The 41,264-nt window shown below is 70.4% G+C and carries 32 protein-coding genes; 10 read left to right on the top strand and 22 right to left on the bottom strand.

Annotated features, from left to right (window positions below):
- Positions 1-30 precede the first annotated feature (30 nt).
- Positions 31-897 carry a ribokinase gene (locus ACFVJS_RS07345; protein ID WP_378878270.1) on the bottom strand — a complete coding sequence of 289 codons (867 nt, stop codon included), beginning with the start codon at positions 895-897 and terminating at the stop codon, positions 31-33.
- Positions 897-3,254 (bottom strand): phosphoribosyltransferase domain-containing protein, encoded by a 2,358-nt coding sequence (locus ACFVJS_RS07340; protein WP_378878269.1) that lies wholly within the window; start codon positions 3,252-3,254, stop codon positions 897-899. Before ACFVJS_RS07340 ends, ACFVJS_RS07345 begins: the two co-directional genes overlap by 1 nt.
- Positions 3,255-3,399: 145 nt before the next feature.
- On the opposite strand from ACFVJS_RS07340, the gene ACFVJS_RS07335 reads away from it, so the two are divergent.
- A complete protein-coding gene (locus tag ACFVJS_RS07335; RefSeq protein WP_378878268.1) occupies positions 3,400-4,896 on the top strand; it encodes a cellulase family glycosylhydrolase in 1,497 nt (498 codons plus the stop codon).
- A 56-nt stretch (positions 4,897-4,952) separates the two neighbouring features.
- Complete coding sequence (locus ACFVJS_RS07330) at positions 4,953-5,528, top strand: TerD family protein (RefSeq protein WP_378878267.1); 576 nt, start codon at positions 4,953-4,955, stop codon at positions 5,526-5,528.
- Positions 5,529-5,541: 13 nt separating this feature from the next.
- On the opposite strand, the gene ACFVJS_RS07325 is transcribed toward ACFVJS_RS07330, so the two are convergent.
- Complete coding sequence (locus ACFVJS_RS07325; protein WP_378878266.1) at positions 5,542-6,351, bottom strand: cobalt transporter; 810 nt, start codon at positions 6,349-6,351, stop codon at positions 5,542-5,544.
- A gap of 220 nt (positions 6,352-6,571) precedes the next feature.
- On the opposite strand from ACFVJS_RS07325, the gene ACFVJS_RS07320 reads away from it, so the two are divergent.
- Both ACFVJS_RS07320 and ACFVJS_RS07315 read left to right on the top strand, forming a co-directional pair.
- Positions 6,572-10,813, top strand: a complete 4,242-nt coding sequence (locus ACFVJS_RS07320) for a LamG-like jellyroll fold domain-containing protein (RefSeq protein WP_378878265.1) — start codon at positions 6,572-6,574, stop codon at positions 10,811-10,813.
- Complete coding sequence (locus tag ACFVJS_RS07315; RefSeq protein ID WP_378878264.1) at positions 10,813-11,475, top strand: hypothetical protein; 663 nt, start codon at positions 10,813-10,815, stop codon at positions 11,473-11,475. The genes ACFVJS_RS07320 and ACFVJS_RS07315 overlap by 1 nt, the downstream gene beginning before the upstream one ends.
- On the opposite strand, the gene ACFVJS_RS07310 is transcribed toward ACFVJS_RS07315, so the two are convergent.
- The gene (locus ACFVJS_RS07310) at positions 11,456-11,743 is read right to left on the bottom strand and encodes a hypothetical protein (protein ID WP_378878263.1); all 288 of its coding nucleotides are present in this window, start codon (positions 11,741-11,743) and stop codon (positions 11,456-11,458) included. The genes ACFVJS_RS07315 and ACFVJS_RS07310 overlap by 20 nt on opposite strands.
- Before the next feature lie 33 nt (positions 11,744-11,776).
- Positions 11,777-12,763: a mycothiol conjugate amidase Mca gene (mca, locus tag ACFVJS_RS07305; RefSeq protein ID WP_378878262.1), complete on the bottom strand. Its 987-nt coding sequence runs from the start codon at positions 12,761-12,763 to the stop codon at positions 11,777-11,779.
- Between the two features lie 125 nt (positions 12,764-12,888).
- Here mca and ACFVJS_RS07300 point away from each other — a divergent pair, with 125 nt between their 5' ends.
- The gene (locus tag ACFVJS_RS07300) at positions 12,889-13,281 is read left to right on the top strand and encodes a DUF4307 domain-containing protein (RefSeq protein ID WP_378878261.1); all 393 of its coding nucleotides are present in this window, start codon (positions 12,889-12,891) and stop codon (positions 13,279-13,281) included.
- Between the two features lie 82 nt (positions 13,282-13,363).
- Here ACFVJS_RS07300 and greA read toward each other — a convergent pair whose 3' ends face one another.
- From greA to ACFVJS_RS07275, 5 genes are all read right to left on the bottom strand, one after another.
- Complete coding sequence (gene greA / locus ACFVJS_RS07295; protein WP_378878260.1) at positions 13,364-13,873, bottom strand: transcription elongation factor GreA; 510 nt, start codon at positions 13,871-13,873, stop codon at positions 13,364-13,366.
- 217 nt (positions 13,874-14,090) lie between these two features.
- The gene (ilvA, locus tag ACFVJS_RS07290) at positions 14,091-15,302 is read right to left on the bottom strand and encodes a threonine ammonia-lyase (protein ID WP_378878271.1); all 1,212 of its coding nucleotides are present in this window, start codon (positions 15,300-15,302) and stop codon (positions 14,091-14,093) included.
- A 1-nt stretch (position 15,303) separates the two neighbouring features.
- Positions 15,304-16,758 carry an AI-2E family transporter gene (locus ACFVJS_RS07285; protein ID WP_378878259.1) on the bottom strand — a complete coding sequence of 485 codons (1,455 nt, stop codon included), beginning with the start codon at positions 16,756-16,758 and terminating at the stop codon, positions 15,304-15,306.
- 10 nt (positions 16,759-16,768) lie between these two features.
- Positions 16,769-18,136, bottom strand: a complete 1,368-nt coding sequence (locus tag ACFVJS_RS07280; RefSeq protein WP_378878258.1) for a glutamate mutase L — start codon at positions 18,134-18,136, stop codon at positions 16,769-16,771.
- Positions 18,123-19,292, bottom strand: coding sequence for a cystathionine gamma-synthase (locus ACFVJS_RS07275; protein WP_378878257.1), 1,170 nt, complete (start codon positions 19,290-19,292; stop codon positions 18,123-18,125). Before ACFVJS_RS07275 ends, ACFVJS_RS07280 begins: the two co-directional genes overlap by 14 nt.
- Positions 19,293-19,396: 104 nt before the next feature.
- Between ACFVJS_RS07275 and msrA the strand changes: the two genes are divergently transcribed.
- A complete protein-coding gene (gene msrA / locus ACFVJS_RS07270; RefSeq protein ID WP_378878256.1) occupies positions 19,397-20,050 on the top strand; it encodes a peptide-methionine (S)-S-oxide reductase MsrA in 654 nt (217 codons plus the stop codon).
- A gap of 12 nt (positions 20,051-20,062) precedes the next feature.
- Here the strand turns inward: msrA and ACFVJS_RS07265 are convergent, their stop codons facing one another.
- Both ACFVJS_RS07265 and ACFVJS_RS07260 read right to left on the bottom strand, forming a co-directional pair.
- Positions 20,063-20,554, bottom strand: coding sequence for a GNAT family N-acetyltransferase (locus tag ACFVJS_RS07265; protein WP_378878255.1), 492 nt, complete (start codon positions 20,552-20,554; stop codon positions 20,063-20,065).
- Positions 20,554-21,093 carry a DinB family protein gene (locus ACFVJS_RS07260; protein ID WP_378878254.1) on the bottom strand — a complete coding sequence of 180 codons (540 nt, stop codon included), beginning with the start codon at positions 21,091-21,093 and terminating at the stop codon, positions 20,554-20,556. The genes ACFVJS_RS07265 and ACFVJS_RS07260 overlap by 1 nt, the downstream gene beginning before the upstream one ends.
- 76 nt (positions 21,094-21,169) lie before the next feature.
- Here ACFVJS_RS07260 and ACFVJS_RS07255 point away from each other — a divergent pair, with 76 nt between their 5' ends.
- Together ACFVJS_RS07255 and ACFVJS_RS07250 are read left to right on the top strand one after the other, a co-directional pair.
- Complete coding sequence (locus tag ACFVJS_RS07255) at positions 21,170-22,252, top strand: diacylglycerol kinase (protein ID WP_378878253.1); 1,083 nt, start codon at positions 21,170-21,172, stop codon at positions 22,250-22,252.
- Positions 22,253-22,439: 187 nt separating this feature from the next.
- Positions 22,440-23,243 carry an SDR family oxidoreductase gene (locus ACFVJS_RS07250; protein WP_378878252.1) on the top strand — a complete coding sequence of 268 codons (804 nt, stop codon included), beginning with the start codon at positions 22,440-22,442 and terminating at the stop codon, positions 23,241-23,243.
- Positions 23,244-23,246: 3 nt separating this feature from the next.
- On the opposite strand, the gene ACFVJS_RS07245 is transcribed toward ACFVJS_RS07250, so the two are convergent.
- From ACFVJS_RS07245 to ACFVJS_RS07220, 6 genes are all read right to left on the bottom strand, one after another.
- The gene (locus tag ACFVJS_RS07245; protein ID WP_378878251.1) at positions 23,247-24,254 is read right to left on the bottom strand and encodes a GNAT family N-acetyltransferase; all 1,008 of its coding nucleotides are present in this window, start codon (positions 24,252-24,254) and stop codon (positions 23,247-23,249) included.
- Positions 24,255-24,277: 23 nt separating this feature from the next.
- Entirely contained in the window at positions 24,278-24,901 is a 624-nt protein-coding gene (locus tag ACFVJS_RS07240) for a YigZ family protein (protein ID WP_378878250.1), read from the bottom strand.
- Positions 24,901-25,680 (bottom strand): sulfite exporter TauE/SafE family protein, encoded by a 780-nt coding sequence (locus tag ACFVJS_RS07235; protein ID WP_378878249.1) that lies wholly within the window; start codon positions 25,678-25,680, stop codon positions 24,901-24,903. Before ACFVJS_RS07235 ends, ACFVJS_RS07240 begins: the two co-directional genes overlap by 1 nt.
- A gap of 62 nt (positions 25,681-25,742) precedes the next feature.
- The gene (locus ACFVJS_RS07230; protein WP_378878248.1) at positions 25,743-27,758 is read right to left on the bottom strand and encodes a VWA domain-containing protein; all 2,016 of its coding nucleotides are present in this window, start codon (positions 27,756-27,758) and stop codon (positions 25,743-25,745) included.
- Between the two features lie 125 nt (positions 27,759-27,883).
- Entirely contained in the window at positions 27,884-29,287 is a 1,404-nt protein-coding gene (locus tag ACFVJS_RS07225; protein WP_378878247.1) for a magnesium chelatase, read from the bottom strand.
- Positions 29,284-32,139, bottom strand: coding sequence for a BTAD domain-containing putative transcriptional regulator (locus ACFVJS_RS07220; RefSeq protein ID WP_378878246.1), 2,856 nt, complete (start codon positions 32,137-32,139; stop codon positions 29,284-29,286). Before ACFVJS_RS07220 ends, ACFVJS_RS07225 begins: the two co-directional genes overlap by 4 nt.
- A gap of 113 nt (positions 32,140-32,252) precedes the next feature.
- On the opposite strand from ACFVJS_RS07220, the gene ACFVJS_RS07215 reads away from it, so the two are divergent.
- Together ACFVJS_RS07215 and ACFVJS_RS07210 are read left to right on the top strand one after the other, a co-directional pair.
- Positions 32,253-32,678: a YchJ family protein gene (locus tag ACFVJS_RS07215; RefSeq protein WP_378878245.1), complete on the top strand. Its 426-nt coding sequence runs from the start codon at positions 32,253-32,255 to the stop codon at positions 32,676-32,678.
- A gap of 96 nt (positions 32,679-32,774) precedes the next feature.
- Positions 32,775-34,478 (top strand): sensor histidine kinase, encoded by a 1,704-nt coding sequence (locus ACFVJS_RS07210; RefSeq protein ID WP_378878244.1) that lies wholly within the window; start codon positions 32,775-32,777, stop codon positions 34,476-34,478.
- A gap of 7 nt (positions 34,479-34,485) precedes the next feature.
- On the opposite strand, the gene ACFVJS_RS07205 is transcribed toward ACFVJS_RS07210, so the two are convergent.
- From ACFVJS_RS07205 to ACFVJS_RS07190, 4 genes are read right to left on the bottom strand one after another with little or no spacing between them, the layout of a single operon-like run.
- The gene (locus tag ACFVJS_RS07205; protein WP_378878243.1) at positions 34,486-35,148 is read right to left on the bottom strand and encodes a response regulator; all 663 of its coding nucleotides are present in this window, start codon (positions 35,146-35,148) and stop codon (positions 34,486-34,488) included.
- Entirely contained in the window at positions 35,142-38,573 is a 3,432-nt protein-coding gene (gene cydD, locus ACFVJS_RS07200; protein ID WP_378878242.1) for a thiol reductant ABC exporter subunit CydD, read from the bottom strand. The genes ACFVJS_RS07205 and cydD overlap by 7 nt, the downstream gene beginning before the upstream one ends.
- A 1-nt stretch (position 38,574) precedes the next feature.
- Positions 38,575-39,576 (bottom strand): cytochrome d ubiquinol oxidase subunit II, encoded by a 1,002-nt coding sequence (gene cydB / locus ACFVJS_RS07195; protein ID WP_378878241.1) that lies wholly within the window; start codon positions 39,574-39,576, stop codon positions 38,575-38,577.
- A gap of 10 nt (positions 39,577-39,586) precedes the next feature.
- Positions 39,587-41,056, bottom strand: coding sequence for a cytochrome ubiquinol oxidase subunit I (locus ACFVJS_RS07190; protein ID WP_378878240.1), 1,470 nt, complete (start codon positions 41,054-41,056; stop codon positions 39,587-39,589).
- Positions 41,057-41,264 lie beyond the last annotated feature (208 nt).

Raw genomic sequence — 41,264 nt, 5'->3', positions numbered from 1 at the left:
GTTCCACGAAGGAGGCGAGCCTGCACCGAGTTACCTCGGTGAACATCCGCCGGCCGCCGCGTAGACCCCCAGCCGGTCGAGCGGCGGCTGCGCACTGGGGTGGGCGACGGCGGCCGCACCTACCGCACAAGCCGTACGCAGCGCCTGCTCGTCTGGCGCACCCGAGAGGATCGCGAGGGTGAGCGCCGCCGAGAAGGCGTCGCCGGCACCGACGGTGCTGACCACCTCGGACACGGGCGCAGCGGGCACGCGCGTCGCCTCGACACCGCCGACGAACATGGCCGCGCCCGAGGCTCCGTAGGTCACCGCGACCCGTTTGGCCTCCCGCAGCTCGGGTATCGCGGCGTACTCGGTCTCGTTGACGATGAACAGGTCGACTCGCTCGACGAGGTCCGCGGGCAGCGGCTGCGCCGGGGCCGCGTTGACCACGACGACCCCGGTGGCCCGCGCGGCCACGGCCCGGACCACGTCCAGGGACAGCTCGAGCTGCATCAGCACGGCTTCGTCGGGACCGACGGCGACTCCACCGGCGTCGACCAGCGCGTTGGCACCGCCGCACACCACGATCTGGTTCTCCCCCGCCGCGTCGACCGCGATCAGCGCGGTGCCGGTCGGCGCGTCGACCGTGCGTACGCCCCCGACGTCGACGCCGGCTGCCCGGATCGTCTCGATCGCCCAGGTGCCGTCCGCGTCGGAGCCGACGGCACCGACCATCCGCACCCGCGCCCCGAGCCTGCTCGCCGCGACCGCCTGGTTGGCACCCTTGCCGCCGACGTCGCGGCGCAGCTGCCCGCCGCCGACCGTCTCACCGGCTTCGGGCAACCGCTCGACGACGGCCGTCAGGTCGACGTTGATGCTCCCGACGACGAGCAGCTCCTGGGGCGGGCGCACCGGCATCAGGAACGCAGCAGGCCGATGCAGGAGTAGGGAAGGCCGGAGACCCGCTCCAGCGGCACCTCGCGCGCCTCGGCGAGCCGCTTGACCTGCCCCAGGTCGGCGTCGCGCGCCGGGTCGACCAGGACCTTCGCGGGCTCGCCGTGCAGAAGCAGGCGTACGGTCTCGTCGATGCCGGCGACGACGAGGCTGACGTCGCCGTCCCCGAACCTCTCGGCGGCGTCCTCGACCGCGTCCCAACCCGCCCAGGTGGGCGTGTGGTCGCCACCGAGGTGAGCCTCGAGGTCGAGCATCACCTTGGTGCGTACGATCGGGAACCGGGCCGCGACCGTGTCGATGAACTTCTTGGACATGTCGGACGGGGCCAGACCGGCGTGGAACACCGCGCCGTGGAAGTCGTTGGGTCCGACCCGGTCGTCGTCGAGGACCGTGCTGGACACGAGACCCGAGGCGGTCGGGCCCAGGCACGCCGAGGGAATCAGGAAGTCCTCCCGGGTGCCGTAGATCGCCACGCTCCGGCCCGGATCGGCGAGCGCCGCCATCTCCGGGGAGAACGGCGAGGAGAGATGGGCGTCGAGCGTGGAGTTGGCCTTCTCGACGGCCGCCGCCAGCTCGCGGGTGACCGCGCCGGTGCCGGTCCAGCCGTCCACGAACATCACCCGGGCGGGGTCGTGATGAGCCGCCAGATAGGCGAGCGCGGTCTGATCGATGCCACGCCCGTGGATCAGCGAGATCGCGTAGTGGGGCAGGTCGAGCCCGTGCACCCGCTGCGCCCAGCGCCGCATCAGCACCCCGATCGGGGTGCCGGTGGGCGCCAGCGAGACCAGCACCGCGTCCTGCCCGCGTCGGGCCAGCACCTGCTCGGTGACCAGGCCGACGGCGTACGCCACCCGCTGGGCCGACGCGCTCAGCGCCTCGTCGAAGAGCTCGAGGTGCGCCTCGTCGTTGTCCTCGGTCGTCTCGGCGTCCTCCGAGGAGAGGTCGGTGAGCAGCCAGGAGACGTCGTCTCGCTCGTAGGAGCCGAACGCCGGGCCGTGGAGCGGCGCCGGCAACTGCCGGGCCGGCTGGTCGTGGCGCGGCTCCGGGGTGAACGCCGGGATGGTCACGACCACGACCCGCGGCGCCATCCGGGAGAGCTGGTCGACCAGACCGCCCTCCTGGTGCAGCGCGGGGGTGTCGGCGGGCTCGTCGACCACGAGCACGATCGCCTCGAACGCTCCGGCACGCAGGTTGTAGGCGAAGCGCGGACCGTCACCGTCGGCGGGATCGTCGTGGGACGGGAAGGTGATCGCGGTGCGGACGGCGTAGCCCGGGTCGTCGACGTCGAGCACCGGCGACCGTGTGGTCGTCGAGAAGGTGATCTCGTGACGCCGGCCCTCGGCGGCGCGCCGGTCGGCGAGCGCAGAGGCGATCCGCAGGGGTGCGTACATCAGCTCCTCGGTGCCCAGGACGTGCACCGGGCCGTCCGGGATCCGGCCGGCGACCGCGGCGGCGGTGACGGTGACGGCGGACTCGTAGGAGCCGGCGACGCTGGTCGTGAAGCCGTGGCGGCCTCCTTCTGGGACCGCCCGCGGCCAGGTCGCGACGACCTGGACGACCTCACCACGCGGGCGCTGGACCGACTCGACGCCGGCCAGCTGACGGAGGCTCTCGACGGTGTCGATGAGCCGGTTGCCGTTGTCGGCCAGGTCTTCGGGCAGGTCGATCTCACCGCTCGCGAGGGAGACCACGTCCAACGTGGCACGCAGCCGCTTGACCGAGCGCTCCATCCGGCCGCGATCGGCCTCGGAGCGCAGGTCGACGAGCGTGGCCACGACGTAGTGCTTGTGCGGGAACTTCTTGTGCAGCGCCCGGATCGTGCTGACGACGGTCTTCCCGGTGATGACCTCGTCGTCGACCAGGACCAGCGTCTCGGCACGGGCGAGGAAGGCGGGGTCGGCAGGGAGCAGCCGGTGGGAGGTCGCGTGCGAGTGCTCCTCGAAGAAGTCGGCGACGGACTCCAGGCCTTCGACGACTCGCCGGGTCGAGTGCAGGTAGGGCGCACCGAGCCCGTCGGCGACGAGGTGGCCGAGCGCGGTCGCGGTCTCGGCATAGCCGAGCACCACCGCGTCGCCCGTGACCGCGGCGCGCGCCTTGGCCGCCAGGCGCAGCCCGGCGTCGGTCACCAGACGCGGATCGGTCGGCACGTGCTTGCCGAGGACGGAGGAGACGAGGAGCTGCGCCCGGCGCGGGTTGCGTCGCACCGCCAGGCCGACCAGATCGGTGATCATCATCCCGCTCGGCGCGTCGGTCGTCCGAAGACGCACGCCCAGACGTTCGGCCACCCAGTTGCCCGACCAGCCGCTCGCTTCGTCTCTCACAGGTGACATTCTCCCCCAATGCTCCTCACCTGACTCAACCGCACGGGGGTCTCCATGTCCACCGTTGGTCTCGTCCGGGCCACCCCGACGTCCAGAATGAGAACGTGTTCTTGTCGGTGACGGTGTGAAGCACTAGGTTCCGGTCATGTCACGTCGCTCCGGAAGCTTCGGAATCGTTGCCGCCGCGGCGGCCGTACTCGCGTTCGGGACCTCGTTGCTGAGCCCGGCCGGACCAGCCACCGCCGACCCAGCCACCGACCCAGCCGCCGAAACCGCAGAAGAGACGCCTCGGCTGTCCCGTGAGGGCCGCTGGCTGGTCGACCAGCACGGTCGGATCGTGCTCGTGCACGGACAGAACCTGGTCTGGAAGCACGATCCGTACGTCCCACCCGACTCCCCCGAGGGCTTCACCGCCGCGGACGCGGAGTGGCTGGCCGAGCACGGGTTCAACGGCGCCCGGATCGGCACCCTGTGGGCGGGCGTGACCCCCGACGCTCCCGGGAGGGTCGACGAGGGCTACCTCGACGACTGGCAGCGGGTGATCGACCTGCTGGCCGACCAGGGCATCTGGATGCAGTACGACTTCCACCAGGACATGTGGCACGAGACGTACGGCGGCGAGGGGGTGCCGGACTGGGCCGCGAAGCGACCGGCCCCCTACCACCTGCACCCGCCGATCAAGCTCTCGTTCCCGGCGACCTACATCACCCCCGAGCTGGCCACGGTCTACGACAACTTCTGGGCCAACAAGGACGGCGTCCAGGACGGCTGGGCCGCGGCGTGGGGCGCGGTCGCCGAGCGGTGGGGCGACCAGCCCTACTCGATGGGCTACGACCTCATCAACGAGCCGTGGGCGGGCCGGGAGTGGCTCACCTGCCCGATCACCGGGTGCAAGAGCTCCTACCGCGACGAGTTCCAGCCGGCGTACGAGCGGGCGACGGCGGCGATCCGGGCGTCCGATCCCGACGGGATCGTCTGGTACGAGTCGCAGCTGCTCGCCAACCAGGTCCCCAACTCCGGCTTCGGACCGGCGAACGACGACCAGGTCGGCTACTCCTGGCACAGCTACTGCCCCTTCGGCTACCTCGACTCCCAGGGCATCCCCCTCGGCGTCAGCGGGTGCAAGGACTACGACGAGACCCACAACGCCAAGGCCCTGGAGCAGGCCGAGACGATGGGCGCGACCAACCTGATGTCGGAGTTCGGCGCGACCGACAACACCGAGCTGCTGGCCATCGACACCGCCTCGGCGGACGACCACTTCACCTCGTGGATGCACTGGGCCTACAAGCACTGGGACGACCCGACCACCGCCGACGGGCGTCAGGGTATGTTCGCCGACGACGCCGATCTGTCGACGGTGAAGCAGGAGAAGCTGCGTACGCTCGTCCGCACCTACCCGCAGGCCACGGCCGGCACCCCGGTCGACCTCTCCTTCGACCCCGGGACCGGCGCGTTCAGCTACACCTATGAGCCGGACGCCGACATCGAGGAGCCGACCGAGATCTTCGTCAGCCCGCTCCACTATCCCTCCGGGGCCGACATCACCGTCGAAGGCGGCCGGGTCGTCGGCGAGGCCGAGCACCACCGGATCCTGGTCGAGGCGAACGGAACACAGCCCGTGACCGTCACGATTGACTAGGCTGGTCTCGTCCCGCCCGCTCCGGCCAGTGTCGGCCCAGCCATCGGAGGATCAGTTTGTCCGTCTCGCTCGCTCGGGGACAGTCGGTCTCGCTCACCACGGGTGACGGCAGCAGCATGACGCACGTACGGATCGCGCTCGGCTGGGACGCGGTCAGGAAGGGCCTCTTCGGCGGGTTCCGCGGCGCCGACGTCGACATGGACGCCTCCGCGATCCTCTACGACGCGACCGGCTCCCACGTCGACCAGGCCTGGTTCCGGCAGCTGAAGTCCCGCAACGGCGCCGTCGTCCACACCGGCGACAACCGTACGGGTGCCGGCGAGGGCGACGACGAGTCGATCATCGTCCACCTCGACCGGGTGCCTCCCGAGGTCGCCCAGATCGTGTTCACGATCAACTCCTTCACCGGGCAGAGCTTCGCCCAGATCCAGAACGCCTTCTGCCGGCTCGTCGACGAGAACACCCACACCGAGGTCGCCCGGTTCGACGTCAGCCAGACCGGCCCGCACACCGCCGAGATCATGGCCAAGCTCAGCCGCTACGACGGCGGCTGGACGATGACCGCGCTGGGCGAGATCGGCAACGGGCGTACGTTCCAGGACCTGCTGCCCTCGATCGCCCCGACGCTCTGACCCTGGACCCGGTTCAGCCGAGCGAGCCGACCCCGACGACGGTGAGGCCGGCACCGAGGACCGTGACGCCGAGCGCGGCGAGGATCGGGGTGACCTTCGCCGCGACCTGCAGGTACGCCTGGGACTCGGCGACGCGGATGACGAGGGTGTTGCCGGCCAGCGCCAGCAGGCCGACGCCGAACAGGATCGTCGCCATACCCATGCCGAAGGTCATCACCAGGAGCAGCGCGAACGCCGAGCGGCCGGCGAACAGGCCGGTCACCAGGACCAGGAAAGCACCCGGCGACGGGGTCAGGCCACCGGAGATGCCGAGCAGGACGATGCCGGGGCGGCGGACGCCGTCTCGGTGACCGTGGCCGTGCTGGCCGGAGTGACCATGGGAGTGCCCGTGTGAGTGCGCGTGTGAGTGCCCGTGGCCGGTGCCCGAGCGGGCCGCCCGCCAGTGCCGACGCAGCAGCCAGAGCCCGGTGCCGACGACCAGCACCCCGGCGACGATCTGCAGCCCGGCGGTGAGGTTCTCCAGACGTACGAGATCGGAGAGCGAGAAGAACGCCCAGGCCACCGCGATGACCAGCACCGAGAAGGTGTGCATCACCGCGACCGAGCCGCCGAGCCAGGCCGCGTCGCGCACCCTGCCCTCGGCCCCGATCAGGTAGGCAGCCGCGAGGGTCTTGCCGTGCCCGGGCGCGATCGCGTGGGCGGCGCCGGCCGCGAAGGCGAGCACGAAGGCTGCCGCGGCGATGCCGGGCTCGTCGAGATAGCCCTGCACCCGCTCGACCAGGGCCGCCGCACCGAGCCAGTCGCCCGTGAAGAAGTCGTTCATGTCAGGTGCAAACGATGGCACAGGGATCCGTCGGCGGATACGGCTGTGGCAACCGTTTACCAAGTCGACGGCCGGGCGTCGACAGCGGCACTCGGCCGCGTTCATCCGATCTCAGGATGCTCTCAGACTGGCCGGGCACAGGTGTCCGGCTGTTCGGCACCTCGGGCGATGCCGCACCCCACCTGCCAAACGCAGCACGCGCGTGACCCGAAGGAGCATCGTGTTCGCCGTAACGAGTGCCAGCTTCGCCAGACCCAGACGCCGGCTTCTCGCCGCGGTCGCGGGTCTGGCCCTCGCCGGAGGCGTTGCCACCGCCCTCCCCGGCGATGCCGTCACCCCCGCCAGCGCCGCCACCTACACCGCGGTGGGCACACCGCTGACCGGGCCGCCGCCGGCCGCCCTGGCGAGCGTGGACGCGCCGGTGGCCGATCTGCTCGACATCGACTTCGCCGGAGGCGCCCCGCACGAGCGCGCCCGGTCCCTCGAGCCGCGGACCTGGGGTGCGCCGACGTACGGCACCGACGACACGCTGGCCGAGACGCCGACCGGCATCATGACGGTCGACGGCACCGACGACGCGATCTCGGTCGAGCACGACCCCTGGGCCGACCTTCAGCAGGGCTTCACCATCGAGTGCGTCTTCCGGGTCGAGGCGCCGCTGCCGACCAGCAACGAGAAGGACCTGTGCTCCAACAAGGAGGCGGGTGGCTACTCGGTCTACGTGACCGGCTCCAACCTGGGCACGATGGCCCACATCGGCGGCGGCTACAAGTCGGTGCTGACCCCGATCACGGCCGACCGGTGGTATCACGTGCTCTCCGTCTGGGACGGCCAGACGCTGAGCCTGTACGTCAACGGCACGAAGGCCGGCTCGACCGCTGCCACCGGCACGCTGCAGGCCCCGGCGGCCACCTCGCGCCGCTTCGTCGTCGGCGCGGACTCCGCTCCGAACGGCATCGGCCAGCCTGCTCCGCCCGCGTCCTTCGCCGGCGCCGCGCTCTTCGCCCGTGCCGTGACCGACGCCGAGGCCGCCGCCCTGGCGGGCGCCTACGACACCGCTCCCCCGGTGCCCGCCGCCGACGTGCTCGACGTCGACTTCGACGACGGCACCCCGGCAGACGACACCGGTCGGGCCGTGACCACGATCGGCGAGCCGGTGATCTCCGACGACACCGCGCTGGACGCCAAGGTCGCCTCCTTCGACGGCTCCAACGACGCGTACGCCTATGCGATGGGCTCCTCGGCGTGGGATCTGATCGACGAGCAGGTCTCCATCGAGTGCACCTTCAAGGACAACGGCACCTTCCCGAACGGCACCGAGCACTCGATCTGCTCGGAGAAGGAGGGCGGCGGCTACTCGATCGTCGTCTACAGCGGCAAGCTGACCTTCGCGGTCCACGCCGGTGGCGCCTACCGCAACGCGCAGGTGCAGATCGAGACCGGCCGCTGGTACCACGCCGTCGGCACCTGGGACGGCTCGACCGCCCGGTTGTACGTCGACGGCAAGCTCGCCGCCTCGATCGCGGCACCTGCTCCGCTGACCCGTCCCGGCGGCAACGCCCTCAACTCCTTCTACGTCGGTGCCGACTCGGTCAACCAGTTCTGGTCGCCGGTCACGGTCCGCAACGCCCGGATCTTCACCGACGTGCTCACCGCCGACGAGGCGTACGCCCTCAACGTGACCGCGCTCGGTGACGTCCGCGATGCCGGCGTGGTCGTCAACGGCACCACACCCGCGGCCGGGGCGCACATCACCACGCCGACCGAGTTCGCCGTCGACATCACCAACCAGGGCAACGCCTCGGGCTGGACCTACACGCTCGACGGCGAGCCGATCCGGCCGGGCCAGGAGATCGGCGCCGGACTGGCCGCCGGCAAGCACACCATCGAGATCACCGCGAAGGACGTCTTCGGGCGCCCGGTCACGCACACCTCGACCTTCACCTCCGACGCCATCCCGAGCGGCGGCGGCACCGACACCGGCCAGGGCAAGGGGACGGTGACGCTGTCCGCGATCGCCAACAGCCCCGACGGCTCCGAGGTGACCACCACCTTCAAAGCGGCCTCGGCCTCGGTGGCCGACGGCGGGTTCCAGGGCGTCGTCCCGGTGCTCCCGAGCGCGCTCGAGTTCGACTACTCCTCGCCGGAGACGATCGCCGGACGGCAGGCTCCCGACGGGAAGACGGTCGACAGTGCCTCGAGCCGGCTGATCCCGTTCCAGCGCTACGACGTCACCGTCCCCGCCTCCGACTCTCGACGCCACGTGGTGTGGACGGGCACGGCCGACCCGGCCCGTTCGGTCTCGCTGCGGGTGTGGAACACGATCGAGAACCGCTGGGACGAGCTCGCCTCCGCCCGCGGGATCGCCGACGGCGACACCACGCTGCAGGGCCGGGCGATGGCCGCCCACGTCGACAACGGCACCGTGCACGTCCTGGTGACCGGCATCGACCCGTTCGCCGACGACCTCTCGCCGCGCGACGAGTCGGCCGCCGCCGACAAGGACCACTTCGAGAATCCCGAGGACTACGACTTCTCCTTCGCCCACTTCACCGACACCCAGTACATCGCCGAGGGTGCGGCCGGCGGGACGTACGAGAACTTCAACGGGATCGAGGAGCCCTCGGACGTGCAGCTGGTCGAGGAGCAGGCGGTGTGGCAGCGCGCCTACCGCGCCGAGACCGAGTGGATCCGCGACAACGCCGACCTGCGCAAGATCGCCTTCACCTCGCACACCGGTGACGTGACCGAGAACGACACCAAGGACCCGTTGGCCACCGGTGCCGACGGCAAGCTGCTCTACCCGGGCCTCGACGAGCAGGTCACCCGCGAGTTCGAGTTCACCTCCGAGGCGCAGGGCATCCTCGACGAGGCCGGGGTCGTCAACCAGGTGATCGCGGGCAACCACGACAACCAGGGTGGCCGCGAGACGGGCGCGCAGTCGCGGTTCAGCCGCTACTTCAGCCCGGAGCGCTACTACCAGGCGTCGCAGGCATGGCCCGAGGGCGCGTCCTACCACGCCTGGGACGAGGTGACCGACGCCTCCGGCAACGTGGTCACGCCGGGCACCGACAACCAGAACAACTACGTGCTCTTCTCCGCCGGCGGGCTCGACTTCGTCGCGGTCGGCCTCTCCTACGGCGTCACCCCCGAGGAGGCGGCCTGGGCCAGCGACGTCTTCGCCCGCTTCCCCGACCGCAACGGCATCCTGAGCACCCACGCCTACCTGGCGCCGTCGTCGGCACCCGACGGACGCGGTGCCAACTTCTCCACCGACGGGTCGCGGCTCTTCGACCAGGTCGTCGAGGCCAACCCCAACGTGTTCCTGGTCCTCGCCGGCCACGAGCACGGGGTCGGCACCAACCTCAAGCGCGGCATCGGCGCCACCGTGTCGCACGACGTGGTGGAGTTGCTGGCGGACTACCAGTTCTACAAGGTGACCGCCGGGGAGCTCTTCCCCGACTCCGTCGACGCCTCCGGCAACATCGACCTCAACAAGGACGGGACGGTGGACCACAAGTCGACCGACCTGCTGCAGTTCGGCGCCTCCTACCTCCGCCTGCTGCAGTTCGACACCGAGCGCTCGGAGATGTCGATCGACACCTACTCCCCGCACCTGGACGACTTCGGGGCGACGGAGTACGACGACCGCCACCGCTACAACGGCGCCGAGGACAACCTGACGCTCCCGGTGGACCTCTCCACCCGGCGTACGTCGTTCACGACCGACGCACTGACGGTGGTCACCCCCACCGACGCCGTGATCGGCGAGGACACCGCGCGGTCCGGCTGGCCGGCGACCGTGGAGTGGAGCGGGCTGACCGAGGGCGAGGTGTACGCCTGGACCTCGACGTCTCGCACCGGCGGCGCCCAGACGCTCGGCTCGATCGACCAGTTCGGCGGCGTCTTCCTGGCCACCGCGGCCGGCACCGACACCACACCGCCGGTGCTGACCGTCCCGGCCTCGACGACCATCGAGGTGGGCGCGGTGTTCGACCCGCTCGAGGGCGTCAGCGCGACCGACAACACCGACGGCGACCTCACCTCGGCGATCCAGGTCGCCGGGAGCGTCGACACGACCCAGGCCGGTGCCTACCCGCTGACCTACACGGTCACCGACTCCAACGGCAACCAGGCCGTCGCCTCGCGCGCGGTCGTCGTGGAGGAGGTCGAGACGCCCGAGCTGACCCCGGTCACGCTCACCGCGAAGGACGTCACGGTCCGGTTCGGACGGGACCTGACGCTGCGGACGTCGATCGCGCCGCGCAGCGCCACGGGCACGGTGCAGTTCCTCATCGGCGAGGACGTGCTGTGCGAGGCGCCCGCACGTCGCGGCGCGGCCGAGTGCGACGTGGACGTGCTCCCGCCGCCGGGACGTCACCGGGTGCAGGTGGTCTACCCGGGCGACTCGGCGCACCAGCCGGCCACGACGAGCTTCACGCTGACGGTCAGGCAGCGTTAGTGGCTCGTCTTCCCCGGGCGCTCGCGGTGGTCGCCGGCCTCGTGCTGGCGGCCCCCGCGGCCGCGCCGTCCTCGGCCCATCCGTTCGGGGCCCCGCAGACCGCGACGATCTCGGGGACCACCGGCGCTCCCGAGGTGACCTGGCGGTTCGGGGCCACCGACGACATCGCCTACCTGGCCGTGCAGGTCGGGGCGCTGCCGCCGGACCGGATGACGCTGGACGGAGTCGTCCTCTACGAGCCCGGCGACGAGAAGGCGCTGGCACGGTCGGAGGCCTACGCCGACTACGTGCTCGACCACATCCGGATCGAGGGTTGCGAGGGGTCGGTGTCGGCAGGCGCGGATCTCATCGCCGACGGCACCATGGTCACCTTCGACTGTCCATCACCGGCAGCGGCCACGAAGGTCGAGATCGACATGTTGACCGACCTGCACCCTGCGTACCAGACCCTGGCTTCGGGGCCGAACGGCCAGAAGGCGGCGTACGCGGGCGAGACCCGGGCGCACGACTGGTCCCTCGACGAGTCGCGGGCCGCGGCGACCGGCCTTTCCGCCCTGCTCCAGCTGGGTGGAACGCTCAGCGTGATCGCGCTGGCCGGAGCCGGCGTCTGGTGGTTCGTGCGACGCCGCCGCTCCGCGGGGACTAGCGCTTCAGCTTCTTGATCTCGTCCTTGGCGGCCTGCTTGGCGATGGCCTCGGCCTTGGCCTCCTCGCCGAAGACACCCTCGACCTTGGCCTTCTCGACCTTCTTGAACTGACGCAGCATGCTCCACGCGATCACCGCGACCGCGACGCAGAGCGCGATGAAGATGCCGAAGGCGGTCCAGCCCGCGACGACGTCCTCGTCCTTGGGCGGGTTGGGCTCAGGCGCGGGCTGGGAGGTGTGGAACGACTGCGTCGTCGCAAGCGTCGTCATCGGAAGGCCGGACATGGGGACATTGTCTCACCTTCGCCTGAGAACACGTCAGGCGGTGACGACCTTGCCGAAGCTGATCTCACGCCCGACGGCGGCCTTGCCCTCGTCGTCGGCGGTCGCCACGTCGAGACCGGCGAACAGGTCGGTCTCCTCGCGCTTCTCGGCCTCGGGAACCGGCACGTAGGAGGTCACCAGCTCGTAGTCCTCGGTCGGCCACGCCTCCTTCTCGATCTCCCGCGGCACGGCGAACCAAGGACCGTCGGGGTCGATCTGGGTGGCGTGCGCGAGCAGCGCCTGGTCACGCACGCCGAAGAACTCGGCGCACTCGACCCTCGTGGTGACCCGCTCGTCCCACCCGGGGTCCGGCTTCCAGTCCTCGAGCCGCTCCTCGTAGGGCGAGCTGAGCCCGTGGCTCAGCATCGCCTCGTGCAGCGCGACCATGCGCGGGTAGTTGAAGGTGTGGCTGTAGTAGAGCTTCAGCGGCTGCCACGGCTCACCCGCGTCCGGGAACAGGTCGGGGTCGCCCGCCGCCCGGAACGCCTCCACCGAGACCCGGTGGCACATGATGTGGTCCGGGTGCGGGTAGCCGCCGTTCTCGTCGTACGTCGTGACGACATGCGGCCGGAAGGAGCGGATGATCTCGACGAGCCGGCGCGTGCTCACCTCGAGCGGGGTCCGGCCGAAGCAGCCCTCGGGCAGCAGCGACCAGTCCTTGGCCTCCATCTCCTTGACCAGCATGAACTCCTCGACCCAGCCGGAGTCGACGAAGCCGAGCCAGTCCTGCTTGATGCCGAGGATGTCGCGGGCGCGGTGCATCTCCTCGCGGCGGATCTCGTGGATGTTCTCCAGGATCCCCGGGCGCTCCATCTTCGGGTTGAGGATGTCGCCGCGCTCGCCACCCGTACACGTCGCGACATGGACGTCGACGCCTTCCGCGACATACTTCGCGGTGATCCCGGCGCCCTTGCTCGACTCGTCGTCGGGGTGCGCGTGCACGTGCATCAGGCGGAACGCCTGCTGGAGCTGCTCTGGCATGGGTTCAATCCTAACCACGCTCCGTCTCACGGTTCGGTTACCCGCTCCCACTCCGCGGACAACTTTCGTGGTAGGCGACAGGGACGGATGTGCGGTCTCCTTCGCCGAGGTGGGACCATGTTTCCGTGAGCACGCCCTCAGCCGAAGAAGCCCGCATCGCGACCCGCTACGGCCGCGGGCCGCGCCGTCGCCCCGGCGTCCTCATGATCGCTCTGGTCCTCGCCCTGGTCGCCATCGTCGGCTGGTTCGTCTGGGCGCTGTGGCTGGCGCTACACCCCGAGGTCTCCTCCGGGCTGGAGAAGTGGGAGGCGGTCAGCGAGAACGAGGTCGAGGTGACCTTCGTCGTGCGCCTCCACGACAAGGACGCCAAGCCGGTCTGCACGGTCGAGGCCGAGGACGACCAGGAGGAGAAGGTCGGCCACCTCGAGTTCACCGCCGGCGAAGGACGCCAGACGATCACCATCCCGACCGAGCGCCGTGCGCTGCGGGTCGAGTGGGGTGACTGCACGGTCGAGTGACCGTACGTCTCAGGTGATTCCTGCACTTCTCGGGCAGTGCAACGCCAGAGAAGTGCAGGAATCACCGGTTGACCGGGTATTCCTACCCGGTGTAGACCTCGGTCTTCATGATCTCGACCTTGAGCGGCCCGCGCGGACCCTCGTAGGTCACCGTGTCACCGACGCGCGCGCCGATGAGGGCAGCGCCGATCGGCGAGGCAGCCGAGGAGATCTCGACGCCGCCGGCGTACTCCTTCATCTCGATGGAGGCGATGAGGCGGGTCTCGGCCTCGTCGTCGTCATCGCCCTCGAACTTGAACGTGACCAGCTTGCCGACCGAGACGACGTCGTCGTCCTCGGGGACCGTGGTGTCCGCCTTGCGCAGCAGCGCCTCGAGCTGCTGGATCTGACCCTCGAGCTTGCCCTGCTCCTCACGAGCGGCGTGGTATCCGCCGTTCTCCTTGAGGTCACCTTCGTCACGGGCGGAGCTGATCTCGGCGAGGATCTCCTGGCGCCGGGGGCCCTTCAGGTATTCCAACTCCGCGGTGAGCTTGTCGAATGCACCCTTGCTGAGCCAGATCGTGGCAGCCGTGGTCTCGGTCGACTGAGTCATAGCGAGTTACTCCTGATGGGTAGTGAATAGGTAAGGGGCGCCGGTCAACCCCCATCAACCGGCGCCTTTTCTCCCTGCTGTGCGGGCGTAGCTCACCCAGCGAAACGTTCTGCGGGAGATAGTCAGAACGTTCAGTTTAACAAGGCAACCACACCCGAAGACAGTTCGCGACCGAAACGGTGCGCAATCTGTCTCCGGGACCGTTCCCCGGAACGGGTCACGGGCTGATCGCCGGATACCCCTTGCTGCGCAGCTGTTCGAGGACGCGTTCGGCGTGGGTCTGGCCGCGGGTCTCGAGCTGGAGCTGCACGCCGACCTCGGCGAGTCTCAGGCCCGGGTTGGTGCGGGAGTGCACGACCTCCATCACGTTGGCACCGGTGTCGCCGATCACCGACAGCAGGGTGGCCAGCGCCCCCGGCTGGTCGGGGATGGTCACCGCGACCGGGAGGTAGCGCCCGGCCAGCGTCATGCCGTGCTGGATCACCTTGCCGAGCAGGAGCGGGTCGATGTTGCCGCCGGAGAGCACCACCACGACGGGGCCCTCGAACGCCTCGGGCGCGTCCATCAGGGCGGCCACGCCGACGGCACCGGCGGGCTCGACGACCAGCTTGGCCCGCTCGGCGAGCGCCAGCAGCGCGCTCGAGATCGACTCCTCGGAGACGGTGCGGATCTCGTCGACGTAGGACTGGATCATCGGGAAGTTGGTCTCCCCCGGCAGCCCGACCGCGATGCCGTCGGCCATCGTCGGCATCTTGTCGAGCCGGATCGGGCGGCCCTCGCGCAGCGAGACCGGGTAGGCGGCGGCGGTCTCGGCCTGCACGCCGATCACCTTCACGTCGGGGTGCTTCGCCTTGATCGCGAGCGCCGCCCCGGCGAGCAGGCCACCACCGCCGAGCGGGATGACGACGGTCTTCACGTGCGGCACCTGCTCGAGGATCTCGAGGCCGATCGTGCCCTGACCCGCGACGACGTCGGGATGGTCGAAGGGGTGGATCATGACGGCACCGGTGCGCTCGGCGAAGGCCATCGCGGCATCGAGGCACTGGTCGACGTACTGGCCCTCGAAGATCACGTCGGCGCCGTAGGCGCGGGTGGCCTTCTCCTTCGGGATCGGCGCGCCCTCGGGCATGAACACGGTGGACGGGATGCCGAGCGTGGTCGCGGCCAGCGCGACGCCCTGAGCATGGTTGCCCGCGCTCGCGGCCACCACCCCGTTCTTGCGCTGCTCCTCGGGCAGCCGGGCGATGCGTACGAAGGCCCCGCGGGCCTTGAAGGAGCCCGTACGCTGCAGGTTCTCGCACTTGAGCACGACCGTGTCACCGACGATGTCGGTGAGCCAGCGGGCGCCCTGGACGGGAGTCTCGGTGATGTGGTCGCGCAGCAGCTCGCGGGCCTCGAGGATGTCGTCGTACGTCGGCTGAGCATGCATCTCAGGCACCGCCTGCACCAGGGCTCGATGGGGGTGGGGACGTCGGCCCGTTGGCCGGCACGGGAGGCGGGGGCGACGTCGGCGCGACGGCGGACTCGGTGGCCGGGACCGCGGTCAGATGGTTGGCCACCGCGTTGAGCGCGGCCACGAGCGGCACCGCCACCAGCGCGCCGGCGACACCACCGAGCACGATGCCGGTGGCGACCGCGAGGATCACGCCGAGCGGGTGGACCCGGACCCAGCGGCCGAGCAGGAACGGCTGCAGGCCGTGGGCCTCGAGCTGCTGGACGAGGATCACACCACCGAGCATCAGCAGCGCGGTGACCGGCCCCTGGGACACGAGCGCGACGAGCACGGCGACCGCACCGGCGACCGTGGCGCCGATCAGCGGCACGAACGAGCTCAGGAAGACCAGCACACCGATCGCCACGACGAACGGCACCTGCAGGGCCGCGGCGATGATCATGATGCCGACCGCGTCGACCGCGGCCACGATGACCGTGGCGCGGGTGAACTGGGTCAGGGAGACCCAGGCGACCCGGCCCGAGCTGTCCATCCGGCTGCGCGCCGCCCGCGGCGCGAGGCGCACCAGCCAGCTCCAGATCCGCTCGCCCTCGGCGCAGAAGAAGTAGGTCGAGAAGAGCACGATGAACAGGCCGGCGAAGACGTCCAGCGCGACCCCACCGACCTCGCTGACCCGGGAGAACGGGTTGGAGGCGTAGGCCGCCGCCCAGTCCTCGACCGTGGTCTGGACCGTGTTGAGCCAGGTGTCGATCTGGGTCTCGCTCGCATGGAACGGTCCGTTGATCAGCCAGTCGCGGATCTCGTCGAGCGCCTTGACGGTCTGCCCGGCCAGGTCGGTGAAGCCGTTGGCGACCTGGGTGCCGGCGAAGCTCAGCATGGCGATGACCACCGCGAGCACACCGATCACCACGAACAGCGCGGAGATGCTCCGCTTCAGCCCGACCCGGGCCAGCCCGTTGACCACCGGGGAGACGAGCGCGGCGATCAGCAGGGCGATGACCACCGGGACCACGACGATGCTGAGGAAGCCCAGAGCGCGGACGATCAGGTAACCGGCCGCGACGATGACCAGGAACCGCCAGCCCCACTGGGCCGCCATCTCGACCCCGTAGGGGACGTTCGTCCGGCTGACGGAGGTCGGCGCGGTCACCGGCTCGGGAGCGGCCAGCTGCTCCTGGCGCTCCTCGCGCAGGCGCTCGAACTGGTTGACGAGGCGCAGCGCGAAGTTCTCGGCCGACTCGCGGGCCTCGGCGGCGGCCTCCTTGGCCACCTCCGCGGACTCCCGGGCGTCGGCCTCCTCCTGCGCCTGGCGCCGGGCCAGACGATGGGCCTCACGTGTCTCGCGGTTGCGTCTGAACGCACCCGTCATCCGGTCGAAACTCGCCTTCGCGGTCGACTTCTCGCCGCCGGGTGCATCCCCCTGATCCGTCACCTGACAGAGGCTACCGGGAGGGTGTGAGGTGGGTCGCGAGGTGGCGTGCCGTGGCCGGGTGCGACCGCGCGAGCAGTCCCACCGCGGCGAGCACGTAGTCGCTGTCCACCGTCCGCAGCGGCGCCTCGGGAAGCTGCCACCCACCGCGCGCCGACCAGCGCATGACACGGTCCTCGATGTGCTTGCGACCGTGTCGGAGAACGCCGCCGGAGCCGATCACCACGCCGACCCGGCGCAGATCGGTGCCGGTGCGCTCGATGACCTTGCCGCTCGGGGACAGCACCACCCGGGACCGACCCGCGTGCCGCTGCAAAGCCGTGCAGACCGCGATCCTGGCGAGGAGCTCGTCGATGTCCTTGTCCTGCTCGGTGCGCGGCAGCCACCCGGGGTGGTTGCGTCGGTAGTCGACCTCGCCGGAGAGATCGGACTCGGCCAAGGAGGGATCACCGTGGTCGGCAGCATCGAGGGTGGTCGGTGCCGACCAGCGCATGCCCAGGTCGCCCTCGACCGTCCGGGTCACCGGGGTGACCGCGACGACCTCCTCGCGGACGTGCTCGGCCTCGGGGTCGGGACGGACCACGCTGTGCACGTCGGTCGTGGCGCCGCCGACATCGACGACGACCACGTCCTCGCCGAGCACCTCGGCCAGCGTCTCGACGCCTTGGAGCACGACATCAGGGGTCGCGCCCTGGACGATCCGCCGGAAGTCGGCCCGGCTGCTGAGGTTCTTGCCGCCGATCACGTGCTCGAGGAACATCTCCCGGACCGCCGCCCGGGCGCTCTCCGGCGCCAGCACACCGATCTTGGGAACCACGTTCTCGCAGTTCACATGGGGTACGTCGGTGAGGATCTCGTCGATCTCGGAGTGGGGGTCGGGGTTGCCCGCGACGACGACCGGCCCACGCCAACCGGCCGCAGCCAGCTCGCGGGCGGCGGAGACGATGGCGTCGCGGTTGCCACCGTCGGTGCCGCCGGTGAGCAGCACCAGGTCAGGGGTGGTGGCGTCGAGAGTGGACCCCAGGTCGCTCTCGTCCTCACGGCCCGCGGTCGCGATCACCGCGACGACCTTGCCGCCGCTGGACAGCGCCACCCGTCGCCCGGCCTCGGCGGTCACCAGCTCCTCGTTGCCGACGACGGCGATCCGGAGCCCGCCGCCCGCCGACGAGCAGGCCAGGATCTCGGCCGTCGCCGCCCGCGGGTCTGCTTCGGCGAGGGTCGCCAGACAGGCGTCGTACGCCTCCATCACCTCGTGCAGGGACGTCGGCGCGCTCGCAGACCCGAGGACCCCGCCCGAGGCGAGGTCGACATGGAGGGCCTTGGTCCAGGTGGAGCCGAAGTCGATGCAGACGGCGGTCTGTGGGTCCTCAGCTCTGGTCAAGGGCCTGCTCGAGATCGGCGACGAGGTCCTCGGCGTACTCGATCCCGACGGAGAGCCGCACCAGGTCGGCCGGCACCTCCAGGTCGGTGCCCGCGACGGACGCGTGGGTCATCCTGCCCGGGTGCTCGATCAGGCTCTCGACGCCACCGAGCGACTCGCCCAGGGTGAAGATCTTGGTGTGCTCGCACACCGCGAGCGCCTGCGCCTCGCCGCCGGTCACCCGGAACGAGACCATGCCGCCGAAGCGCTTCATCTGCTTCTGGGCGACCGTGTGGCCGGGGTGGGTCTCCAGGCCCGGGTAGATGACCTCGCCGACCTTCGGGTGGGAGGTCAGGAAGTCGGCGACGCGCTCGGCGTTGTCGCAGTGGCGGTCCATGCGTACGCCCAGGGTCTTGAGACCGCGCAGCGTCAGCCAGGCGCCGAACGGGTCGGCGATCGCACCGGCGGCGTTTTGGAGGTAGCCGATCTTCTCGGCGATCTCGAGGTCACGGACGACCACGGCGCCGCCGACGACGTCGGAGTGACCCCCGACGTACTTCGTCGTGGAGTGCACCACCACGTCGGCGCCGAGGGTGAGCGGCTGCTGCAGGTAGGGGCTGGCGAAGGTGTTGTCGACCACCAGCCGTGCCCCGGCCTCGTGGGCGACGGTGGCCAGCGCGGCGATGTCAGCGATGTTGAGCAGCGGGTTGGTGGGCGTCTCGACCCAGACCACCTTGGTCTTGCCCGGCTGGATCGCGGCCGCGACGGCGTCGACGTCGGCGACCTGCGCCGGCGTGTGCGCGATCCCCCACTGGCTCTCGACCTTGTCGATCAGGCGGTGGGTGCCGCCGTAGGCGTCGTCGGGGATGACCATGTGGTCACCGGGCCGCATCAGGCTACGGATCAGGGTGTCCTCGGCGGCCAGACCGGAGGCGAAGGCGAAGCCCTTCTCGCCCTCCTCGACCGCCGCCAGGGCGCCCTCGAGCGCGGTGCGGGTCGGGTTGGCGGAGCGGCTGTATTCGTAGCCGTTGCGCAAACCACCGACGCCGTCCTGCTTGTAGGTCGTGGTGGCGTAGATCGGCGGGATCACCGCACCCGTCGTCGGGTCGGGCTCGTAGCCCGCGTGGATCGCCTTGGTCTCGAAACCGGCCTTGCCGAGGTGCTGCTGCTCGCTCACACGTCGAGCCTACGTCCGATCTCGTTCCGCCGCCCATCCGGGAACGTTCGCGCGTCGAACTGTGTTGGAGACTGGTAGCAACCCTGACTTTCTGGAGGTCACTCATGTTCGGTCGCCCAACACAGCTCTTCCCCGAGGACCGCACCCTCGCCGGGCGCGACCAGGCCCTCTTCGACCTGCCCGCGAAGCACCGCGTCCTGGGGACTCCGCTGCTCGCCTCCCCGGAGGACGGGACCGCTCCCGAGGGAGCCGAGGTGGCGTACTTCGGTCTCGGCTGTTTCTGGGGCGCTGAGGAGATCTTCTGGCAGACGCCGGGGGTCTACGCGACCGCTGTCGGGTATCAGGGCGGCACGACCGCCAACCCGACCTATGAGGAGGTCTGCAGCGGTCAGACCAACCACACCGAGGCGGTCCGCGTCGTCTTCGACCCGACCGTGGTGTCCTACGCGGACCTGGTCAAGAAGTTCTTCGAGGTCCACGACCCGACGCAGGGCATGCGGCAGGGCAACGACGTCGGCACGCAGTACCGCTCGGCGCTCTACTACGTCTCCGACGCGCAGCGGGAGACCGCTGAGGAGCTGACCAAGATCTACGGCGCCGAGATCGCCAAGCGCGGCTACGGCGAGATCACCACCGAGATCCGCGAGGTGCCGACCTTCTACGCCGCTGAGCCCGCGCACCAGCAGTACCTCGACCGCGTGCCCAACGGCTACCGCTGCCACGCGAACACGGGCATCCCCTTCCCCGCGACCGCCTGAGCCGGGCTGAAGTCAGGTCAGCGGCAGATACATCACGTGGAGGCCGACCCGGCCGTGCGACCTCGAGTCGAACGCGTCCGGGACGGTCCCGATGATCTGGAAGCCGAGGGACTTCCACAGACGTACGGCGGTGGTGTTGGTCTCGACCACGGCGTTGAACTGGATGCCGTGGAAGCCGTTGTCCTTGTGCCAGGTCACGCAGTAGTCGCCGAGGGCCCGGCCCACGCCCTTGCCGCGGGCGTGCGGGGAGACCATGAACGAGGCGGTGCCGATGTGGCTGCCGCGGCCCGGGCGGTTCGGGCCCATCTTGGCGCTGCCCAGGATCTGCTCGTTCTCGGGGTCGCCCTCGACCGCGACGACGACATGGTCGTACATCCACGTCTCCTTGGCCTCCTCTGAGGAGAGGCCTTCGGGATAGGCGTAGGTCTCGCCCGCCGCCACGATCTCGGACCAGAACGGGTAGATCTTCGGCCAGTCGTCGGCCGTCGCTTCACGGATCTGCATCACAGGTCTGTCTTTCCGTCGATGGCCTCGCGCATGAGGTCGGCGTGGCCGCAGTGGCGGGCGTACTCCTCGATCATGTGGACCAGGATCCAGCGCAGGCTGATCTCCTGACCGTCGCGGGTCCTCCCGACCGCGATGCGGTCGAGGGAGCCGGCGGCGTCGGTCAGCTCGTTGGAGCGAGCGATCGCGTCCCGGAGGAGGGTGCGCAGCGCCTCGGGGTCGTCCGCGGCGGCGCTGTTGAACTCCCAGTCCTGGTCGTCGTCCCAGGGAGCCGTGTCGAACGGCGCGGCCGGGGCGTGGCCGGCCAGGCGTACGCCGAACCAGATGTCCTCGACGTACGCCATGTGCTTGAGGAGGCCCGCCAGGGTCATGGTCGTGGGCGGGAACGGGCGGTTGAGCTGCTCGTGGTCGAGGTCCGCGACCTGCCTGAGCAGGGTCGCCCGATGGAAGTCGAGGAACGTGCGCAGGGTCGTGGACTCGTCCGCGACGTAGGGGGCGCCGGTCGGATGGCGGGTGTCCTCGAAGAGTGCCTCGGTCATGGGCGTCAACGTAACGGCGGGGAGTTTTCTCGGCGAATCACTTTTGCGAAACTGAAACGCGTTCTAGATTTGGCCCATGCCTCAGCCTCTCAGAGTCGTCGTCTGGTCCACCGGGACGGTGGGACGTCATGCCATCGCCGGAGTGGATGCCCATCCCGACCTGGAGCTGGTCGGGGTCTGGACCTCGACGCCGGCGAAGGCCGGGGTCGATGCCGGAGAGCTGGCGGGGCTGGGACGTACGCTCGGGGTGGCCGCGACCACCTCTCGCGACGAGCTGATCGCCCTGGCGCCGGACTGCGTCGTCCACGCGGCGATGACCGACGACCGGGTCTTCGAGGCGATCGAGGACCTGACCGGGCTGATCCGGGACGGGGTCAACGTCGTCTCCTCCGGGCCGGTGATCCTGGTCCACCCCCAGGGGACGCTGCCGGAGGAGATGATCGCCGGAATCGACGCGGCCGGACGGGAAGGCGGCGCCTCGTTGCACGTCAACGGCATCGACCCGGGCTTCGCCAACGACGTCCTGCCGCTCGCGATGACGTCGCTGTCCCAGCGGATCGACCACCTCAAGGTGTCGGAGATCGCCGACTACTCCACGTACTTCCAGCCCGTCGTGATGAAGGACCTCTTCGGCTTCGGGGGCTCGCTGGAGGACAAGCCGTTCCTGTGGGAGCCGGGTGTACTGAGCACCGCGTGGGGACCCGTCGTCCGGCTGCTCGCCGCCGGTCTCGGGGTGACCCTCGACGAGCCACTCGTCGAGCACGTCGAACGCCGGCCGGCGGTCAAGGACACCAAGACGGTGTCGGTCGACATCGCCGAGGGCACCCAGGGCTCCGTACGTTTCACCGTCACCGGCACCGTCGACGGCATCCCTCGCATCACCCTGGAGCACGTCACCCGCACCGACGCCGGCTCCGACCCCGACTGGCCGGTCCCGGCGACCGGCGACGGCTGCTACCGCGTCGAGATCACCGGCGAGCCCTCGATGACCGTCGAGTTCAGCCACCATGGCGAGCACGGCGACCACAACGTCTCCGGGATGATCGTCACCGCCCAGCGCCTCGTCAACGCCATCCCCGCCGTCGTCGCCGCCTCCCCCGGCCTGGTGTCCCCTCTCGACCTCCCCCTGATCACCGGCCGCGGCCTCGTCTCCCGATGAGCGAGACGTCGCCCCGGTCGGCCGAGGCGTCACGTACATCGGCCGAGACGTCACCGGAGCCATCTCGGTCGGCGCAAGTGACGCTTCGACCGACGGGAATGACGCCTCGGCCGACCCAACTGACATTTCGGCCAACGCAAGCGACGTCTCGGCCGACCGGCCTGACGTCTCGACAGGGAGGAAACAGATGAGCATTCTCGAACGGTTCAGTCTGACCGACCACGTCGCGGTCGTGACGGGGGCGGGGCGTGGGATCGGCGCGGCGACCGCGATGGCGCTGGCAGAGGCCGGGGCGGACGTGGTGATCGCCTCGCGGACCGAGCGCCAGCTTCAGGCGGTCGCAGAGAGGGTCGAGGCGGCGGGCCGGCGGGCGCTGGTGGTGCCGGCGGACCTGGCGGATACGGCGGTGACGGCGGGGCTGGCGGAGCAGGCGTACGAGCAGTTCGGGCGTCTCGACATCGTGGTCAACAACGTCGGCGGGACGATCCCCAACACCTTCCTCGACACCGACGAGAGTTATCTCGAGAAGGCCTTCCACTTCAACGTGACCACGGCACACGCGCTGACGCGGGCCGCGGTGCCTTACATGGTGAAGAGCCCCGACGGGCAGCAGTCGGTGGTGTCGATCAGCTCGATGATGGGACGTACGGCGGGCAGAGGCTATCTCGCCTACGGGACCGCGAAAGCGGCGCTGGCGCACTGGACCAGGCTGGCAGCGACCGACCTGGCGCCGAGGATCCGGGTGAACGGCATCTTCGTCGGGTCGGTTCTGACCAGCGCGCTCGACTTCGTGGCCGGCGACGAGGCGATGCGCGGCGAGATCGAGGCGAAGACACCGCTCGGGCGGATCGGGGAGGCCGAGGACATCGCCGCCGCGGTGGTGTATCTGACCTCGCGGGCCGGGCAGTTCGTCACCGGGAAGCTGCTCGAGGTCGACGGCGGCACCGAGGCGCCGACCCTCGACCTCAAGCTCCCCGACGTCGGCGCCTGATCGTCAGACCGTGACGTCCTTGTGCCAGGACTCGGTGACGTAGTCGGTCACCCAGCCCATGGACTTGTAGAGCCCGTCGGCCCCGGTGGGGCTGTCGGCGTCGACCTCGAGCGATACCCTGTCGCGGCCGCGCTCGATCGCGTCGCCGATCACCGCGTGCAGGAGCCCCTTGGCCACCCCGCGGCCGCGGGCGTTGCGGTTGACGCCGATGTATTCGACGTACGTCCCCTCGACCCCGGCCGCGTTGGCGGGCAGCACCGAGGCGACCAGGGAGCCGGCAGGCAAGGTCCCGTCGACGTAGGCGAGCCACCAGTGGTCCCAGCGGTGACCGGGGTCCTCGCGGAGGCGCTGGACGAACTCCGGGAAGCTCTCCCGGTAGGAGTTGAAGTGGTCCTGGAAGGACTCCTCCAGGGTCTGGTGGACCGTCTGCAGGTCGGCCGCGACGGGCATGCCGTTCTCGTGGGTCTCGACCGGGCGGATGGTCACCCCTTCGCGCAGCGGAGGCACCGTCTCGTCGGGCAGCACCGGCCGACTCATGTGCAGCCAGGTGCGTTTGTTGGTGAACCCCGCCGCGGCCAGCCACTCCCGCTGAACGGTGTCGTCGGCGAACGGGCTCGCGTCCAGGTGGGACTCGCTGATGCCACGCAGGGCGGCCATCGCCCGGGCCTGGTCCTCGAGCCAGGCGTAGAGCCCGGCCGCGACCTCGGCGGCCTGGGCGATCGTGCGGTCGACGTAGAGGTAGACGAGCGTACGTCCGGCGGCACGGTCGTGGGCGATGGCCCACGACCGGACGTCGCCGTCGGGGTCGACCGCGACCAGCTGCTGGCGGGTCCAGGATGCGGGGCCGGCGATCTCGCCGGTGATGGCGTCGGCGTCGACCTTTCCGGACCCTTCGAACGGGGTCTTGTCGGCGGCTCGGAGCCTCAGAAGTGCGGGCAGGTCGTCGAGGTCGGGGACCTTCGTCGTCCATCCGGCGGGGAGTTCCACGGGCGTCTCGCTATGGTCGCTCACCTGGCCCATTCTCCCAAACAGGCCTACCGGTCGACCCAGCGGTCCACACCGGGCACCAGAACCGAGCCGCCGGCGGTCAGCTCCGCGACGAGCGCTTCGAGGCGTTTCTCCTCGGCGGGCGGTGCTCCGATCCGCAGGGTCACGGCGGCGCCGTAGGCGGTGTCGAGGACAGCCACCCCGGACGATCGCAGGTCGGTCTCGAGACGGCCCGCGGCGTCGTACGGAGCCTGGATCTCGTACTCGCGGACGAGCTCTCGTCGCAGCGCCCCGACCTCGTCCAGCGCGGCGCGGACGGCGTCGGAGTAGGCCCGCACGAGGCCACCCGCGCCGAGCAACGTCCCGCCGAACCAGCGCGTCACCACGGCGACGGTGTCGGACACGCCGGCACCACGGAGCACCTCGAGCATCGGGGCGCCCGCGGTGCCGGCCGGCTCGCCGTCGTCGTTGGATCGCTCGACCGGCTGAGGTGGCGGGCCGATCCGGAACGCCGAGCAGGTGTGCCGGGCGTCCCAGTGCTGCTTGCGCAGCCCCTCGACCACCGCCCGCGCATCGTCCTCGTCCTCGACCCGGACGAGCGTGCACAGGAACCGGGACCGCTTCTCCTCGATCTCGGCTGCACCGTCGCGGGCGATGGTCAGGTAGTGCATCACCAGACTCCGAGCACGCTGCCGCCGATGCGGACGATGAACCCGGCGACCACGACGATGAAGAAGACGCGTACGAACCCGGCGCCCTTCGCCACCGCCGTCCTCGCCCCGAGGTAGCCGCCGATCAGATTGCACACGCCCATCACCAGGCCGGTCTTCCACAGCACCGCGCCCTGCGGGACGAAGACGACGAGAGCGGCCAGGTTGGTGGCGACGTTGGCCATCTTCGCCTTCGCGCTGGCCTCCAGGAAGGAGTAGCCGAGCAGGCCGACGAGCCCGATCACCAGGAAGCTGCCGGTCCCGGGGCCCAGGGCGCCGTCGTAGAAGCCGACCGCGAACCCGACCACCATCGCCCCGATCACGTGGCGGTGGTCGTCGTACTTCAGCTCGGTCGCCTCCCCGAGCGACGGCTTGAACAGCACCCACGCCCCCACCAGGATCAGCGCGACCAGCACGATCGGCTCGAAGACCTTCTCAGGAAGGTACGACGCCACCCCCGCCCCCAGCGCGGACCCGACGAAGGCGAGGATCATGAGCGGGATGAAGGTCTTCGGGTCGGGCCCCACCCGCCGGTAGTAGGTCGCCGCGCTGATCGAGGTGCCGAAGACGGAGGCGAGCTTGTTGGTCGCCAGGATCTGCACCGGCGCGGCCCCGGGCAGGAACAGCAGCAGCGCCGGGAGCTGGATCAGCCCGCCTCCGCCGACCACCGCGTCCACGTATCCGGCGGCCAGGGCCGCGAGAGCGAGAAGGGCAAGTACGTTCAGCGTCTCCTCGGGCACGAGCGCAGGCTACGCGCCCGGATGCTCACCGAGTTAACTCGGTAAGCATCCGGACCGACGACTCAGCCGGCCCACCAGCCGCGACCGCCGAACGCGTCCGGATAGCCGCCGTAGGTGTTCGACGTACGCCGCGCCGTCCTGTCCCCCAGATACGACCCGACCACGGCCGCGCCGAGGTCGTCGAGCTCGGGCGCGACGACGCGCCCCGCGACGCGGCGGGCCATCGAGTCGATGAAGCGAGCCAGGCCGGGATCCTCACCGAGGCGGAAGAACGTCGTCTGGGCACCGAGCCGCCGCGAGTTCTCCAGCTCCTCGACGGACCTGGCGATCGTCACCGGGTGAGGCGGGTAGGAGAACCAGACATCGCCACCGGGCTCCAGGTGGGCGGTGGGCTCGCCGTCGGTCACGATCAGCAGCACCGGCTGGGCGGCCGGGTGCTTGCGGAAGTGTCGGTTGGCCAGCAGCAGCGCATGATGCAGGTTGGTGCCCTTGTCCCAGATCGCGTCGAGCGCGGTGAGCTTCTCGATCTCCATCGTCTGCGCGTAGCGGCCGAACGAGATCAGCTGCAGGTCGTCGTTGCGGAACCGGCTCTTGATCAGCGTGTGCAGCGCGAGCGCGGTGCGCTTCATCGGCACCCACCGGCCGTCCATCGCCATCGAGAAGCTGGTGTCCACCAGGAGGGCGACCGCTGCCTGCGTACGGGCCTCCGTCTCCTGCACCTCGATGTCGTCGACGGTCAGCCGGACGCCGGGGCCCCGGCGGCCCTCGCCCGCCTCGCGGATGACGGCGTTCGTGATCGTCCGAGGTACGTCCCAGGGTTCCGTGTCGCCGAACGCCCATGGCCGCGACGAGCCGGAGAGTTCCCCTGCCGCACCGGCGCGCTGCAGGTCGCGTTCGCCCTGCCGTCCGGAGAGCCGCTGGGCGACGTCGCGCAGCAGTGACTTTCCGAGCTGGCGCATCGCCTTCGGGGTGAGCCGGAGATCGCCGTCGGAGCCGCGCTCGAGCTGGCCGGAGTCGCGCAGCGCCTGCTCGAGCTCCTGCAGGGTGCGCGCATCGACGGCAGCCTGGTCACCGAGCTGGCGGGAGAGGGCGTCGAGGTCGATGTCGTCGAGCCGGCTCCCCGCGTAGGACTGCTGGAGCTGCTCGGAGAGCTGGTCGAGCTCGGCGATGTCCTGCAGCACCCCGGTGCCGTCGCCGAGGCCGAGGCCCTCGCCGCCGCCGAACTCCTCGGAGCCGTACCAGTCCTCGCCGGGCCGCGCCGCCTGCAGGTTGGCGTCGAGCTGCGCCATCTGCTCCATCAGCGCGGGCGAGCCGAACGCCTGCGCCGAGAGCTCCATCAGCTCGCGCCGCTGCTCGGGCGACATCGAGTTGAGCATCCGCTGGGCAGCTGCCGAGCGCTGGGCGAGGGTGTCGAGCAGCTCGTCGATGTTCTGCGGGTTCTCGGGGAAGTACTGGCCGTGCTTGGCCATGAACTGGTCGAAGTCGGCGTCGGTGTCCTCGCCGCGGTTGTGCTTCTCGAGCAGCGCGTTGAGGTCGCGGAGCATCTCCGCGATCGCCTCGCGGTCCTCGTCGGTGGCACCTTCGAGCGCCTGCTTCATCCCGGCGAACCGCTGGTCGAGGAGCTCTCGTCCGAGAAGGTCCTTGATCTCCTCGTAAGCCTCGCGGGCCTCCCGCGAGGTCCAGTCGTAGGAGGAGAGCTCGCTGACCGCGGCGGCGGTGTTCGGCGAGAGGTTGTCGATCTGCATCTCCCGGAACGCGCGGTCGCCGTCGTCCATCGTGACGTCGCGGGCCAGCTGCTTGCGCTCCTCCAGGACGGCCCTGTCCAGCAGCTCGCGCACCTGCTCGAGCGTGCCGTCGAGGTTGTGGCGCTGCAGCAGCTCCCGGCGCCTCTCGGCGACCTGCCGGGCGAGGTCGTCGAGACCGCGCTGGTTTTGTCCCCCGCGCCGCAGGAACTCTCGCATCGCGCGCTCGGGCGAGTAGCCGGACATCACGTCCTCGCCGATCGCGTCCAGCGCCTCGGCGATGTCGACCGGTGGAGCGAGCGGGTCACCCCCGGCGTACTTCTTGTAGCGGCTCATTCGTGGTGCTCCTCAACGCGTGTAACACGCTGTTCGTAGGTCTCTCCGGTCGTTCCGAAAGGGCGAGTAGTCCTACGAACGACGTGTTACCCCCCCCGCCGACGCCTCCTCCGGCCGACGCCTCCTCAGCCGTAGATCGTCTCTCCGTCCGCCGTGTCCTTGCCGATCTTCCTCGCCAGGAACAAGCCCTCCAGAGCCAGCTCGATGGCGCTGGCGAGCTGGCCGTCGTTCTTGGTGCCGCCGGTGGCCGCGTAGACGCGGTCGCCGATCTGGTCGTAGAGGTCCGACTCGCCCAGGACCGGGAGGCCCTCCAGGAAGGCCCGGGCGGTGACCTTGGTGCCGGTAGTGACCATGCGGCCGTCCTCGATGGCGTCGATGAGCAGCGCGAAGTCGAGGCCGCGGAAGGACTTCCGGACGGTCTCGGCGATGGCCGTACGCAGCAGGTGGGTGAGGATGTCGGCCTCGCGGCCCTCCTCGCCCGACTCGAACTCGATCTTGCCGGAGAGCACCTCGACGGCGGTCTCGATGTCGACGAGACGAGCGACAGCATCGGGCTCCCCGGCCACGGTGGCCCGGTGGAGCGCCGCCGCGGCGACGGTCTCGGCGCCGGCGATGGAGAAGCGCGCGGAGACGCCGGAGCGTTGGTCGACCGCCGAGGATGCCCGTAGGTGGCGGGTGAAAACGGCGAGGATCTCGAGGAGGTGGTCCGGTACGTCGGCGACCAGCGTGGCCTCCTGGCGGATGACCGCCATCTCCGCGGCGAGCTCGCGCGGGTAGTGGGTGCGGATCTCGGCACCGAAGCGGTCCTTGAGCGGCGTGATGATCCGGCCGCGGTTGGTGTAGTCCTCCGGGTTGGCGGAGGCGACCACCAGGAGATCCAGTGGCAGTCGCAGCACGTAGCCACGGATCTGGATGTCGCGCTCCTCCATCACGTTGAGCATCGCCACCTGGATCCGCTCGGCGAGGTCGGGCAGCTCGTTGATCGCGACGATGCCGCGATGAGACCGCGGGATCAGGCCGAAGTGGATCGTCTCCGGGTCACCCAGCGAGCGCCCCTCGGCAACCTTCATCGGGTCGACGTCGCCGATCAGGTCGGCCACCGAGGTGTCCGGCGTGGCCAGCTTCTCGGAGTAGCGCTCCGAGCGGTGCTTCCACGCGACCGGCAGCGCGTCGCCGGCCGTCGCCGCAAGACGCTGGGACCCCACGCTGACCGGCTCGTAGGGGTGTTCGCCGAGCTCGGAGCCCTCGATGACCGGGGTCCACTCGTCGAGCAACCCCACCAACGTACGCAGCAGCCTGGTCTTGCCCTGGCCACGCTCGCCCAGCAGGACGACGTCGTGTCCGGCGATCAGGGCGCGCTCGAGCTGGGGGATGACGGTGTCCTCGAGCCCGTGCAGTCCGGGCCAGGGGTCCTCTCCGGCTGCCAGCTTCGCCAGCAGGTTGTCGCGGATCTCCTCGCGGAGCGACTTGAACACGTGGCCACTGGCGCGAAGCTGGCCGAGGGTGCTGATCGTGGGTGCGGCAGTCACGGTCGCAACGCTACGCCGCCGCCCAACCCCTGGGCGGCCGTGGCGTCGACGTCCCGGCCCTCGGATGGCGGGGATCCGACGCTGGCAAGCAGCTCCTCGACGCGCTCCCGGGTGAGCGCGGTGCGGTCGAGCTCACCCACCTCGTCGAGGATCGCGGCCACCTCGTGGAGGGTCGCCCGGGCCTGGGCGACGCGGCCGGTGTCGCGCTCGATCAGGGCACGGCGTACGAGGCCGTTGGCCTCCGCCCACCGGTTGCGCTCCTCGAGGTGGTGGGTCAGCTCCAGGCGCAGCTCTGCCTCGGCCTCGGCGTAGCGGCCCAGGCCGATCAGCGCGTCGATCAGGGTCATCCGCGGCGAGGCGGAGGAGTCGACGTCGACAGGCGCATGTCCGATCTCCTCCTCGACCAGCCGCACGGCGTCCTCGTAGCGCTCCATCCGGACGTAGACCTCAGCCAACCCGATCAGGCTGCCGCGGGCACGGTCGTCCATCCCGGCGGCGTCCGCGACGGCGTAGGCCTCCTCGAGCACGGCGACCGCCTCGTCGAGGGAGCCGATCATGCTCAGCGCCTGACCGCAGTTGGACAGCGCCATCTCCAGGCCGGCCGCGGTCCCGGCCTCGCGGAACACCTCGGCCGCGCCCCGGAAGTCCACGATCGCCCGCGTCAGGTCACCCGCCCGTGCCCGGCTGATCCCGGCCTGGTTGCGGATGTAGGCCGCGTCGACGTGCTGTCCTGCGCGGAGGGCCGCGTCGAGGCCGAGCTCCTGGAGCGGCAGGGTCTCGGCCGGTGGGTGCCGCATCGAGAGGGTGAACATCTTGTTGACCAGCTGGTAGGCGGGTCCGAGCAGCCCTGCGCGCACAGCGAGGCGTACGGCGCTGCCCATGGTCAGCCACTCCCGGTCACCCCAGGCGCGGGCCTGCTGCGCGGTGGCGAAGCTCAGCGGCGTCACCCCCTCGACGACGGGGTCGAGGCTCATCAGCCGGAAGGATCGACCGTCGGCCTCCGAAGCCGCGACCAAGGAGTGGGTGTACCAGCTCACCAGGCGCAGCAACGCCTCGCCGGACTCCTCCTCCGACCCCATCTCCAGCGCGTAGTCGCGGATCAGGTCGTGGAGCACGAAGCGTCCCGGCCGTTGCTCGCGGACCAGGTTGGCGTCGACCAGCTTGTCGACCAGACGCCGGGCCGCGGCGATGTCGACGCCGAAGAGCGCCGCCATCGCGGGCATCCCGATCTCGTGGCCAGGACGCAGGCCGAGGAGCCTGAAGGATCGGCGCGACTCCTCGTCGAGGGAGTCGTAGGACCAGGAGAAGACCGCACGCAGGTCGGAGATCGGGTCGAGCGGGGCCTCCAGGGCGGCCAGCCGGCTGGTCTCGCCGTCGAGCTCGGCGATCAGGTCGCTCAGGGAGAGGTCGGGGTAGCGGCTGCAGCGCTCGGCCGCGACGGCGAGCGCCAGCGGCAGGTGTCCGCACCTCTCCGCCAGCGCGCGCACGTCCGCGTCGTCCGCGGGCCGGTCGATGAGTCGTTGCTTGAGGAAGGCGGCCGATTCCTCCGGGGCGAGGGTGTCCAGCGCGAGCCGGCGCGCGCCCTCGCGGGTCGCCAGGCCGCGCAGCTGGCTGCGGCTGGTCACCAGCACCAGCGAGTCGCCGCCCGGAAGCAGCGGCCGCACCTGGGCGGAGTCGCGGGCGTTGTCGAGCACGAGGAGCATGCGCCGCTGCGCGAGGGTCGTACGCAGCAGGGCAGATGCCGCGTCGACCTCGCCCGGAACCGAGGCGACGTCGACGCCGAGCCCGATCAGCAGGGTCGTGAGCGCCTGCGCGTGCGACAGCGGCTCCCCCGGCCCGAAGCCGCGCAGGTCGATGAAGAGCTGGCCGTCGGGGAAGTGCTCGGCCCGGCTCCGCGCCCAGTGCACCGCGAGCGCGGTCTTGCCCACCGCACCGATGCCGTGCACGGCGACCACGCTCGGCCAGCCGGCGTCGTGGGAGATGGTCACCGCATCGAGCAGCCGGAGCTCGGCGGTACGCCCGGAGAAGCTGGGGATGTCGGCCGGGAGCTGCCGTGGGACCAGATCCTCCTCGGAGACCCGCTGGGCGGGCACCGTCGCCTGTCCCGTCGGCGCCTCTGCGGCCGGGGCGGCCGGCGAGGAGCCGGCCAGCAGTCGGGTGAAGGTCGAGCGCAGCTCCGCGCCGGGATCGGTGCCGAGCTCGTCGGCCAGCCGCGCCCGGACCTCCTCGTAGGCCTCCAGCGCTTCGGCCGTACGTCCCGCGGCCTCGAGGGCGTCGAGCAGCACGACCCACAGCGACTCCCGCAGCGGGTGGTCGCCGACCACCCGGCGGACGTCGGCGACCGCCTTCACGGCCCGGCCGGCGGCGATGTCGAGCTGGGCGCGTCGCTCCAGCGCGGCGAGGTAGCGGTCGACCAGCCAGGGACGGGTGCGCTCGGCCAGCGACTCCCCCGCGGAGTCGTCGAACGGCTCGGCGCGCCACAGCGCGATGGCCTCCTCGAGCCGGTCGTAGGCCTGCGGGCCCTCGGCCGCGTCGAGCAGGTCGATGAAGGCGAGCGCGTCCACCGAGGATCGGGGCAGATCGAGGATATAGCCACCGGCAGTGCGGCGTACGACCTCCTTGCCGAGCACGCGACGCAGCCGCCCGATGTAGGTGTGCAGGCTGCCGCGCGGGTTGTCGGGGAGCTCCTCGCCCCAGATCCGGTCGGCGAGGACGTCGACGGAGACCGGGGTGCCGGCCTCCAGCGCCAGCAGGGCCAGCAGCGTGCGGGGACGCCGTCCCGGGACCTCCACGGGCTCGCCTGCGCGGGTGACGATCAGGGGGCCCAGCAGACAGATGGCCACATCCGTCACCACAGCACCCCCGCCGTCCCGAGCCGCCTGCGCCTGAGAGCCACCCCCATACAATAGTCGTGCCGCAGCGGGCCCACGGAAGGAATCCGCCCAATCCGGTACACAATGGAGACATGTCCCCCTTCGGCCGCACCTCCGTCGGACCGCCTCTGCAACAGCAGTGCCCCTGCGGCAGCGGTCAGCGCTACGCGCTGTGCTGCCACCGGCTGCACCGTGGCGGTGCGTTGGCCGAGACGCCGGAGGAGCTGATGCGCAGCCGCTATGCGGCGTACGCCCTCGGGGACTGGGCCTACATCTTCCGCACCTGGCACCCGGGCACCCGCCCCGACGACCTGGGCGTGGCCGCGCCCGACCCGCGGCTGACCTGGACGGGGCTGGAGATCGAGGGATCCGGGCTCGACGACGACACCCACGGCTGGGTGGCGTTCCGCGCCTCCTACCGCTCGCCGTCGGGCGACGGGGTGCTGGCCGAGCACAGCCGGTTCGAGGTGCGTGCCGGCCGCTGGCTCTACGTCGACGGTGACATCTCCGGTAATTGACCAAACACACGCATTCGCGTGAGTTTGAGGCAGACAGTGGAGAAACTGTTGCCGATATGTGGACGCGACCCGGTCAGGCACGACAGACTCTGACAAGTGACCACCGAAGCGACCGAGGACCTGACCGGTCTCGAGCCATCGGCGCGCTCGCTCCTGGACGCGGTCATCGCGATGTCGAGCGAGCTCGACCTGAGCGCCATGCTGGAGCGGATCACCCGGTCCGCGTGCGAGCTGACCGGAGCCGGCTACGGCGCTCTCGGCGTTCTCGACCTCGACGGCGACCTGCAGGACCTGATCACCTACGGCTACCAGGAGGAGCCGACGCTGCAGGTCGTGGGCAAGAGCCGCGGCCGTCGTGCGCGGCTCGATGCCGATTCCCGGGCCGAGGCCGATGCCGATGCCGTTGCCGGCAACGGGGCGGAGGACGGAGCGGGTGACGGAGCGGATGACGACGAGCCGGCCTCGACGACCCGGCCCCGGGGAATCGCCGCTCCCGAGCCTCTCCTGCTGGCCGGCTCCCATGCTGCTGAGGGCGGCAGCCACGCGCTGCGTACGGGCGACCCCGGCAAGCGCAAGTTCATCGAGGTGCCGCTGCGGATCAAGGACCACGACTTCGGCCACCTGCTCCTGGCCGAGAAGGTCGGCGGTGCCGACTTCACCAGCCACGACGAGCAGCTCGTGGTGGCCCTCGCCCGCGCCGCAGGCGCCCAGATCGACAAGGTGCGCAAGCTCGAGCTCAGCGAGCAGCGCCGCAAGTGGCTCGAGGCGAGCGCCGAGCTCAGCCGGGCCCTGACGCCGCCACTGGACCACACGGTCGCGCTGGAGCGGATGTGCGAGACCGCGCTGCCGCTGATGCGGGCGATCGGCGTCGGTGCCGGCACCCGCATCGAGCACGGCCTCGTCTCCGGCGTCGCCGCCGTGGCGGGCCAGGAGGAGCGGGTCCGCGCGGTGACCGAGAAGGTTCCGCTGCTGATCGACCGCCGCATCGTCGAGCCGCTCGACCTCGAGGTCGACGGCCTCCACGTCGTGGTCGCGCCGGTGCGCTCCTCGCTCGCTGGCCGCGGTGCGCTGCTGGCCATCTACGACAAGGCCCGCGCGGCCCACGACGAGCACGAGCGCGAGCTCTTCTTCGGCTTCGCCGGCCAGGCCGCGCTCGCCCTGGACCGTCTCCGCGCGGTGGAGGACCGGGCCGATCTCGCCGTCATCACCGACCGCGACCGGATCGCCCGCGACCTGCACGACGTGGTCATCCAGCGCCTCTTCGCGATCGGCCTCCAGCTCGAGACCCTGGGCCGCAACCCACAGCGGGTCGAGGACCTGCCCAAGCGGCTCTCGGAGCAGGTCGACGCCCTGGACCAGACCATCAAGGACGTACGCGGCTCCATCTTCGACCTCAGCAACCACGACGCCTCCTCGCTGCGGGCGCAGGTGCGCGAGGTCGTCCGGGAGTACGCGGGTGTCATGGACTTCACCCCGGAGATCAAGATCACCGGGCCGGTCGACACCGCCGTGCCCGACGCGGTCCGCAACCACCTGCTGCCGGTGCTGCGCGAGGCGGTCTCCAACCTCGCCCGGCACGCGCAGGCCCACAGCGCCCAGATCGAGCTCACCCTCCAGGACGACGAGATCAAGCTGGTCGTACGCGACGACGGCAGCGGTCTTCCCGAGGAAGCAGAGGAGAGCGGGCTGAAGAACGCCCGCTGTCGTGCGGTCCAGCTCGGCGGTCAGCTCGAGATCGGCCCGCGCTCCCCCAGCGGCACCGAGCTGATCTGGCAGGTGCCGCTGGGCGCTGGGGTCTGAGTCGGACTCAGTTTCCCTTGCGGGGGTGGAGGAGCTCCTTGGCCATCAGCGCCGCCTGGGTGCGCCGCTGCACGCCGAGCTTGGCGAGGATGCTGGAGACGTAGTTCTTGACGGTCTTCTCGGCCAGGAACATCCGGCCGGCGATCTCGCGGTTGGTCAGGCCCTCGCCGATGAGCGCGAGCAGGCGCTTCTCCTGAGGCGTGAGCGCCTGCATCTGCGGCGACTCGCCATCGGGGTTGCGCATCTTCTCCATGACCTTCGCGGTCATCAGCGGGTCGAGCAGCGAGCCGCCGCCGGAGACGGTGCGGATCGCCTCGACCAGGTCGCTGCCGCGGATGTCCTTGAGGACGTAGCCCTTCGCCCCGGCCATGATCGCCGAGAAGAGCGCCTCGTCGTCGTCATAGGAGGTCAGGATGAGCGCGAGCATGTCCGGGTAGGCCGCCCGGACCTCCCGGCAGACCTCGATCCCCGAGCCGTCGGGAAGGCGGGCGTCGAGCACGCAGACGTCCGGCTGGATGCGGTCGATGTCCTCACGCGCCTGGGCGGCGGTGCCACCCTGGCCGACGACGGCGATGTCGTCATGACTGTCGAGCAGCGTCGTCAAACCCTGGCGCACGACCTCGTGGTCGTCGAGCAGGTAGACCCGGATCGTCCTTGTCTCGGTCAACACCGTCTCACTTCCCCCATTCGTTGAAGGGAGACCACGGTATCGGTCAACCCCAGTCCGGTCGATGTGTGAGTCATCCACACTACGGTTTTCGTGCCGCCGTGCGGACCAAGCTCTCCGCCGCGTTCTCCGCCGGGCTCTGTGTCAGCTGTCGAGTCATCCTCCCGCGCGAGCACCTCACGCGCCAGCGACTCGGCGGTCGAGGTGTCCAGATGAGCCAAAGGTTCATCCAGAACCAGGACCTTGTGCCCTGCCAGCAGCGACCTCGCCACCGCCAGCCTGGCCCGCTCGCCACCCGAGACCTGGGCCGCGCCGTCACCGAGCCTGGTCTGCATCCCGGCCGGGAGAGCATCGAGCCAGTCGCCGAGATGGGCACGCCGGAGCGCCCGCTCGACCTCCTCGTCGGTGGCGTCGGGCCGCGCCAGGCGCACGTTCTCGACGAGGTTGGAGGCGAAGACGTGCGGGTCGTCGTCGACGAGCCCGACGATCTTCCGTACGTCCTCGGGATCGAGGTCGCTCGTCGGCCGGCCGCCGAGCGTGATCGTGCCGGTGTCCGGGTCGAGGAAGCGCAGCAGCAGCGCGGCCAGGGTGCTCTTGCCGGAGCCGGAGGGGCCGACGATGCCGATTCGCGCGCCCGGTTCGACGTGCAGGTCGGGGAGCTCGACGGTCGCGCCGTCACCAGGACGGGCCGTGACGCCGGTGACCGTGATCGTGGTTTCGTCGGCGGGTGCCGCCGGGTGCTCGGGGGCCTTTACCGACGGCTTCCGGCTGGTCAGGTCGTCGAGTCGCCGCTGCGCGGCCCGGGTGCGGGCCTTGGCAGCGCCGGCGTCGGCGAGCGTCGCCGCGGGTTCGGCCAGTGCGAGCGGCACCAGGGTGAGGAGGGCGAGCATCGGACCGTCGCCGACAGTCGTGTAGGCGGCGGTCGCCGCGACCGCCGCACCTGCCGTGACCAGCACGAGGGCCTTGGCCGTCGAGGCGGCTCCGGCCGCGGTGACGGTCGCCCGGGTGGCCGTGCGGGCGAGCTCGTCGAGCCGGCGCAGCACCGGCTCGCCCGCCTGCCACATCCGACGCTCGGTCGCGGTCTGCGTCGCCTCGACCACCTGCTCGGACACCGTGGCCCGCACCGTGACCGAGAGATGCTCGGCACGTGCTGCCCCTGCGTACGCGATCCCGAAGGCGGCTCCCGCCGCCACCACCGTGGCCGCGGTGAAGGCGGCCGCGACCGGGTCGATGAGCGCGGTGGCCGCGACCGCGAGGATCGCCACCACGGCGTACTCCCGGATCGGCAGCCGCACCCGCAGCTCCTCGTCGAGCACCGCGTCGACGTCGTCGACGACGCTCGCCAGCACGTCTCCGCGGCGCCCCGGAAGCGCACCGGGCACCAGCGGCACGAGCGCGTCGTAGATCTCCACGCGCCGCCTGGCCAGCAGTCGCAGCGCGCTGTCGTGGGACCACAACCGCTCCAGGTAGCGCAGCACGGGCCGCGCGATCCCGAACGTACGCACCCCCACCATCGCCGCCACCAGCGTCATGATCACCGGGTGGTAGGAGGCCTTGATGATCAGCCATCCCGCCAGCGCCGTCAGCGCAACTCCCGACGCCCAGCTCAGCCCACCGACGACCGCCGACCCCCACAGCGCCCTCCGCGCCGAAGCGTCAGCCCCGCCGGCCGAGGCGTCGGCCCCGCTGGCCGAAGCGTCAGCCCCGTCGGACGAAGCGTCAGCCCCGTCGGCCGGGATGTCAGCAGCTGCCGTCTCGACCGACGCGGGCGACGTCTCGGCCGACGTAGGTGACGCCTCGGCCGACGCGGGCGCCTTCTCGGCGGAGAGGGTGATGACCTGGTCAGCGATGTCGATCAGGGCCTGACGGTGGGCGACGAGGACGACGGCGCGGTCGCGGGCGAGGTCGATGACGGTGTCGGCGATGATCCGCTCGGTGTCGGGGTCGAGATGGGCGGTGGGCTCGTCGAGAAGGACCCAGGGACGATCGGAGAGTACGACGCGAGCCAGCGCCAGCCGGGCCCGCTCACCCGCCGAGAGAGAACGACCGTCCTCGGCCAGATCGGCACCGAGCCCGCCGGGGAGCTCGGCGATCCGGTCGGCGAGCGCGACCCGCTTCAACACCTGCCACAGGTCACCATCGGTCGCCTCCGGCGACCCGAGGCGCAGGTTGTCGGAGATCGTCCCGCTGACGAACACCGGTCGCTGGGGCAGATAGGCGAACCGCCGTCGCCATGCGTCACCCTCGGCCGGAGTCTGCCCGTCGAGCTCGACATCACCTGCGTACGTCTCGTGGAGGCCCGCGACGATCGACAGCAACGTCGACTTCCCGCAACCACTCGGGCCGACGATCGCGGTGATCCCCCGCTCCGCGACCGTCGCGGAGACCGGTGCGAGCGCGGGACGCTCGCGCTCGGGATAGGTGACGATGACACCGTCGAGGCGGAGCGACTGTGTTGGTCTCGACACCGGCTCGCCGGAGCCCCTACGCGGAGGCGAGTCGAGACCGACACAGTCCGCTGTCGCCTCGAGCGTGGCCGTACCTTCGGCGGCGGCATGGAACTCGGTGCCGACGCGGCGCAGCGGCCAGTAGGCCTCGGGGGCGAGCAGCAGGACGACGAGGGCGGTCTGCAGGTCGACCGAGCCGGCGGCGAGCCGGACACCGATGATGACCGCGACCAAGGCCACCGAGATGGTCGCGACGAGCTCGAGCACCGCCGAGGAGGCGAACGCGATCTTCAGGGTCTCCAGCGTGCGGCGGCGGTAGCTGTCGGTGATGGTGGCGATCACCCGCGACTGTGCTCGAGCACGACCGAAGGCGACCAGCGTCGGCAGACCCTTCATCACGTCGAGGAAGTGACCGGCCAAGGCCGCCATCGCCCGCCACTGGCTGGCAGCCTGGTCACGGGTCGCGAGCCCGACGAGCACCCCGAAGATCGGGATCAACGGCAGTGTGAGGCCGACGATGAGACCGCTGAGCGGGTCGGTCCAGACGATCACCGCGAGCACCATGACGGGCAGTACGCAGGCGAGCACCAGCGCCGGGACGTAGCGCGTCAGATACGGCTCGGCGGCCGAGACCCCACGCGTGGCCAGGGCCGACAACGAACCCGAGCGACCCGTCTGCCCGCGCAGGATCGCGCCGACCACCCGGCGCCGCAGGTCCGCGCCGACGACACCGGCCGCCCGGGCGCCGGCCACCTCGGAGACGACCCCGACGAGCGCGCGCCCGGCGAAGACGGCCACGACCGCCAGCGCCCAGCCGCTCACCGAACCGGTGTCGCGGATCGCGGAGATGAGCAGCCCGGTGACGGCGTACGTCTGGGTGATCAGCAGCACCGCCCCCAGCACCCCGGCCGCCACCACGACGGCGAGCGGCCGACGGGCTACCGACAGCTGGGCTCGCAGTCGCGGGTCGTTCGGGCGCATCTCAATGAGCGGCGGGGATGTGGTGGATGGAGATCCGCTTGCGGAAGATCCAGTACGTCCAGGCCTGATAGCCCACCACGATCGGCGTGAACACCGCCGCGACGATCGTCATCAGCTTGAGCGTGTAGGGCGTCGCCGCCGCGTTGGTCGTGGTCAGCGAGTTGGCGACGTCGGTGGTCGAGGGCATCACGTCGGGGAAGAGCCCGACGAAGAGCCCGGCCACGGCCAGCCCGATCGCGAGGAAGGTGCCGGCGAAGGCGAACCCCTCACGACCGACGTACGCCGCCCCGAGCCCGCCCACGAGGGCGAGCGCCGCCACGACGAAGATCACCGCGGTCGCCAGGTTGCCGGTGAGCGCCTGGGTCCAGACCAGGAACACCACGGCGAGCACGGCCGCGACGACCCCGGTCTTGAGCGCCAGCGCGCGGGCCCGGCCGCGGATCTCGCCATCGGTCTTCAGCGCGATGAACACCGCACCGTGGGTCACGAACAGCGAGAGCGTGACCAGACCGCCGAGGAGACCGTAGGGGTTGAGCAGGGTCAGGACAGTGCCGGTGAACTCGAAGTCGGCGTCGATGGGCACCCCACGCACGATGTTGGCGAAGGCCACACCCCACAGGAACGCCGGAACGTAGGAGCCGAAGATCACCGCGCGGTCCCACCAGCCGGCCCAGGTGGCCGAGGGCCGCTGGTGGCGGTACTCGAACGCCACCCCACGCACGATCAGCGCGATCAGGATGAGGAAGAGCGGCAGGTAGAAGCCGGAGAACAACGTCGCGTACCACTCCGGGAACGCCGCGAACGTCGCTCCGCCCGCGGTCAGCAGCCAGACCTCGTTGCCGTCCCACACCGGGCCGATCGTGTTGATCATGACGCGCCGCTCGCGGTCGTCGCGGGCGAGCACCGGAAGCAGCATGCCGACGCCGAAGTCGAAGCCTTCGAGGACGAAGTAGCCGATCCACAGCACGGCGATGAGGCAGAACCAGATTGTCGTGAGTTCCATCGCAGGCTCCTCAGTACGCGAAGTTCATCGGCTCGTCGGCATCCTTCACGGAGCCACGCAGGGTCGGGGACGGCGGCTCGACGAACGGGTCGGGTCCCTTCTTCACGTACTTCATGAGCAGGCCCACCTCGATCACCGCGAGCACGGCGTAGAGCGCGGTGAAGCCGAGCAGCGACATCCACACCTCCCAGGGCTCGACGCCCGGCGAGACACCGTTGGCGGTGGTGAGCACGCCGAAGACGACCCACGGCTGGCGCCCCATCTCGGTGAAGATCCAGCCCATCGAGTTGCCCAGCAGCACCATCACCGGCGCGGAGATCGCCAGCGCGGGCAGGACCCGTCCGACCAGCCCCGAGGGCGTACGTCCCCGACGGGTCAGCCACAGGACCGCCAGGCCGACGAGACCACCGACGACGCCGAGGCCCATCATCCAGCGGAAGGTCCAGTAGGTGACCGGGATGTTGGGGGTGTAGTCACCGGGCGAGTAGTAGGTCGCGCCGGGAGTCGCCCCGTAGGTCTCGCGGTACTTCTCCTGCAGGTCGTAGATCCCCTCGACCTTGCCGTCGAAGGTGCCGGTGCCGAGGAAGGAGAGCACGCAGGGCACCTCGAGCGCCCACTTCTCGTGCTTCCCGTCGCGCGTGCCGATGGTCAGGATCGAGAACGGCGCGCACGAGTCCGAGGTCTCCCACAGCGCCTCCGCGGCTGCCATCTTCATCGGCTGCACCTCGGTCATGATCTTGCCCTGGATGTCACCCGAGACCGCGACCCCGACGCCGGAGAAGACCATCACCCAGGCCGCCAGCACCATCCCGCGGCGGTACATCGGGCGCTCGCCGTTGTTCTCCCCCGGCCGGCGCATGTAGAGCCAGCCCAGGATGCCGAGCATGAAGGCGGCCGCAGTCAGGTACGCCGCGAGGATGACGTGCGGGAACGTGCCCAGCTGCACCTTGTTGAACATCACCGCCCAGAAGTCGGTGAGCTCGGCGCGGCCGGTGACCTCGTTGAACTTGTAGCCGACCGGGTGCTGCATCCAGGAGTTGGCCGCGAGGATGAACCACGACGAGGCGAGCGTGCCGAGGTGGACGATCCACATGCACGCGTTGTGCAGCGCCCTTGGCAGCTTGTCCCAGCCGAAGATCCACAGTCCGAGGAAGGTCGACTCCAGGAAGAAGGCGAGCAGCGCCTCGATCGCCAGCGGAGCCCCGAAGACGTCCCCCACGAAGCGGGAGTAGTCCGACCAGGTCATCCCGAACTGGAACTCCTGCACGATCCCGGTGACCACACCGAGCGCGAAGTTGATCAGGAAGAGCTTCGCGAAGAACTTGGTCAGCCGAAGCCACTCGGGGTTCTTCGTACGCAGCCAGATCGTCTCCAGCACGGCGACGAGCATGGTGAGTCCCACCGTGAGCGGGACGAACAGGAAGTGGTAGACGGTCACGATGCCGAACTGCCACCTGGCTAATTCCAGGACGCTGTCCACGGCAGTCACTATGTCACTGGGGCACCACCGGCCACACCACCCCCTCCCCTAGGCATACGTCCCATGTGTCGTGGCTTACGTCCCTTGTGAATTGCTTCACGACCTGCGTTGCGATGCCACCTGCTCAGTTCGGCGCGTCCCTCGTCTGGACGCAGCGCAGTGAGGAGCGCCAGCGACGAACGAAGCGGAGGAAGACGAGGATCAAGCG

The organism is Nocardioides sp. NPDC057772 (assembly GCF_042798075.1).
Taxonomy (GTDB): domain Bacteria; phylum Actinomycetota; class Actinomycetes; order Propionibacteriales; family Nocardioidaceae; genus Nocardioides.
This window is presented reverse-complemented; position numbering and strand designations above follow the sequence as displayed.

Bases quoted from the DNA above. Each gene is read 5' to 3' on its own strand.
- ACFVJS_RS07345 (WP_378878270.1), bottom strand. From the start codon at position 897: ATGCCGGTGCGCCCGCCCCAGGAGCTGCTCGTCGTCGGGAGCATCAAC.
- ACFVJS_RS07335 (WP_378878268.1), top strand. From the start codon at position 3,400: ATGTCACGTCGCTCCGGAAGCTTCGGAATCGTTGCCGCCGCGGCGGCC.
- ACFVJS_RS07325 (WP_378878266.1), bottom strand. From the start codon at position 6,351: ATGAACGACTTCTTCACGGGCGACTGGCTCGGTGCGGCGGCCCTGGTC.
- ACFVJS_RS07310 (WP_378878263.1), bottom strand. From the start codon at position 11,743: ATGTCCGGCCTTCCGATGACGACGCTTGCGACGACGCAGTCGTTCCAC.
- mca (WP_378878262.1), bottom strand. From the start codon at position 12,763: ATGCCAGAGCAGCTCCAGCAGGCGTTCCGCCTGATGCACGTGCACGCG.
- greA (WP_378878260.1), bottom strand. From the start codon at position 13,873: ATGACTCAGTCGACCGAGACCACGGCTGCCACGATCTGGCTCAGCAAG.
- ilvA (WP_378878271.1), bottom strand. From the start codon at position 15,302: ATGCATGCTCAGCCGACGTACGACGACATCCTCGAGGCCCGCGAGCTG.
- msrA (WP_378878256.1), top strand. From the start codon at position 19,397: ATGTTCGGTCGCCCAACACAGCTCTTCCCCGAGGACCGCACCCTCGCC.
- ACFVJS_RS07265 (WP_378878255.1), bottom strand. From the start codon at position 20,554: ATGCAGATCCGTGAAGCGACGGCCGACGACTGGCCGAAGATCTACCCG.
- ACFVJS_RS07260 (WP_378878254.1), bottom strand. From the start codon at position 21,093: ATGACCGAGGCACTCTTCGAGGACACCCGCCATCCGACCGGCGCCCCC.
- ACFVJS_RS07255 (WP_378878253.1), top strand. From the start codon at position 21,170: ATGCCTCAGCCTCTCAGAGTCGTCGTCTGGTCCACCGGGACGGTGGGA.
- ACFVJS_RS07250 (WP_378878252.1), top strand. From the start codon at position 22,440: ATGAGCATTCTCGAACGGTTCAGTCTGACCGACCACGTCGCGGTCGTG.
- ACFVJS_RS07240 (WP_378878250.1), bottom strand. From the start codon at position 24,901: ATGCACTACCTGACCATCGCCCGCGACGGTGCAGCCGAGATCGAGGAG.
- ACFVJS_RS07230 (WP_378878248.1), bottom strand. From the start codon at position 27,758: ATGAGCCGCTACAAGAAGTACGCCGGGGGTGACCCGCTCGCTCCACCG.
- ACFVJS_RS07215 (WP_378878245.1), top strand. From the start codon at position 32,253: ATGTCCCCCTTCGGCCGCACCTCCGTCGGACCGCCTCTGCAACAGCAG.
- cydD (WP_378878242.1), bottom strand. From the start codon at position 38,573: ATGCGCCCGAACGACCCGCGACTGCGAGCCCAGCTGTCGGTAGCCCGT.
- cydB (WP_378878241.1), bottom strand. From the start codon at position 39,576: ATGGAACTCACGACAATCTGGTTCTGCCTCATCGCCGTGCTGTGGATC.